54 protein-coding genes and 2 tRNA genes (2 of these 56 running past the window's edge) are annotated in these 57,145 nt (G+C 59.9%); 12 read left to right on the top strand and 44 right to left on the bottom strand.

Features of this window, described 5'->3' with window-relative positions; all coding sequences use genetic code 11:
* From BN32_RS21535 to BN32_RS21595, 13 genes are all read right to left on the bottom strand, one after another.
* Positions 1-19, bottom strand: the beginning of a protein-coding gene (locus BN32_RS21535; protein WP_051488559.1) for a chaperone NapD. 293 nt of this gene lie to the left of the window's left edge; 19 of the gene's 312 nt are visible here — the first part of the coding sequence; its start codon is at positions 17-19; the stop codon falls past the left edge of the window.
* 9 nt (positions 20-28) lie between these two features.
* Positions 29-223 (bottom strand): nitrate reductase, encoded by a 195-nt coding sequence (locus BN32_RS21540; RefSeq protein WP_152343806.1) that lies wholly within the window; start codon positions 221-223, stop codon positions 29-31.
* 158 nt (positions 224-381) lie between these two features.
* A complete protein-coding gene (locus tag BN32_RS21545) occupies positions 382-732 on the bottom strand; it encodes a helix-turn-helix domain-containing protein (protein WP_019195939.1) in 351 nt (116 codons plus the stop codon).
* Positions 733-881: 149 nt separating this feature from the next.
* A complete protein-coding gene (locus BN32_RS21550) occupies positions 882-1,787 on the bottom strand; it encodes a M23 family metallopeptidase (protein WP_244438260.1) in 906 nt (301 codons plus the stop codon).
* Between the two features lie 189 nt (positions 1,788-1,976).
* Entirely contained in the window at positions 1,977-3,173 is a 1,197-nt protein-coding gene (locus tag BN32_RS21555) for a helix-turn-helix transcriptional regulator (RefSeq protein ID WP_152343805.1), read from the bottom strand.
* A gap of 45 nt (positions 3,174-3,218) precedes the next feature.
* Positions 3,219-4,589, bottom strand: coding sequence for an HlyD family type I secretion periplasmic adaptor subunit (locus BN32_RS21560; protein ID WP_040427180.1), 1,371 nt, complete (start codon positions 4,587-4,589; stop codon positions 3,219-3,221).
* The gene (locus BN32_RS21565) at positions 4,586-6,349 is read right to left on the bottom strand and encodes a type I secretion system permease/ATPase (RefSeq protein WP_040427182.1); all 1,764 of its coding nucleotides are present in this window, start codon (positions 6,347-6,349) and stop codon (positions 4,586-4,588) included. Before BN32_RS21565 ends, BN32_RS21560 begins: the two co-directional genes overlap by 4 nt.
* An 81-nt stretch (positions 6,350-6,430) precedes the next feature.
* The gene (locus BN32_RS21570) at positions 6,431-7,732 is read right to left on the bottom strand and encodes a calcium-binding protein (protein ID WP_019195934.1); all 1,302 of its coding nucleotides are present in this window, start codon (positions 7,730-7,732) and stop codon (positions 6,431-6,433) included.
* A 444-nt stretch (positions 7,733-8,176) separates the two neighbouring features.
* Complete coding sequence (kce, locus tag BN32_RS21575; RefSeq protein WP_019195933.1) at positions 8,177-9,100, bottom strand: 3,5-dioxohexanoate:acetyl-CoA acetone transferase; 924 nt, start codon at positions 9,098-9,100, stop codon at positions 8,177-8,179.
* A 28-nt stretch (positions 9,101-9,128) separates the two neighbouring features.
* A complete protein-coding gene (locus tag BN32_RS21580) occupies positions 9,129-10,067 on the bottom strand; it encodes a 3-hydroxyacyl-CoA dehydrogenase (protein ID WP_019195932.1) in 939 nt (312 codons plus the stop codon).
* Positions 10,068-10,085: 18 nt separating this feature from the next.
* Complete coding sequence (locus BN32_RS21585) at positions 10,086-12,605, bottom strand: branched-chain amino acid ABC transporter ATP-binding protein/permease (RefSeq protein WP_019195931.1); 2,520 nt, start codon at positions 12,603-12,605, stop codon at positions 10,086-10,088.
* An 11-nt stretch (positions 12,606-12,616) separates the two neighbouring features.
* Positions 12,617-13,495: a branched-chain amino acid ABC transporter permease gene (locus tag BN32_RS21590; protein WP_019195930.1), complete on the bottom strand. Its 879-nt coding sequence runs from the start codon at positions 13,493-13,495 to the stop codon at positions 12,617-12,619.
* 104 nt (positions 13,496-13,599) lie between these two features.
* Positions 13,600-14,856 (bottom strand): ABC transporter substrate-binding protein, encoded by a 1,257-nt coding sequence (locus BN32_RS21595; protein WP_019195929.1) that lies wholly within the window; start codon positions 14,854-14,856, stop codon positions 13,600-13,602.
* 180 nt (positions 14,857-15,036) lie between these two features.
* On the opposite strand from BN32_RS21595, the gene BN32_RS21600 reads away from it, so the two are divergent.
* Entirely contained in the window at positions 15,037-15,738 is a 702-nt protein-coding gene (locus tag BN32_RS21600) for a GntR family transcriptional regulator (protein WP_019195928.1), read from the top strand.
* A gap of 21 nt (positions 15,739-15,759) precedes the next feature.
* Positions 15,760-16,536 carry an SDR family oxidoreductase gene (locus BN32_RS21605; protein WP_019195927.1) on the top strand — a complete coding sequence of 259 codons (777 nt, stop codon included), beginning with the start codon at positions 15,760-15,762 and terminating at the stop codon, positions 16,534-16,536.
* A gap of 145 nt (positions 16,537-16,681) precedes the next feature.
* Here the strand turns inward: BN32_RS21605 and BN32_RS21610 are convergent, their stop codons facing one another.
* From BN32_RS21610 to BN32_RS21645, 8 genes are all read right to left on the bottom strand, one after another.
* Positions 16,682-16,918, bottom strand: a complete 237-nt coding sequence (locus BN32_RS21610) for a hypothetical protein (RefSeq protein WP_019195926.1) — start codon at positions 16,916-16,918, stop codon at positions 16,682-16,684.
* A gap of 66 nt (positions 16,919-16,984) precedes the next feature.
* Positions 16,985-17,926 (bottom strand): HlyD family secretion protein, encoded by a 942-nt coding sequence (locus tag BN32_RS21615; protein ID WP_019195925.1) that lies wholly within the window; start codon positions 17,924-17,926, stop codon positions 16,985-16,987.
* 2 nt (positions 17,927-17,928) lie between these two features.
* Entirely contained in the window at positions 17,929-18,168 is a 240-nt protein-coding gene (locus tag BN32_RS21620) for a DUF3302 domain-containing protein (protein ID WP_019195924.1), read from the bottom strand.
* Between the two features lie 12 nt (positions 18,169-18,180).
* Positions 18,181-19,212 (bottom strand): DUF1254 domain-containing protein, encoded by a 1,032-nt coding sequence (locus BN32_RS21625; protein ID WP_040427427.1) that lies wholly within the window; start codon positions 19,210-19,212, stop codon positions 18,181-18,183.
* A 70-nt stretch (positions 19,213-19,282) separates the two neighbouring features.
* Entirely contained in the window at positions 19,283-20,596 is a 1,314-nt protein-coding gene (locus BN32_RS21630; protein ID WP_019195922.1) for a DUF1214 domain-containing protein, read from the bottom strand.
* Between the two features lie 32 nt (positions 20,597-20,628).
* Entirely contained in the window at positions 20,629-21,639 is a 1,011-nt protein-coding gene (locus tag BN32_RS21635; RefSeq protein WP_082757411.1) for an HAD family hydrolase, read from the bottom strand.
* A gap of 66 nt (positions 21,640-21,705) precedes the next feature.
* Positions 21,706-23,433, bottom strand: a complete 1,728-nt coding sequence (locus BN32_RS21640; protein WP_019195920.1) for an arylsulfatase — start codon at positions 23,431-23,433, stop codon at positions 21,706-21,708.
* 26 nt (positions 23,434-23,459) lie between these two features.
* The gene (locus BN32_RS21645) at positions 23,460-24,443 is read right to left on the bottom strand and encodes a formylglycine-generating enzyme family protein (protein WP_040427185.1); all 984 of its coding nucleotides are present in this window, start codon (positions 24,441-24,443) and stop codon (positions 23,460-23,462) included.
* 482 nt (positions 24,444-24,925) lie between these two features.
* On the opposite strand from BN32_RS21645, the gene BN32_RS21650 reads away from it, so the two are divergent.
* Entirely contained in the window at positions 24,926-25,933 is a 1,008-nt protein-coding gene (locus BN32_RS21650; RefSeq protein ID WP_019195918.1) for a SphA family protein, read from the top strand.
* A gap of 48 nt (positions 25,934-25,981) precedes the next feature.
* Positions 25,982-26,986: a helix-turn-helix domain-containing protein gene (locus BN32_RS21655; RefSeq protein WP_019195917.1), complete on the top strand. Its 1,005-nt coding sequence runs from the start codon at positions 25,982-25,984 to the stop codon at positions 26,984-26,986.
* Positions 26,987-27,292: 306 nt separating this feature from the next.
* Here the strand turns inward: BN32_RS21655 and BN32_RS21660 are convergent.
* The 6 genes from BN32_RS21660 to BN32_RS21685 all read right to left on the bottom strand — a co-directional run bounded on the left by BN32_RS21660 (position 27,293) and on the right by BN32_RS21685 (position 32,328).
* Positions 27,293-27,368: transfer RNA gene (locus BN32_RS21660), tRNA-Ile, on the bottom strand.
* 165 nt (positions 27,369-27,533) lie between these two features.
* Positions 27,534-28,790 carry an adenosylmethionine--8-amino-7-oxononanoate transaminase gene (locus BN32_RS21665; protein WP_019195916.1) on the bottom strand — a complete coding sequence of 419 codons (1,257 nt, stop codon included), beginning with the start codon at positions 28,788-28,790 and terminating at the stop codon, positions 27,534-27,536.
* Positions 28,787-29,428 (bottom strand): dethiobiotin synthase, encoded by a 642-nt coding sequence (bioD, locus tag BN32_RS21670; protein ID WP_019195915.1) that lies wholly within the window; start codon positions 29,426-29,428, stop codon positions 28,787-28,789. Before bioD ends, BN32_RS21665 begins: the two co-directional genes overlap by 4 nt.
* Positions 29,425-30,555: an 8-amino-7-oxononanoate synthase gene (locus tag BN32_RS21675; RefSeq protein ID WP_019195914.1), complete on the bottom strand. Its 1,131-nt coding sequence runs from the start codon at positions 30,553-30,555 to the stop codon at positions 29,425-29,427. Before BN32_RS21675 ends, bioD begins: the two co-directional genes overlap by 4 nt.
* Before the next feature lie 96 nt (positions 30,556-30,651).
* Positions 30,652-30,999: an aspartate 1-decarboxylase gene (gene panD / locus BN32_RS21680; RefSeq protein ID WP_019195913.1), complete on the bottom strand. Its 348-nt coding sequence runs from the start codon at positions 30,997-30,999 to the stop codon at positions 30,652-30,654.
* A gap of 90 nt (positions 31,000-31,089) precedes the next feature.
* Positions 31,090-32,328 (bottom strand): MFS transporter, encoded by a 1,239-nt coding sequence (locus tag BN32_RS21685; protein ID WP_040427187.1) that lies wholly within the window; start codon positions 32,326-32,328, stop codon positions 31,090-31,092.
* Positions 32,329-32,619: 291 nt separating this feature from the next.
* Between BN32_RS21685 and flhA the strand changes: the two genes are divergently transcribed.
* Both flhA and BN32_RS21695 read left to right on the top strand, forming a co-directional pair.
* Entirely contained in the window at positions 32,620-34,752 is a 2,133-nt protein-coding gene (gene flhA / locus BN32_RS21690) for a flagellar biosynthesis protein FlhA (protein WP_019195911.1), read from the top strand.
* Positions 34,753-35,055: 303 nt separating this feature from the next.
* The gene (locus tag BN32_RS21695; protein ID WP_019195910.1) at positions 35,056-35,265 is read left to right on the top strand and encodes a hypothetical protein; all 210 of its coding nucleotides are present in this window, start codon (positions 35,056-35,058) and stop codon (positions 35,263-35,265) included.
* Between the two features lie 135 nt (positions 35,266-35,400).
* On the opposite strand, the gene BN32_RS21700 is transcribed toward BN32_RS21695, so the two are convergent.
* From BN32_RS21700 to fliI, 4 genes are all read right to left on the bottom strand, one after another.
* The gene (locus BN32_RS21700; protein ID WP_019195909.1) at positions 35,401-36,447 is read right to left on the bottom strand and encodes an anti-sigma factor; all 1,047 of its coding nucleotides are present in this window, start codon (positions 36,445-36,447) and stop codon (positions 35,401-35,403) included.
* A 16-nt stretch (positions 36,448-36,463) separates the two neighbouring features.
* Entirely contained in the window at positions 36,464-37,012 is a 549-nt protein-coding gene (locus tag BN32_RS21705) for a sigma-70 family RNA polymerase sigma factor (protein WP_019195908.1), read from the bottom strand.
* Between the two features lie 291 nt (positions 37,013-37,303).
* Entirely contained in the window at positions 37,304-37,723 is a 420-nt protein-coding gene (gene fliJ, locus BN32_RS21710) for a flagellar export protein FliJ (RefSeq protein ID WP_002713080.1), read from the bottom strand.
* Positions 37,724-37,829: 106 nt separating this feature from the next.
* Positions 37,830-39,155, bottom strand: coding sequence for a flagellar protein export ATPase FliI (gene fliI / locus BN32_RS21715; protein ID WP_019195907.1), 1,326 nt, complete (start codon positions 39,153-39,155; stop codon positions 37,830-37,832).
* Between the two features lie 368 nt (positions 39,156-39,523).
* Here fliI and ctrA point away from each other — a divergent pair, with 368 nt between their 5' ends.
* Entirely contained in the window at positions 39,524-40,225 is a 702-nt protein-coding gene (ctrA, locus tag BN32_RS21720) for a response regulator transcription factor CtrA (RefSeq protein ID WP_019195906.1), read from the top strand.
* A 244-nt stretch (positions 40,226-40,469) separates the two neighbouring features.
* Here the strand turns inward: ctrA and BN32_RS21725 are convergent, their stop codons facing one another.
* The 9 genes from BN32_RS21725 to chpT all read right to left on the bottom strand — a co-directional run bounded on the left by BN32_RS21725 (position 40,470) and on the right by chpT (position 50,448).
* Positions 40,470-41,354, bottom strand: coding sequence for a DUF1259 domain-containing protein (locus tag BN32_RS21725; RefSeq protein WP_019195905.1), 885 nt, complete (start codon positions 41,352-41,354; stop codon positions 40,470-40,472).
* Between the two features lie 101 nt (positions 41,355-41,455).
* Complete coding sequence (gene chrA / locus BN32_RS21730) at positions 41,456-42,856, bottom strand: chromate efflux transporter (RefSeq protein ID WP_019195904.1); 1,401 nt, start codon at positions 42,854-42,856, stop codon at positions 41,456-41,458.
* Positions 42,853-43,683: a chromate resistance protein ChrB domain-containing protein gene (locus BN32_RS21735; protein ID WP_019195903.1), complete on the bottom strand. Its 831-nt coding sequence runs from the start codon at positions 43,681-43,683 to the stop codon at positions 42,853-42,855. Before BN32_RS21735 ends, chrA begins: the two co-directional genes overlap by 4 nt.
* 160 nt (positions 43,684-43,843) lie before the next feature.
* Positions 43,844-44,722: a CheR family methyltransferase gene (locus BN32_RS21740; RefSeq protein ID WP_019195902.1), complete on the bottom strand. Its 879-nt coding sequence runs from the start codon at positions 44,720-44,722 to the stop codon at positions 43,844-43,846.
* Entirely contained in the window at positions 44,719-45,894 is a 1,176-nt protein-coding gene (locus tag BN32_RS21745; RefSeq protein ID WP_019195901.1) for a protein-glutamate methylesterase/protein-glutamine glutaminase, read from the bottom strand. Before BN32_RS21745 ends, BN32_RS21740 begins: the two co-directional genes overlap by 4 nt.
* Before the next feature lie 91 nt (positions 45,895-45,985).
* Positions 45,986-46,351 (bottom strand): response regulator, encoded by a 366-nt coding sequence (locus tag BN32_RS21750; RefSeq protein WP_019195900.1) that lies wholly within the window; start codon positions 46,349-46,351, stop codon positions 45,986-45,988.
* 75 nt (positions 46,352-46,426) lie between these two features.
* Complete coding sequence (locus BN32_RS21755) at positions 46,427-46,897, bottom strand: chemotaxis protein CheW (protein WP_019195899.1); 471 nt, start codon at positions 46,895-46,897, stop codon at positions 46,427-46,429.
* A gap of 11 nt (positions 46,898-46,908) precedes the next feature.
* A complete protein-coding gene (locus BN32_RS21760; RefSeq protein ID WP_019195898.1) occupies positions 46,909-49,614 on the bottom strand; it encodes a hybrid sensor histidine kinase/response regulator in 2,706 nt (901 codons plus the stop codon).
* A 183-nt stretch (positions 49,615-49,797) separates the two neighbouring features.
* Entirely contained in the window at positions 49,798-50,448 is a 651-nt protein-coding gene (gene chpT / locus BN32_RS21765) for a histidine phosphotransferase ChpT (RefSeq protein ID WP_040427191.1), read from the bottom strand.
* Positions 50,449-50,621: 173 nt separating this feature from the next.
* On the opposite strand from chpT, the gene cysQ reads away from it, so the two are divergent.
* Entirely contained in the window at positions 50,622-51,452 is an 831-nt protein-coding gene (gene cysQ, locus BN32_RS21770; RefSeq protein WP_019195896.1) for a 3'(2'),5'-bisphosphate nucleotidase CysQ, read from the top strand.
* Here the strand turns inward: cysQ and BN32_RS21775 are convergent.
* Positions 51,449-51,958 (bottom strand): YHS domain-containing (seleno)protein, encoded by a 510-nt coding sequence (locus BN32_RS21775; RefSeq protein ID WP_040427193.1) that lies wholly within the window; start codon positions 51,956-51,958, stop codon positions 51,449-51,451. The two genes, cysQ and BN32_RS21775, sit on opposite strands and share 4 nt — an antisense overlap.
* Positions 51,959-52,080: 122 nt before the next feature.
* Between BN32_RS21775 and BN32_RS21780 the strand changes: the two genes are divergently transcribed.
* The 3 genes from BN32_RS21780 (at position 52,081) to BN32_RS21790 (ending at position 54,306) form a co-directional block, all read left to right on the top strand.
* Entirely contained in the window at positions 52,081-52,653 is a 573-nt protein-coding gene (locus tag BN32_RS21780; RefSeq protein WP_019195894.1) for a DUF1134 domain-containing protein, read from the top strand.
* Positions 52,654-52,773: 120 nt separating this feature from the next.
* A complete protein-coding gene (locus BN32_RS21785) occupies positions 52,774-54,075 on the top strand; it encodes a coiled-coil domain-containing protein (RefSeq protein WP_019195893.1) in 1,302 nt (433 codons plus the stop codon).
* A gap of 156 nt (positions 54,076-54,231) precedes the next feature.
* Positions 54,232-54,306 (top strand) — tRNA-Val (locus BN32_RS21790).
* 48 nt (positions 54,307-54,354) lie between these two features.
* Here BN32_RS21790 and BN32_RS21795 read toward each other — a convergent pair.
* From BN32_RS21795 to BN32_RS21805, 3 genes are all read right to left on the bottom strand, one after another.
* Positions 54,355-54,516: a Flp family type IVb pilin gene (locus BN32_RS21795; RefSeq protein ID WP_040427436.1), complete on the bottom strand. Its 162-nt coding sequence runs from the start codon at positions 54,514-54,516 to the stop codon at positions 54,355-54,357.
* A gap of 195 nt (positions 54,517-54,711) precedes the next feature.
* Complete coding sequence (locus tag BN32_RS21800; protein WP_019195891.1) at positions 54,712-54,927, bottom strand: hypothetical protein; 216 nt, start codon at positions 54,925-54,927, stop codon at positions 54,712-54,714.
* A gap of 72 nt (positions 54,928-54,999) precedes the next feature.
* Positions 55,000-56,544 (bottom strand): acetolactate synthase large subunit, encoded by a 1,545-nt coding sequence (locus tag BN32_RS21805; RefSeq protein ID WP_040427438.1) that lies wholly within the window; start codon positions 56,542-56,544, stop codon positions 55,000-55,002.
* 301 nt (positions 56,545-56,845) lie between these two features.
* On the opposite strand from BN32_RS21805, the gene BN32_RS21810 reads away from it, so the two are divergent.
* Positions 56,846-57,145, top strand: the 5' portion of a protein-coding gene (locus tag BN32_RS21810; protein WP_019195889.1) for a L,D-transpeptidase. The gene runs 273 nt beyond the window's last position; the window shows 300 of its 573 coding nt (coding positions 1-300); its start codon is at positions 56,846-56,848; its stop codon lies off the right edge, out of view.

Consider the following 57,145-nt stretch of genomic DNA (forward strand, 5'->3'; position numbering starts at 1 on the left):
AAAGCCTAGGCTCTTTCATGGCTGCTCCTCAGTTTGGCGGACCCGGTGGTCCCAATACCAACTGTAACATCCAGACCAGGAAGCCATAGCCGCCGACCACGCCGACGGCGACAACGGGCCATATCAAGGCTGCGATGATGAAGAACACGATGAATTCGTCGCGCCGGGTGCGCGGGAGCGCGGAATGATCTCTGACCTCAGTTTCGCTCGAAACCCTGTCCATCATCGCGCCTTTGGCATATCCAAAGTTAGTCGAAGACTATCCGAGGCATATGAAGCCAGCAAGACCAAAGGTCAGCTTTAAAGGTCACGGATTTTGACCAACTGACGTCAGGTAAAAGTTGAACCAATAATTCCAGCTCGGCGCATTGCAGCAGAGCTTCAAGGCCATACGGCGAAAGATCGAGCCTGTCCGTCCGATCGTGCGGTGGCATCGAGACGTTGTTTGTTTGGCGACCGACCTGTCTCCCGCTTGTAGAAGCGGCTGAAGTAAGCCGGATCGTGGAAACCGAGCGTCTCCGCGACCTCGGCGATCTTCAAACCGGAATCGTCGAGCAGCGTGTCGGCTTCCGCGATGAGGCGCTCGTGGATGATAGATAGCGGCGACCGCCCCGTCGCCCTGCGGACGGTGGCGTTCAATCGGTCTGCCGTGACGCCAGCCTCTGCGGCATATCGCGCGATGGTCCAGTGATCGCGCAGGTGCACTTCGACCGCATGCAGAAATTTGTGCACGAAGGTGCGGGAAGCGGCTGCGTTTCGCGAACCAGAGCCAAACTCAAGCCGAAGTTCGCGATGGTCACGGGGACCGCAAATACGAGGGCACCGCAAATACGATGGAGGGGTTCGGAATCGTCATCCGCGCCACACCGATAACCCCTTGGCTAGAACGATAGTTCAAATTCCTTCTTCAAAACGACTTTGCCATCGCGCTCAACAACATATGTCGCTTTGTAGACACCCTGATCCCAACCACCCACAGGACGCTTTCTGCCGGCAAACAGCATGACTTGCGCCTTGTTCTTATCGAGGGGAACAGCGCGGTTTTCCGCTAAGACGTTCCCGACGGGATTTGTCACCGCGAGCCGTTGTGTATCGCCTGCCTTAAGACCTATCGCCCGAATGAAGGCAACGATAGCCGGCGAGTCGATCGCAGGTAGCTTTTTCTCCGCGTTGCCGTCTTCGATAATATCCATCGTGACGGGACTGCTTGTGAAGCCAGCATTCAGGACCGCTCGCTCTTGATACGCCAATTGCTCGCGAAGCGAAGGGTCCCAGAGAGACTCGCCGCCATCACAAGTGCCCGATGGCCTGCCGTATGCGAAGGGATCGGCAATTCTGCCCTGATGCCTGACGGTGAAATGGAGATGGGGATACTCGGTGAGTCCCGAAAGGCCGACCTGCCCGAGAGGCTGCCCGGCTTTCACCAGATCGCCGGGCTTGACCTGCAGGCTGCCTTTGGCCATGTGGCAATATTGCGTTTCCCAATGGTCAGGATGCTCTATGATGACGCCATTGCCGCATTCAATGTCGCGGACCGCTTCAGGCGCCGATTTGAGAAAAGAGCCATCCGGGACACCGTCGCGGGTACGAACCACACGACCGCTCGCAGAAGCCAGGACATTGACACCAGCCCGCTGCGCGTCCAGCGAGCGCAAGCGAAAATCGGTGCCGTTGTGGCCGTCATAGGTCAGCGTTCCGCATTTGTAATCCTTTTCAGCCGACGAGGAATCGATATCGACGTAGTTCTGGATATTGCAGGTACGGCCCGGATCGCAGGCCAGGGGCATCTTCAATCGGACGTTCTCGGCAACAACGCTGGGGATAAGCGCAAGCATCGAGCCGGTAATGACGCAGACTTCGCGGAAGATCGACCATGTTGTACTCCTCTGCATGTAGGAACCGCCTGCCCATCAGTTTGATCACGTGCCTGCTATCGCTCCACAGCCGGCATCCCATATCTTCGATGCCAGTATGCTCTAATGAGTCCTCTCGCCCAGTCGGGGGGCCGATATGCCTCGACCCACGGCCTTTTCGCGCCTGCCCGCACCAAATGGCGACAATGTGAGATGATAGAGCAAGAAAAATTCGGACTGCCGGTTGATTCCCAACTTGAGCATAATCCGCTTGGTATAGGTTCTAACCGTTGCTTCGGTCAGTCCGAGGTCTGCACCGATGTGGCGCGGGCACTGCCCCTGCAGTATGCGGGCGATAATCCTCTCCTCGGCCCAGTTCAAGCTAAATGCCGACGCTATCCGTTTAGCACCCGACACTTCATCGAATTGCGGCACGATCACCAGAACTTTCCCCGCATCGTAGTGCGCGGGCACCGCGCCCATTCTGGCAAAGGCAAACTGCTGACGATCGGTGGAGAGTGGCACTGTCGTGTTCAGCCATCCTTGGCCCCCGTGAGACGCTAGCATCTCGCGCAACGCCTCCTTCAAGTCTTCCGTTACCGAAGTGCTCAACCCCGCAAGCATGCCGCGCTCCACTGTCAGGAGCTTGCGCTGAGCAAGGAGATTCCGTCCGCTACTGTTGACTTCGTGAACGCGTAAATCCTCGTCCACAACGATGGCAGGATAAATAAGCTCTTCCAACCATGTTTGGAGGTCGGAATGCCAGCGCGGCGGCTGCGCAAGGGCATTGGCGGTCTCCCACATCGTGCGCACGGCGCGTGCAAGGCAAGGAATCTCCGCTGGAAGAAGCGGTGCCCGCCGCCATCCAGCAACAAACACCACCGTTACCCCGTCCCCGGCAGCAAACCGTCCTATGACGGAGTGACTTCTCGCCCCTGGTTCCGATCCAATCAACTTCCGCACGAAAGCGGTGCGTGCACTGACAGGATCGAGAAAGGTATTATCGATATCGGATGCGTTGCGCGCAATTCGAGCAACCGTCGTTGCGCAGGACGGATCGATTGTCACGCGCCCAACTCTCGCCTCTTCTATCGTCGCGCCCGCACGCGACATGGTGGCCACATAACAACTTGGGCAATCCAACAATTCCGTGACAGCGCGCCCAAATTGCTCCATCACAACACGCCGCGCCGCTTTCTCCCGGCTGGGCCACGGCGGCAACTGTATCGAGAGATGTTCCACATTGTGGAGAGATTGCGCGCGTTCGACGCGGGCAAAACGGCTCCCTCGGGAGGGCAGTGCTTTGCTGTTCTCGTACACCTGCGTCTCCCTCGGCACTGATCGCGGCCAGCTTCATGCTGGCCGTTAACTCTCCCTGAACGCGCGATGTATCCGCAGTTTCATCGGCTGCAGCAAATACTCCGCAAAGGTTCTTTCTCCCGTCTCGACGAATACCTCGACGGGCATACCCGGCAACAACGATGACAGATAGGGAGCACTCTCTGTTTTGTGGTCCAGTTCAACTTCCGTCATGTAGGACGCGACGCCGCTCTTTGCATCGACCAAAGCATCGGCCGCAACTGCCACGACTTTTCCATCGAGTAATGGTCTGCGACGGGTATTGAGCGCGTGAACGCGCACTCGCGCGGATTGTCCCGGATAGACCTCTTCTCGGTCTGTCGGCTTCACTGTCGCTTCTATGACAAGCCGGTCTTCCATGGGAACGATTTCCAGAAGAGTTTCCCGGGGCGCAAGCACTGCACTCAGATCCCTGCTATTAAGGCCGACGATCTTTCCGCTCTCGGGCGCGCGCAGTTCAGACCGCGCAAGCTGGCTCCGCAACGCGGCAATTCGATGTCTGAGGTCGCCGATTTCCTCGCTCAGAGCATGCCGCTGTTTGGCGATGTCTTGGTTTTGATTGAAATTCAACTGAAGTCGCCGATCTTCAAGCTCTGCGATCTTTCCCCGGCTTTCAGCGATGGTAGCCGCGTTGCGCGTAATTTGCGCGCTGGCCTCCGCCTCTGCCCGTTTAAGCGCCAGCACACGGGGTTTGCGCGCAAGGCCCTTCTCCAGCAGGAAACTCGTATCCGCAATCTCCTCATTCAGGTATGCAAGTTGTTGTTCAACACCCTTGGTGTTGCCCTCCAGACCTCTGATGGTGTCTGTCAATTGTAGCATCTGCTGATCTATCAGTTTCCGCTCACCATCGAGAGCCGTTTGCCGGGCAAGGAATTCCGCTTCCTGACTCTCGATGGCTATGCGTGCTGCCGGACGTGTCGCATTCGTTTGAAGTTCGTCGGGGAAAGAAATTGACTTGGCTCGGATTTGTTCCGCAGCAAGACGCGCTTCCACTGCAAGATCAGAAAAAAGCTTCGTCTCAAGCGAGCCGAGGCTTGCCTCAATCTGTGCTGTATCGAGCCGCGCGATGAGTTGGCCCGTTTTGACGTGATCGTTCTCCCTGACGAGAATCGACTTGATGATTCCACCTTCAAGATGTTGCACGGCCTTGCGCTTCGAATGTACCTTTATGACACCGGGCGCAATAACAGCGCTGCGAAGCGGAACTGTGGTCGCCCATACACCGAAGCCGCAGAACTGCACGACGAGCAGCACACACCCCCAGGCGATGATTCGTCTCATATCGGATCGCGGTCGCTCTCCACCTACCAGCGATTGATGCGCCTCCGCACCAGGCGGCAATAATGCGACGGCCCGACTGTGATGAGCTTGCGTCATCGAATCGCCTCCCTCGTCGGCAGCTTTTGAAGTTCCATTTCGCGCGGGAGTGTACGCGGGGGCTGCATTGGCGTAGATCCGGGGACACTGATCGGCAGCACGCCGGACGGCGGACCGAACGCCAGTTGAATTCCATCCCTCAAAAGGAGTACTGCATCAGCAATAGTCAGGAGGCGGGGTCGATGTGTCACAATTACAAGTGTGGCGCCGCGCGCCTTGGCTTGCTGGACAGCGTAACACAGCGCCTCTTCCCCGTCGGGATCGAGATTGGCATTAGGCTCATCCAGCAAGATCAACCTGCGGTCGCCGAAGAACGCACGCGCCAGACCGATACGCTGGCGCTGTCCGCCGGAAAGCTTGTTGCCGTCGCGGCCTATTTCGGTCTGATAACCGTGCGGCAGTGACAAAATCATATCGTGCGCCTGCGCGAGCGTGGCAGCGGCAATGATATCCTCGTCGCGGGCGGCGTCATCAAAACCAGCGATCGCCTCTGCGACCGTTCCGCCGAGAAGCTGAACGTCTTGCGGAAGATAGCCGACGAACTGTCCAAGCTGGTCTGGATCCCAATTATCGAGAGTCGAACGGTCCAGTCGAATTGTGCCGCTGCTCGGCGACTCAAGCGCCGCGAGCATGCGTAGCAGGGTCGACTTCCCTGCTCCTGTCGGGCCTATCACAACAACGATCTCCGAGCGCCGACACCGAAACGTTATACCCGCGAGGATCGGGCGCTTCACCGTGGGTACCCGGTACGTCACTTGATGAATGTCGATTTCTCCCGAGGGTCGCGGAAGCAACGTCCTTCTCTTTCGTTCAAGAACCGGCGCTACCGTCGCGCGCACTTGCGCCCAGGCCTCGTGCGCGGATGTGAGTGCACGCCACGCCGAAATCAAGCTCTCCATGGGTTGCAGCGTGCGAGCAATGAGGATCGAACTCGCGATCAGGCTACCCGCCAACACTTCATTTTGAAGCACGAGCCATGCACCGACCCCAATGGCTCCGATCTGCAAAATTGTTCTTATCATGCGCGCCGCGGACGCGATTGCGGCGACGCGCTCGCTCGCCCGAACAACCGGCGAGAGAGCTTCGTCATTCAGACGCATGAACTCCCGGACCGCCCCTCGGGTCCAACCCATCGCCCGCACGAGGCTGGCATGCCGGACGATGCCATCCAGCACGGCCTGTGTTCGCAACGCAGACTGCGACGCTTGCGCAAGTTCCGTACGTGCGACCCAGCGGCCGACGATGCCCATGACCAGCAGAATTCCAGTTCCGATCAGGGCGATGACGCCGTACCAAAGGTGGAGAAAAAAGAGAATTAGAATGAACAGCGGGAGGAATGGGGCATCGATCAGCGTCGCAACCGTTCCACTCGACAGAAAAGTTCTTAACTCGCGGACCCTGACGAGATCGTGCGTCCTACCGTCGCCGCGTCTGGCAGGGTCCACAATCGTGCTTTCGAGCACGATGGGTGCGATGCTGCGCTCAAATCCGACTGCGAAGCGGCTTAGAAGCCTGCCTCGGAGCGTATCGAACATCGCGCTGAAAACGAGAGCACATACGGCAATAACCGTAAGGCCAACCAGAGTTTCAATGCTGCCGCTACCAATGACCCGATCGAATACCTCGATGGAGTAGAACGGGATAACGAGCAGCAGCAAATTGATCGACACACTGAAGGTTACGATCCACACAAATGCAAACCGTCCCGGAATCAATCCAAGCAGCGATCTCTTACTGGACGCTGGGATACTCGAATACATGACTGGTCGATACGATCACTGACAGAGTAGTGCGAAAAACCAATGGAGCGACCTGACGGCCGCCCCATTGAACAATAGTTATTATGTAATCACGACTGCATCGTATCCAGCTGCATCGTTGATGTCCTGTATCGAGGCGAATGGCGTTCCGCCACCCGTCACACCGTCGAGCTGGATGGTACCGAATCCGAAATCGAGCACTGTGTTGGTACCGTCGTCATCGACTACGATAGTGGTCGGATCAAATGCCGGATCTGCATCGACGTTCACCACATCGCCGTCAGCAAAGCTCAGATCAGTGACTTCGTCGTCACCGAAGTTCGTGGTAGTACCGTCACCGAAATTGTGGGTATCGGTTCCGGCCCCGCCAGTTTGCACGTCGCTACCAACGCCGCCGTTGAGAGTGTCGCTGCCGTTGCCGCCGTTCAGTTCGTCATCACCGGCTTCGCCATTCAAGGTATCGTTGCCGGCACCTCCAGCGAGCGAATCGGCGCCGTCACCACCGTTCAGCGTATCTACGCCGTTGCCACCAGCGAGGGTGTCGTCTCCAGCATCGCCGTTTACGGTGTCATTGCCGTCGCCGCCACTGAGGTCGTCGTCACCGTCGCCACCGGACATCGTGTCTGCGCCGGCTCCGCCGGTCAGGGTATCGTCGCCGCCGTCGCCGAACATGACGTCGTCACCCGCGCCGCCATCCATGACGTCAGCTCCGGCATCGCCGTGCATCGTATCTACACCGTCGCCACCACTCATCGTATCGTTGGCGGCGCCGCCATTCATGATGTCGTCGCCAGCACCACCATCGAGCGTGTCGTTGCCCTGACCGCCGTTCAAGGTGTCATTGCCTGCATCACCGTTCAGCGTATCCTCGCCGAGGCCGCCGCTCAGCGTATCGTCGCCATCGCCACCATTCAGGATGTCGTTTCCAGCGTCGCCGCTCAGAGTGTCGTTTCCGGCGTCGCCCCAGAGAGTATCGTTTCCGGCGCCGCCGTGGATCGCATCAACACCGTCGCCGCCATGAATGCTGTCATCGCCGGCGTCACCAAATAACTGGTCGTCACCAGTACCGCCATCGATCGTGTCATTACCGGCGTTGCCATGCACCGTGTCATTTCCCGCATCGCCGGACAGGTTATCATTGCCCGCGCCGCCGTTGACGATATCGTCTCCGTCTCCGCCCAGAATCGAGTCGATGCCGGCATTTCCGTTCAATGTATCGTTGCCGGTGCCGCCGTCGATATTATCGTCGCCCGCACCGCCGTTGACGAGATCGTTGCCTGCCAAGCCAGTTATCGTGTCATTTCCCGCCAGACCGTTGATCTCATCGTCCAATGCTGTGCCAGGTAACACGTCGTCGCCCGGCGTTCCGTTGATAAGTGCCATGATATCCGCTCCCTGTGCATGGACGTTCACAAAGCGGGGCCGCTCCCGGCCCGTTATGGACGCCGTGGATTTGGCTCGACTCCATCACCACTGATAGAGTTCGATGGAGCAAACGTGGATTAGTGGGGGGCGGTGCGGCAATCCCCATTTGGTGACAAAAATGCAGTAGCGTTCCGTACGCTCGCACCCCTCGAACCACCGGCCCTGACAACAGCTTTGGGCCGGTGCTTAGCTAATTCCAATCCATCCACAGGAACGAACATTCACAGTGCGTCGTTACGCGAAGTCTGTGCACGTCTAAATCCGGGAATTTCTCTTGTCCAAACCTGGCGAACAAGATGGCGCTGGGCAGAAAGAAGCTGCCCATGATGTCCCGACATCTTCATCGGTCATCACCCTTCCACACTTCCCAATGACACGGGACATCCAGGCAGCTGTCCACAATTAGACTTGAAGCGTATCGCCACCCTTGAGATGAAGGATTTCGCGGGCTTCGTCAGGCGATGCGATATCAAGCCCGAGACCCTCGATAATCTTGCGCGCGAGGCGAACCTGCTCAGCATTGGACTCCGCCATACGGCCCGGCGCAGCCCACAGTGAATCCTCCAGCCCAACCCGAATATTTCCACCCATCGCTGCCGCCATCGCCGCGATCGGCAACTGATTTCGACCGGCACCCAGTACCGACCAAACGTACTGATCACCGAACAGCCGGTCGGCAGTGCGCTTCATGTGCAGCACGTCCTCCGGGTGCGCGCCTGTCCCGCCCTGCAATCCGAACACCGTCTGCACAAACAGCGGAGCTTTCACCAATCCCTGATCCAGGAAGTACTTCAGGTTATAGAGATGCGCAGTGTCGTAGCACTCGAACTCGAATCGCGTGCCGCTTCCCGAAAGCTTGCTCAGCACATACTCGATATCCTGGAACGTGTTGCGGAACACGATGTCCTTGTTCTCAACATGCTTGCGCTCCCACTCGTGCTCGAAGTTCTTGAAGCGGTTGAGCATGCCAAAGAATGCGAAGTTCATCGACCCCATGTTCAGCGATGCGACCTCCGGCTTGTAGAATTCCGCCGGGCGAACCCGCTCATCGACTGTCATGGTTGGCGATCCGCCGGTCGTGAGATTGACCACGGCATTGGAGCGCTGCTTGATGACCTTGAGGAATGGCGCAAACGCTTCGGGGCTCTGGTCGGGCTGGCCGGTTTTCGGATTGCGCGCATGAAGATGGACGATGGCAGCGCCTGCCTCCGCGGCGCCGATGGCCGCATCGGCGATTTCCTGCGGAGTCACCGGCAGCGCCTTGGACATCGACGGCGTATGGATCGCGCCGGTCACGGCGCAGGTGATGATGACTTTACGGCTCATCGTCTGGTCTCTTTCTCTTGAGTGAATATCAGTTGATTTGTTTCGTCTTGTGCGCGACCAGCGCCGCCAAACGTTCGTTCCGCTGGCTTGTCAACCCCCCGATCCGCTTTGGCGTTGGCTGATGCGGCCACGCGGCAATAACGCGGTCGACGTTCGGGCTGTTGTAAACCTCCGGCCCGGCTGACTCGGCTGCCAGTTCCTTGTAGAATCCGGTGTAACGCGCGCAGTAATCCGGAATGCCGCCGGGCGCGTTCAATTCGATGGTTTCGAACGGCCCAAGAAACGACCATCGCAATCCAAGGCCGTCCTTGACGGTGTGGTCGAGATCTTCGGCCGACATATAGCCCTCCCCCACTAACCGGAAGGCTTCCGCGAGAAGCGCGCCTTGCAAGCGGTTTAGAACGAAGCCGTTGATCTCCTTGTTGACGGTGACCGGCACTTGTCCAATGGCGTGATAAATCCTCCGAGCACGCGATATCGCTTCTTGGGATGTCCAAGGCGCACCGCAAAGTTCAACCAGCGGCACCAGGTGCGGTGGATTGACCGGATGGCCGACAAGGCATCGCGCACGGCCCGTGAGACTTTCCGTGAAACGCGAAGCCACGATGGCCGATGTCGACGATACCAACAGAGTGTCCGGTGCGGCTAGGCGATCAAGCTCGGCGAACAGTGCGATCTTGTCCTCGACCTTTTCGGGACCATTCTCCTGGACGAACTCCGCGTCCTTCAGCGCGTCCGCAAGACCCGATGCCACCGAAATGCGCGACATCGCACCTTCAGGATCATCGGCTAGGCCGTGACGGTTAAGCGCGCGCAGTTCGTCGTAGATCAGCCCGGGCGCCGCGCCTAATGTGGGCGCGTGTGAATCAGTCAGCCGCACGCTCCAGCCGGCGCGGGCAAATATTGCCGCCCATGCTCGTCCGATCAGGCCAACACCTACGATGGCAACGTTTCTCTTATTGGACATGTTTCTTGTCTTTCGCCCTCATAGCCAGAGCACCTTACGTCGCAGATCGAGATCGTCGCGCAACGCTTTCGACGGTCCCTCATGAATGATGCGTCCACGCTCCAGCGCTACCGTCGTATCCGACAAGGCCAGTGCGAGATCAAGATGATGGTCGACGATGATGATCGCCACCTCCTTGCGCAGCCGGTCGAACGCTTCGAACAGCTGCTCGACGATGGCGGGAGCAAGTCCCTCGAACGGTTCGTCGAGCAGCAGCACTCGCACATCACCGGACAACGCGCGCGCCACCGCTACCATCTGCTGTTCGCCGCCAGAAAGATAATCCGCTGGACTGTCGAGCCGCTCGCGGATGCGCGGGAAATATTCGTAAACGCGTTCTCGGGTCCAATGCACGCCGTTGCCGGTCTGCCGCTTCAATCCACCTAGTTCGAGATTGTGTTCGACGCTCATGCCGGCGAACAGACCGCGGCCCTGAGGCACATAACCGACGCCGAGACGTGCGCACTCAGCGGACGCGCGCCCGACCAACTCAGCGTCGGCCAGACGGATTGATCCACCCGCAGCAGGCGCGATGCCAACCAACGTTTTCAGTAACGTCGATTTGCCAGCGCCATTGCGGCCCAATAGCGCGATGATCTCGTTGTTGTGCAGCGTGAAGTTGACGCCGTTAAGAATGTGACTCTTTCCGTAAAACGTATCGACCCCGTCCACGGTAAGCAGAGCGCTCGTCTTGGCTGAGGTCTCGCGCGGTTTCGCAGCCACGGCGGCGGCGCCCGAGCCGATGTAGATTTCCTGAACCTTCCTGCTGCTGCGCGCATCCGCGACGGTGCCGTCGAGCAGCACACGCCCCTCGTTCATCACAGTGACGTGGTCGGCGAGCGCAAACACCCGGTCGATATCATGCTCCACCAGCAGGACCGGCAGATCCGACGAGATGCGCTTGATGATAGCACCGATCCGCTCGCGCTCGGCGGCGGCAAGTCCGGCAAGCGGTTCATCGAGCAGCAACACGCGCGGCGCGGTGGCAAGCGCAACACCCATGTCCAGCAACCGCTGGCCGCCGTAGGATAGCGCGCCCGCTTCAGCCTTCTCGATGCCCGCAAGACCGAGATAGCGGATGACCTCACCGGTCTCGCGATTGATCGCGTCGATCGACAGCGCATTGGTGAATGGATCAAACCGGCGCGGATGCCGGGCCTGCACCGCGAGACGAATGTTTTCGCCGACGCTCAGCTCCGGAAATAGATTGGTAATCTGGAATGAGCGGCCAATGCCTGCTTCTGCGATCTCTTCCGGAGAATGACCCGCGATGGGCTTACCCATCAACGCCGCTTCACCCTCATCCGGCGGAAACATCCCTGACAGAAGGTTGAATGCCGTTGTCTTGCCCGCGCCGTTGGGACCGATAAGCGCGTGCAGCGTCTTGTCTGCGATGGAGATATCGACGCCCTGCACCGCCTTGATGCCACCGAAACTCTTGACCATGTCGCGGGCAGCGAGCACCGGACCTTCGATGGCGGTCTTTGGCCGCAAGAATTCCGGGAGTGGCAACGCCTCGATCCTGCGAGCCGACATCGCGGCATCCTCAGTCACCTTCTTGCGGAACGGCGCGAGTAGACGTTCCCCAACACCGACCAGGCCAGTCGGCGAGAACACGATGAAGCCGACGAAGACAAGGCCAAACCAGAGTAGCCAGTTCTCGGTATAAATGCCGAAGAACTCGCGAAAGAGAATGAAGAACAGCGCGCCAAGTGCAGGGCCGAGGAAACTGCGCATACCTCCGATCACGACCATTGCGAGCAGTTCGCCCGAGAACGCCACGGAGATTGGATCGGCCGATGTCATGCGGTTCTTGTACAGCAGCAAGATGCCGGCAAGTCCGGTCAGTGCGGCCGAGAGCGTGAAGGCTGCGAGCTTGTAGCGGTTGGTCGGATAGCCGAGGAACCTCGCGCGTTGCTCGTTTTCGCGAATCGCCACCAGCACCGTACCGACGGTCGAGTTATGGAAGCGCCACAACAGCACAAGCACCGCGAAGGCGATCGCCGCGACAAACCAGTAATACGTGACCGACGAATCCAGATTGAGGCCTAGAGTCCTTGGGCGGACGATGCCTCCGAGGCCGTTCTCCCCGCCGGTTACGTCCGTCCAGCGAAACGACACCGAATAGAGCATCGCTGCAAGCGCAAGCGTCAACAGCGAAAAGTACACACCGCGCCGCCGCAGGATAAGGAAGCCAAACGGAATGGCGACCACCACAATGATAATGATCGCTCCGATCGCGGGGCCAAAGAATGAGTCCGGCATCAGGTTACGCTGAAGCAGGCCTGCGGCGTAGGCCGCAAGTCCGAACCAGGCGCCGTGACCGAAGGATACCAATCCGGTGTGGCCAACGAGAATATTGAGCGCCATACAGGCGATGCCGAATACGACGACTTCTGTCGCTGATGTCATGGTCAGGCCGGACGCAATCAACGCCCATGGCAAAACAATTAGGCCGATGGCGGCAACGATCAACTGAACGGGGATGCGCTTGAGCATGGCGAACGACCTCACTCGAAGCGGGTGATGCGCTCACCGAACAGCCCGCGCGGTCTGAACACAAGCACCAGAAGCATGAGAAGGTAGATCGCGGCGGTGGATGCAGCGGAATAGCCGATGCCGACCATCACACCTTTCACCAAGCCGACCAATAGTGCAGCGACAACGACGCCCCAGAACGATCCGAGTCCACCGATCACCACCACGACGAAGGCCGGCGTGATGATCTCATTGCCCATCGCCGGATGAACCGCATAGATCGGCGCGAGCAGCACCCCCGCCAGCCCGGCAAGGCCAATACCCAGCGCTGCGACGGCGGACATATAGGGCTGCAGGGAGATCCCAAGCGCGCCCACCATGTCCGGGTTCTGCACCCCAGCACGCACCACACGGCCGAACGCTGTCATTCGCAGCAGGAACCACAGCCCGGCAACGCAGGCTGTGGCTATGCCGAGCAGCACGACGCGATAGAAGGAGTAGATAAAGGAGCCGATGGCAACCTGTCCGCGCAGATCCTGCGGAATCGAATAGGATAACGGCGGCGCACCGAATATCATCCGCAGCGCTTGCTCTGCCACCATCGCGAGCCCGAATGTCAGAAGCAGCGAGAGAATGGGGTCGGAGCGGTAGAAGCGCGTGAAAAGCAGCCGCTCGATCACCACGCCAAGCAGCGCGACTGCGACCGGCGACAGAACCAGTGCGCCGCTGAACCCGAGATAGGGCGAGATCACCAGCGTAAGATAGGCACCGATCGCAAAGAAGGCTCCGTGCGCGAGATTGACGATGCCGCCAAGCGAAAAGATGAGCGAGAGACCAAGTGCGATTAGCAGATAGTAGACGCCGTCGAGCAATCCGTTGAGAATTTGCTGCGCAAGCAGTATTCCGGACATTGTCGTCGCCCCGCGATCTATGGGCCACGCGCCACACGTGTGCCGATGAACAAAAGGAAATGTGCGACCCTCCGAATGCCATGGAGGATCGCATCAAGTCGGCCTTATGAGGGGAACGTACAACTGTTCTCTTCTTTAGTAGCCGCGATGACTTCGAGGTCTTCGTTCGGACCGGGTACGGGACCGCTCGACGAGAAGATGTCCCACTGGTTCTTGATTTGAGCCGCAGGCAGCGCTTTCACTGCATACATCTCATGCATGAGTTGATGATCCGAGGCACGGAAATAACCCGGCCGTGTCTTTAGCAGGTCGAACTTCGCGCCCTTCTCGAAGTGCTCGATGATCTTCGGCGACTCCGCTGACTTCAGGTCGTTGACAGCCTGTGCAACGATCTTGGTGGCGATGTAGTCGCCCCAGGCCTGATTCTCCGGCGGCTTGTTGTACTTCTTGGTGAAGGCGCCGACGAACGCCTTGGTGCCGGGCGTGTCGATGAGGTGATGCCACACCACCGGCCATGTGCCGACAAAATTTCCCTTGCCTGCCGCCCATGCTAGCGCGGTGTCGAAACCAAAGCCGCCGACCGGATAGGTCAGGCCGAACTCGGCATACTGCTTGAGGAAGTTGGTGATCTGGTTGCCAGCGAGATTGATGACCACGAGGTCCGGCTTGGAATCGCGGATCTTGAGCAGATACGCCGAGAAATCCGTGGCATCGGTCGGCACCAGATCGTCACCGGCGAACTGACCGCCATTGCCTTCCATGAATCGCTTGGCGACCCGCAGCAGGTCGTGACCGAAGGCATAGTCCGCCGTCAGCGAATACCACTTCTTGCCCTTGACCAGCCCTTCCTGAAGGAACGAGCGACCGACCGTCTTCACATACATCGAGTTCTGCGACTCGACGTGGAACATGTAGCGCTGGCAGTCCTTGCCACGCAGAGCATCGGAGTTGCCGCCGGTGTTGATGAACAGTGTCTTGTTGCGCGACGCCACCTGCGCGATGGTGAGGCACGAGGCTGACGAAATCTCGCCGATGATGCAGGCGACCTTGTCGCGCTCGATCATCCGCTCGGCCTTGGTGGAGGCGGTCTGCGGATTGACGGAATCTTCCTTCAGCACCTCGACCTTGCGGCCCATCATGCCGCCCGCCGCGTTGATTTCCTCGACTGCGAGATCGACCGCCATCACGGCGTACTCTCCGAGTGGACCGAGAAAGCCGGTGCGCGGCGTCAGGTGACCGATGCGAATGACGTCGGCCGATTGCGCCCGCAAAATCGACGGCGCGGAAATTCCAGACACCAGCGCCAGACCGCCTGCGGTCTTCAGCAAACTACGTCGCGTGAATTTATCCTTGGTCGACATAAGCCATCCTCCCTGTGACGACCGCATTTCGCGGCATTTATTTCCGGCCAGGCGCTGCGCGTTTGCTGGGGGCGCTTATATCGCTTGCCGTGATCTGTGATCACACTTAGACTGGCAAAGGAAAACAACGTTGTCGAGTCCCTTGTTTCGCTTTTTATGCATCCCGCAGGATCAACGGCCATGAACCGCCCCGCCGCGCTTGACCTGGTTGAGCCGCTCGACCGGCAGACACTGGGCGGGCGTGCTTACGCGCAACTTTCAGATTTGCTGATCTCCGGCCGGATGGCGCCTGGCGAGAAGATCTCGCTCCGTCAGGCAGCCGAGGTGCTTGGGGTCTCAATTATGCCGGTGCGCGAGGCCGTCTCCCGGCTGGTCGCCGACGGTGCGCTCGAAGTCACGCCGAACCGAGCCGTTCGCGTGCGATTGATGACCGCGGCACAATTTCGCGATCTGACACAAGCACGTATCGCGATCGAAGGTCACGTCGCCGCGACAGCCGCCAAAAATCGCAGCGATGGCGATCTCAAAACGATCGCACGCGCGGAAGCCGCGATGCGCTCTGAGAGCCGCGCCACCAAGCCCGACTTGCCCCGCGCGGTCGAACTCAACAAAGCGTTCCACTTCGCGGTGTATGAGGCCGCTCACTCAGCCACGCTGGTGGAAATTATTCGCGCGCTTTGGCTCAAAGCGGGCCCGGTGATCAATCTCGATTTGCGCGCCAACCCCGAGCGGCTGGCGAAGGGCGATGCCGTGCGCTTCCACGCCAGGGTGCTCGCTGCCATCAGGGCTGGCGACGAAGCCGGCGCTCGGGAGGGAATTGCTGCGGACATTGCCAACGCGGCGGAGGTCATTCTTTCCCGCGGCGGCCTCGCTGAACAATAATTATCATCGTCTGAGGATGGCATGAATCTCGACATCAAAGGGTTGCGCGTGCTGGTAACGGCTGGCGCCAACGGAATTGGGCTCGCCATTGCGCGGGCTTTCGCCGGCGAAGGCGCCAAGGTTCACATCTGCGATGTGGACATAGAGGCACTCAAAGCACTGAAAACGAGCGATCCGGCATTGACGCAAACGATCTGCGACGTTTCCGATCGCACTGCCGTGAAAGCGCTGTTCGCCGAAGCGACCATGACTCTCGCCGGGCTCGATGTGCTGGTCAACAATGCAGGTATCGCCGGGCCGACCGCGAAGGTCGAGGACATGAATCCCGAGGACTGGGACCGCTGCCTGGAAATTTGTCTCACCGGGCAATTCAACTGCGCGCGGCTGGCGGTGCCGCTGCTGCGTGAGAGCAAGAACGCTTCGATCGTTAACATTTCATCTGCGGCCGGCCGTCTCGGCTTTGCCATGCGCACGCCTTACGCCGCCGCCAAATGGGGCGTGATCGGATTCACGAAATCGCTATCCATTGAACTCGGGCCGGACAACATCCGCGTCAACGCAATCCTGCCCGGCCTTGTCGCAGGTGACAGGCAGCGGCGCGTGCTTGAATCTAAAGCACAGCAACGCGGCATCTCGTTCGCAGAGATGGAGAAAACCGCGTTCTCCTACACATCGATCAAGGACTATGTCACGCCGGAGCAGATCGCCGACCAGATCGTCTTCATGTGCAGTCCAAAAGGGCGGACCATTTCAGGTCAGGCGATCTCGATCTGCGGCGATACACAAATGCTCGGCTGAGGCGACAGCTCACACTTGAGCGGCAGACGGAGGGTTTCGCCATGCGCCGTTAAAGGAGCTTCGAAGGCAGCACTGTACGGCTGCCCGATCTATGCTCTCTTTGACGGACAACAAGCGCCGCCCCGGAGGACGGCGCTTCGTCACATCATCGTTGAGCAATGAGCGGACACCCACCCTCACTTAGCGGGCGAAAGGCTTCCTCGGCCGGTATCGTCGAAACGATATCGTAGTAATCCCACCGCTGCTTGGACTCGGCGGGCTTCTTCACCCGTGCGATATACATGTCGTGAAGAAACTGACCATCAGCCCTAACCTTTCCGTTTGGCGCGAATGCATCCGAAACGGGAAGCTCACGCATCTTGTCGGCTACTACGAACGTCATAGCCTATTCCGCCCATTCACAGGCATCACGACCAACATTAGGGACGCCGCTATCGGCTCCATCAACTCAAAAGGGATTGACGTAGTTCAGGATTGCAATCTGTCTCAACAGCACCTTGCGGATGACATGCGTCGCCTTGACATGGTCGGTGAAGATGGCGGCTTCGCCGACACTTCCGGCAGGTAACTGCGCCGCAATCCCGGCATCATCGAGTTTCACGCGGGCGACGAACGGCGCGGACTGCACCGCTTTTGGCATCACGGCCACGCCGGATGTCTGGGTCTGCCCCGTGGCGACAGCCTGCAGAATGCTTTCCACTCGCCCGGCATAGACCTTGCCCGGGAAAAACTTGAACGTCACCTCGACGGTCTGCCCGGTTCGCAGATATCGCGCATCGTTCTGCGCGATTTCGACGCCGACAATCGTGTCCGACGTATCGATGAACGCCATCACCGGCGACAACGGCAGGTTTGCCACTCGCGCGCCCTTACGCAGCGCGACGTTGGTCACATAGCCATCGGCCGGCGCGCGCACGATAGTCTTTTCCAGATTCCATCGCGCGCTGTCGCGCTGCGCATTCAGTTGATCGACTTCCGATTGCCGCTGCTGAACATCGAAGCCGCGCCCGGCATCGCGCTCAAGCAGTTGGGTCATCTGTGCAAGACGCATGTCCGATAGTTTCAGTTGCGCTTCGATCCCTTTCACCTGCGCGTCGTAGGGCACCGGATCGATCCTGAACAGCACGTCGCCGGCCTTAAGCGGAGTATTGGCTGCGACCGGCACATCGATCACCTCGCCGGCAACGTCCGGGACAATGGAGACCGCGTGGCGGACCACCAGCGCAGGCCCCTGCGGCGCGCCCCATCCCATCGGGATGAACAGCAACAGGTTCAAGAGCAGGAGGACAATAAAAGGAGAGCATTTCCAGAAGAGGTTGAAACGAACGATGCCCGTTCGCACAAGAACGAACAGCAGAACCAGATAAACCGCCATGATCGCGATCATCATGACTACTGCTCCTTCTTGCTGGAGGCAGGCACATCGACGTAAGCCCAGATCAATGCGACCGGCCAGAGCGCGAAGCCGCAGATCAGGGTGACCCAGCCCGCCACGGTCACGGCCTCCGCCTGCGGATGGCCGCGGGTTTTCGCGATATGCCCCGGCAGCCAGCCGGCGATACAGAACAGGCCGACAATGCAGGCGGCCAAGATGATCAAAACAATCCAGGCGAAAATGTCGAATCCGCTCATGTGACCTCTTCTCTAGTTCACCGCCTGCGCCTCCGGGAATTTCCACTTGCCGCTCAGGATTTCGGCGCGCGGGCGATAGAGCCGCACCGTGTAGTTCCAGCCCTTCATGGTCGGAAGGCAGTTGGGAATCTTGCCATCGCATCCGCCGAACTGGATGGTCACCGATCCATCGGCATTCCGTTTCGAGGTGAGGTTGTTGAGCGAATAGGCGTTGTACGGGTTCTTCTCGTAGTAGCCGGCGGCATTGTAGAGACTGACCGACCAGAACGCATCGACCGGCACATCCTTGACGTTGAGCTTGTAGATCGTTGTGCCGTCATTCTTCGATGGCGAGAAGTTTAGATAGGTCGCGTCCTTATCCGGATTGCCACCCCAGCCCGCCGACGTACCGATCAAATGCCTGATGGGGTCGACCTGACCTTTGGTGCCGAAGGCATGCGAGAAGCCGCCTGAATATTTCGCCAGCACCAGAAGCGCGTCGTGGATATCTTTCCGGGCGGCCTGATCCCAATTCGGCAGATCTAGTTTCCCCTCGCTCTTCTGACTTGCCTTGATCGCGTCTTGCAGATCGTGAACCTGCTTGAGGTCTTCTGGGCTGTTTGGGTCAACCAGCGTACGGACACCAGCGACGACATACCGTGTGCCCACATTTTCCTTTGTCAATTTGTGCGACCCGGCGCCGTAATAAACAGCCGGAACGTAATGATCCTCGTTAATGATTTGCAGCGACATAAAGCGCTTGCCCGCGTTCGGCATCGTGACGGTCACAGGCCCCGCCTCGAGGTCGAACACGGCGAAAGAATAGAGCGTGTCGCGATTCAGGCGAATGACCGTCTGACTATCGATGTTTGCCGGCTCGCGGTTATGCTTGAATTTCCCCAAATTGCCTTCTTTGAGAAGATTACCGATATATGCGTCGGACTCGGCACGAGCGAAATTGTCCAATGTAACAGGCACGGAACCACCCGCTGGCGACTGGGCCTGCGCCGCGCTGACTACAGCGGACACCAATCCCGAAACAAAGAGAGTGATGAGTATCTTCATGACATCAATTCCTTTCATGCTCAGTTCACTGCAATAGTGAAGTCGCCTGTAATTACCGCCTTCTCTCGCGTCATCGCTTGATCAGCGGCGGCGGGTAGTAAGTCCCGTTCGCCACGCCTTCTGTCGGGCGATAGAACCGGAACGTGAGGCGGTACTTCTGCCCTTTTGGCGTCGGCAGCCAGTTGCCGTCGGGCGCGTCGGCAGGCTTCTGATCGGCAAAATATAGCGTCAGCGAGCCGTCCGCGCCGTATTGCAGCTTCGACTGGTTATTGATCAGAAACCGGTTGATTGAATTGGGCAGGACGCGGAAACGGTGACCGTCCACGGCGATCACCGACCAGAAGAACGTCGCATACTGAGCTGGCAGCCCATCCTTCGGAAAGGTCAGCGTATAGACATTGTCACCGCTGATCTCGGCTCCGGCCTGATCGAGGCCTCCTCGATAGTAAAGAACTTCCGGTTTGATGGCCCAGATTCCGCCGTTGTTGACCAGCGTCCGCGCCAGATAGTCGAGGCCATATTCGCCGACGACGCCGGGACGCGCCCAGCCGTTCTGCACCGTGCCGTGGCCAATGATGACCGCGGCCTTACCCAAATCGGCGAAGGCGCGGGTGCGGATCACCTGATCGACGCGTACGCGCTCGGCAGCGTCCTTGACACCTTTGGCGATGGCACGGGCCTTCTGGCCCAACGCTTCCAGCCCGACGCTGAGATCCGGTTCGCTGTCGAGTGCGATATCGGCGGCTTCGAAGGCTTCGACGCCCGGCAACGCCTCCAGCTCGAATAGCGGCGTCTTGGGAATGTCCGGAAGCTTCGGCGTGCCTGTCGCCCCGAACTTGAACTGGTGTTGCAAGGCGATTGCCGCATCCGGATCGGAGCCAAGCTCGACCCGGGCAAGCACGCGAGAATATTTCACCGGCAGATCGATGCGCGTCGCTCCCACAGGGATCGCGACGTTGGCGCCCCTGAGGCACATGGCGAACTCCCCAAACGGCCGCTTGGGAAAGAGGCGCTCGTTAATGTTGGCAATTGTCTCGCCCCAGCCATTGAGAAAGTGGACCGTGTAGTAGCGGCCCTCGACCTTCGGCACGCTGACGATGGTGCAACTGCTCTCATCGACTGCGACCCACGCTTCGGAGTAGGCCACGTCGAGGTTGGGATTCGGCCAATCCACGGCGCCAGGCTTGCGATGTAAGAGCTCGTTCCATTTGAATCCTTCCTGGAAATCGATCTGCTGTTGACGCGTTACCAGCAGGCGGCCCAGCAGGTAGATATACGCGTCGCTGATGTCCTGATCCGCGATGCGGGCGGGCTGCGGCTGCGCGTGTACTGTCGCTGTCGTCGCGAAAAACAGAGCGAATACCGCGCAAACAAGTTTGTTCATGGCGTACTCCTATCCGCATCTCTGAATACTGTTCACGGCTCGAACCCGAAAACCCTCTTCCAGTCCCGCTTCATGTCGACGACGGTCCAGCCTCTTGTCTTCGCCTCCTCCCATGCCTTGTCGAGCTGTCCGATCTTCGACGGGCGGTCATAGGCATATTCGCGCGCGGCATCGGTGTGGTGGACGATGCCAGCAAACCGCGCGCCGCTTCCCGCCACCGTCCATTGCAGCATCTGATGGTCACCGTCTGAATTGCCGAAGGCGAATATCGGACGACGGCCGATCATCATATTGATGCCGGCAGGTTTACCCGGCCCGTCGTCGATAAACTGCACCTTGGCCGTCTTCAGCAAAGACGCCCTGCCCGTCGCGTCGAGCTGATATTTCGTGACGCCGGTTGAGCCGACCACCTGCTCGGGCGGAATGCCGTAGGCCCTTTCGGCCCACACCCGCATGAACTCGACGCCGCCGCCGGACACGATGAACGTCTTGAAACCGTTGGTGCGAAGGTAAGCCAGCAGTTCGACCATCGGCTGATAGATCAGCTCGTTATACGGCCGGTTGAAGCGTGGATGTTTTGCGATCGCGAGCCAATCAGCGACGGACTTCGCGAATTCATCCGTGGACATGCCGCTATGCGCCGCAGCCACCAGCGTCAGCAGGGCCTTCTCGCCCTGCTCCGCCAACGCCTTCTTATCGCCGGAGAGAAACGCCTTGAACGGCTGCTGCTGCTTCCATTCAGGATGCTGCGCCGCCATCGCCTTGACCCGGTCGAGCGCAAAGGCAGCCTGAAAATAGATCGGCTGCTCGCACCACAGTGTGCCGTCATTGTCGAACACGGCGATGCGCTCGGCGGGCGGCACAAAATCGGGCCCGCCCTGCGTGGTTACGCGCTGAACGAAGTCTGTGATGGATTTTTTGACCGAGCCGTCATTCCATGAAGGCAATGGATGAGACTGGGCAAGGGCGGCCGGCGCTGGCAGAAACATGACCGACAGCACAGCGAACACGAAGCGTCGGGTGAACTCCCTCGACAACCTCATTGATGCCGAGGTGCATCTTCGCACTAGGCACCGGCCGGCATTTCTGCCGGCCAGCATGGCGTAATGTTAGTGCGGCGGCTCGAGGTTCTTTTGCATCTTCTCGACCAGTTGATCGATGCTGAAGCTCGACGGCCGCTGGCTTGGCGGAAACTCCTTGAACGTCGCCAAAAACGGAGCCACGACAGATTGAGACGCGATGAATGGGCCTGCTCCGTCCGACATGAAAAAGTCGTAGAACGTGTTCGACGTGATGTCCGCGCGCTCATAGGGGTCCGACCGCAGATCGAAAATTTTCGGGACGCGCAGCTTGGTAAAAGGTTCGGCCCAAATTCGCATCGTGCCCGTCGCACGCTGCTCCTCGAACACGATCTTCCAGTTTTCGTAACGCATGGCGACGAGATCGCCGTCGTCGTTGAGGTAGAAGAACTCCTTGCGCGCGCTGCGTGGCTGTTGACCGGTGAGATAGGGCAACTGGTTGTAGCCATCGAGATGGACTTTCCAGGTCTTGCTGCCGGCCTGGTAACCTTTGAGCAGTTTGTCTTTGATGTCAGGATCGCCGACTGCCGCCATCAGGGTCGGCAGCCAGTCGAGGCCACTGACTGTGTCGTTCGAGACCGAGCCGGGTTGAACTTTGCCCGGCCAGCGGATCATGCAGGGGACGCGGAAGGCGCCTTCCCAGTTGGTATTCTTTTCGCTACGGAACGGCGTCGTACCGGCATCCGGCCAGGAATTCTGATGCGGACCATTGTCGGTTGTGTAGATCACGATGGTGTCGTTACCGATGCCGAGATCGTCCACTGCTTTGAGAATCGTTCCGATCACCGCATCGTGCTCGATCATCCCGTCGGCATATTCGGTCCGTGCGGTCAGTCCCGGCTTGTCGCGATGGGATTCCCGCACATGTGTGCGGAAGTGCATGCGCGTCGAGTTGAACCAGCAGAAAAACGGCGTGTTCGCCTTGGTTTGACGCTGGATGAAGTCGATGGCGGCCGCCGAGGTCTCGTCGTCGACTGTCTCCATGCGCTTCTTGGTAAGCGGGCCTGTATCCTCGATGGTCTGCTTGCCGACCTTGCCCCAGCGCGGCTGCTCGGTCGGATCGTCGCGGTCCGATGCCTTAGAGCGCAGGACGCCACGGGGACCGAGGGCTTCACGGAATCGGGGGTCGCGCGGATACGTCCGCGATTCCGGATCTTCCTCCGCGTTGAGATGATAGAGATTGCCATAGAACTCATCGAAGCCGTGCACTGTCGGCAGATATTCGTTGCGGTCGCCGAGGTGGTTCTTTCCGAATTGGCCGGTGGCGTAGCCGAGCGGCTTGAGTAACTCGGCAAGCGTCACGTCCCTGGCCTGCAAGCCCACCGTCGCGCCGGGAATGCCCACCTTGGAAAGGCCAGTGCGCAGGGTGCATTGACCGGTAATGAACGACGAGCGGCCAGCAGTGCAACTCTGCTCGGCGTAGTAGTCGGTGAACATCATGCCTTCTTTGGCGATCCGATCGATGTTCGGGGTCTTGTAACCCATCAGGCCGAACGAATAGGCGCTGATGTTGGTCTGGCCGACGTCGTCACCGAAGATAACGAGGATGTTCGGCTTGCGTCCGGATGGAGCAACCGTTGTCGTCGTGGCCGGTGCAGTCGCTGGTGCAGCCTTCTGCGTCTGCGCCGTCGCAGTTGCTGTCATCGTCGCCATTGCGACCAGAGCCGAGGTGCCGAGCAGAATGTTGCGGCGGCTGAGAGCGCTATCTTCGCTGGATGAAGCTTCGAGTTGGTCCGGGTCTTTCGCTTTGCTTGTCATGCTACTCTCCACAAGAAAGTTGAAGCTTACGGCGTGGCGAGATTCCTTCTGACGCATCGAAATCCGACGTGACTGGTGGACGTGTCGATCGGCTCGGCGTGGCGAGCGGCCGGCCGATAGCGGCGACAATAATTTGGTGCGCAGAGGTGCGAGCCGCCTTTGAGCACCTTGCGCGGAATTCTGATGTTGGGCTGGCAGGCGTCGTAACTTTGGTCTTCGCGGCCGCCGCGCGGGTTTGCCGGAATGCAGCATGCCTTCGGCGCATCTGCTTCATGCTTCGGTGAGTACCAGTCGCTGGTCCATTCCCAGACATTGCCGATCATGTCGTGAACGCCGTAACCGTTCGGCGGAGAAGCCATCACCGGCGAGGTGCGCTCAAAGCCATCCTGACTGAGGTTTTGCCGCGGGAACTCGCCCTGCCAGGTATTGGCCATATGCGCGCCGCCCGGCGTGAACTCGTCGCCCCAAGCGAACTCGGCGCCATCGAGACCGCCGCGTGCCGCGAACTCCCATTCGGCTTCGGTCGGCAAATCCTTACCGGCCCACTTTGCGTAAGCGAGCGCGTCCGAATACGAAACGTGCACGACAGGATGATTGTCGTGCACGTTGATGTTAGATTTGGGCCCATAGGGATGACGCCAGTCGGCGTTCTTCATGAAGGACCACCACTCGGCCCAGTTGCGCAGATCGACTGGCTGACGCGGCGGCGTGAACACCAGCGAACCGGCATAAAGCATGTGAGGCAGCGCGCCGGGGTAGTCTTTCGGATCGGGCGGAATTTCGGCGAAGGTCACATGCCCTGTTGCCTTGACGAACGCCTTGAACTGCCTGTTCGTGACCGGGGTCCGGTCGATCCAGAAGCCATCGACTATGACGCGATGGACCGGCGCCTCTTCGGGGTAATGGTTGTCTGATCCCATGCGGAATGTGCCGCCGGGAATCCAGGCCATGTCGCGGGTTCGATCATCGTCCGAGGATTGATCTCCCCACTCCGTATCGGGCCGCAACATTGTTATCATGGCATTCCCACTAACGCTGCATTCCAGAACAGTAGCCTATTGCGGGCAGAAGTCCCAGCAACCCTGGGTCCGGCCCGAATCGGTATAGTACCAGCAGTAACCGGGCGCCGGCGGCGATCCCGCCCACGGTCGCTTGACTTATTGATCTATTGATCAGCCTCTCAAAGTCGTGGCTACAAGTTTGTGCGATGCGGATCGACGGGCTTGAACTGGACCGCGGAACTTAGCGCGCTGGATGGCTAGTCACGAGCAGACTAAGCGCGTGTTTCGAGGTTTGGATGTGCAGTTTGTGCCAATTTTGCTCTGTCACAAAAATAGGATTAAAAGAACATTCGTAACGGCTCACAATTGTTCTAAAAATAGCACGTGTTTTATGCGTTGCTTATTTGAGGTTGTTGTCGCTCAAGAATTTCGCCTAGACTGAGCGTGACCATACTCGCGGTCGCACGTCAATTCCTTGGGCGGAGGTAACGATGCGATACGGTTTTCGTTTGTTCGGCGTGGCGGCCACTCTGTTCCTCGGTGTTGCAGGTGAGTCAGCAGATGCAGCGGAAGGCGGCTTCGGTGTTTATCTGCTTGGTGCGCGCGGTCCGATGGCCGGCTTTACTCCACCACCCGGGGTCTATTTCCAGGACGACACCTATTTTTATTCGGGAAAGATCGGTGGCGGCCGCGCGCTTCCAACCGGCGGTTTGCTCGTTGCAAATGTGAGTGCCCAAAGCTGGTTCAATCTTCCGACAACATTGTGGGTAACGCCCGCAAAAATTCTGGGTGGCGATCTCGCGTTCTCGGCGACCATTCCGACTTTTGGCGCGCCGCGCGTTAATGCCAATTTGCTGGTAAATTCTCCCCGATTCGGGCCTATTGGCCTCAACGTAACCGACGACAAGACCAACCTGAGCGACTTCCAGGTCGGCTCATTCCTCGGATGGCATTCGGGAAATTTTCACTGGCAACTCGGTGTCAGCGGCATCATTCCATCCGGCAGCTATGTCTTGGGGCAGTTGTCAAATGCGTCGTTGAACCGGCCAGCGGTGGATGTTTCCGGCACGCTGACATGGCTCGACCCCGCGATCGGTGTTGATCTATCCATGGCCATGGGCGTCACCTTCAATCAGGTCAACCGAGCGACGGACTACAAGACCGGTGACGAATTCCATCTCGAATGGGCTACCTCGAAGTACATCACCAAGGAATTCACCATCGGTCTCGTCGGCTATTACTATCAGCAGTTCACCGGCGACAGCGGCAGCGGCGCGAGACTTGGAGCCTTCGAAGGGCGCGTCATCGCGCTCGGCGGAACGGTCGGCTACACTTTTGAAGTCGGAAAGCTGCCGATTTCGACACGCATCAAAGTCTATCGTGAGTTCGATGTGCAGAATCGCATGGAGGGCACAGCGGGCTTCTTCACGGTCTCGCTTCCCCTTGGCGTCGATTCATCGGTGAAGCCGATGGCGTCAGCGATCAAGGCTAAGTTCTAGGCGGTCTTAGGCACTTCACCCTGTCGCTGTCCTATTGAAAGGGACGACATGATGAGTGAACTTTCGGTAACCACCGCCCGCGTGAATGACTTCGAGGATTTCCGCGAAGCGGTTCACGGCTCCCACGTTGATGTGATGCAGCTTGAGCGTGGCAGGCTGCGTGGCTCTCTGACCCATGTTGGGATTGGAGATTTCTCCCTCAGCGTTGGATCGTTCTCGGCGGGAATTCGAACGCAGCGGACGTCCAAGGAGCAAAAGCTCATTGTCGGGATGCTCCTGGAATCCAGGAAGCGAGTCACGCACTGGTCGTACGACATGCAGCCAGGTGACGTTCTGGTTATTCCTCCGGCTATCGACCATGATGGCAGGTTCTTTGGTGCAGCATCCTACGCTGCCATTCGTCTGGATCTGACGGATGTCGCCAGCACCTTCGGTGGCGAAACGGATTTGGCCGATCCTGCAACCTGGAGCGCGAAGAATCGTTACAGGGCAGATCCTTACATAGGCGCAGTTGCGATTCAGGGGGTGCGCAAGATCGTCTCACGTCTCACGGACCCACACATCAAGTTGCCTGAGCAGTCGGCTGATTTCTGGAGACGCTCAATCACCGATGCCATGATGGCAACAGTCATGCATTCCTTGCCATCGAACAATGCCGGACCGTTGCTGTCTGCCGTTCGGCTGACCCGCAACGTCGAGCACTACATCGAGGCTGCAGGTGTCAGGCCTGTTCATATTTCTGAGATCTGTGCCAATTTTGGCGTATCTCGTCGAAGCCTCCACCGCGCATTTGACGAGGTGCTCGGCATCGGACCGGTAACGTTCCTGCGCTACAAGCGCCTGTGCGGCATTCATTCCGTACTGCGAGAAAGCGATCCTGCTCAAACCACGGTGGCCGAGATCGCAATCCAACATGGATTTATTGAGTTGGGGCGTTTCGCCCACTATTACTACACGCTATTCGGCGAGTATCCCTCCAAGACGCTGAGAGCACGTTCGGGCAGGTTTGCAACACCCCGCGCGGTAATGCTCCGTAACCGCTTCGCAGCGTAAAGCGCTGAAGCGCTGGGCCGTGCGCCAAACGCGCTGCTTGACGGCACTTTCGCGCACACGGCTGCTGCACGCACACGTCAAGGCACACTATCGCAACGCGGCTAATGCAGGCCGGCGTAAACAAGTGGGAAGCGGCGGGCATTCTCGGCCGTCGAGCTGCTTGACCGTCTACGCCAATCACCACCCGCAACACTTCCAACGAGCGGCAAAAGCCATCGGCTATCGGCTCCGAACGAAAAATTGGCCGAAACGCCGGTCAGTGACCGGAAGCGTCGTGCACCACCGAGTCAAAACCAGTGAAATTGTTGGTGGGCCCGGCAGGACTCGAACCTGCAACCAGACCGTTATGAGCGGTCGGCTCTAACCATTGAGCTACAGGCCCCGCCGGTCCCCGCGACGCAGCGGGCAACGGTGCAAGCACCCCATACAATGACCGCCGCCGCCGGGCAATCCAAGGCGCGCGCCTTCCGGAAAATATCCCGGCCTAGTTGGAGCAAAATGGCCGCCTTTGGAAGGTATTCTATCAAGAAGGCATACTCTGTGACGCTCAGGCGACTTCACCCGCCAGTTCATCAATTGCGTCATAGACAAGATCGAGGTCGCTCGCCGTACTGCAATAGGGCGGCATGATGTAGATCGTGTTGCCAAGCGGCCGGACCAGCAACCCGCGCGCGAGAAACCCGCGGTAGAGCCGGGGGCCGATATCCGCCAGGTAGCCCGCGTCCTTCGCCACGATATCGAGCGCCGCGATGGTCCCAATCTGACGCACATTGGCAAAACGCCGATCGTCATAAAATCTAGCGAGCCTGTCTTTATGCAACGCCGCGAGTGAACCAATCCGCTGCATCACCGGTTCGCGTTGCCAGATTTCCAGATTGGCCAATGCAGCCGCGCACGCGACTGGATTCGCGGTGTACGAGCTGGAATGAAAGAACGTCTTGCTGCGGTCGGGCGAATAGTGCGCGTCGAAAATGTCGGCACGGCACAGCGTCACCGCCAGTGGTACAGAGCCACCCGTCAGCCCTTTCGAATAGCACGCGATATCAGGCGCGATCCCGGCCTGCTCGCAGGCGAACAAGGTGCCGGTCCGCCCCCACCCCGTCATCACCTCATCGGCGATGAACAAAACGTCGTGCGTCTCGCAGACGCGTTTCATCTCCGCCAGAACATTTGGCGGATAGATCAACATGCCGCCCGCACCGAGAATAAGCGGCTCCACAATCAACGCGGCAACATCGCCGCGCTTGCACGCCGCTGTCAGCGCATCGAGCGTTGCCTGCTCGCGCCCGGATGCGGGGAACGGAATTCGCTCGACATCGAACAGCAGCGGGTCATACGGCGCGTTAAACACGCCGCGCTCGCCGACCGACATGCCGCCGATGGTGTCGCCGTGATAGGCCCCTTCAAGCGCGAGAATTCGGGTCCGTTTGGCGCCGCGATGCTGCCAGAATCCCAGCGCCATTTTCAGCGCGACTTCGACCGAGGTCGATCCGCTGTCGGAGAAGAAGACATACTCAAGCTCAGGCGGCGTAATCTCAACCAGATGCCGCGCCAGCTTTTCCGCCGGCTCATGCGTGAAGCCCGCGAAAATCACCTGATCCAGCCGGTCGATCTGATCCTTGATCGCCTGCACGATGTGCGGGTGGCGATGACCATGGGTCACCACCCACCACGATGAGATCGCATCGAAAATCCGGCGGCCATCGGCAGCTTCCAGCCACGCGCCCTCGCCTTTGGAAATCAGCGTTGGTTCGGGTTGCACCGCATGTTGCGTGAACGGATGCCAGACCGGAGATTTCGTCATCGGCCTGCCTCCTTCAGAAAATCATCGACATTGAAATGCTGCGCGAGCGCTGCGCGCAGAGTTTCAAGCGTAAGCGAAGCGAGAAGCGGCAGCCTGCCCAGATGCCGGGTCTGACCCATCTTGCAGATAATCCGCTCGGACTCGGCATTTTCGTCGCCGATAAACGCTACACCCAACAACGGAACATCGCGCGAGCGCAAAGCCTCGATCGACAGCAAACTATGATTGATGGTGCCCAGCGTGGTGCGTGCGCACAGCACGACCGGCGCACCCCATTTGCCCATGACGTCTATATAGGTCAGATTCTCCGCCAGCGGGACCATCAAGCCACCAGCGCCTTCAATCACCAGAGGCCGATCGACATCCGGCAATGCGAGCATCTGCGGGTCGATCGCAATGCCGTCGATTTTCGCCGCAAGATGCGGCGAGGCCGGCGTCTTCAGCCGGTACGCCTCACGCAGCATGCGCTGTTCGGAGAGACCGGACAGCCGCATCACCGTTTCGCGGTCGGTCTCCTCGTCGAGACCGGCCTGCACCGGTTTCCAGTAAAATGCGTCGAGCGCGCCTGCGAGTGCCGCGGCAAAGACCGTCTTGCCGATCCCGGTATCCGTTCCCGTGACGACGACTCGCGCGCTCATGCCGCTTTCCGCATGTCTTCGGCAAGCGCCTCGAACAACTCCGCGACCACCGCCTCATCGACATTCAGCGTCAGCGCGATGCGCAGGCGCGCAGTTCCTTCGGGGACAGTTGGCGGACGTATCGCGCGAATGTCGAAGCCACGCTGCTGAAGTAATGCAGCGACAGCGACTGCCGCACGGTCGGCGCCAATAACGACAGGAATAATCTGCGAGCCGGATGGCGTTATACCGCAGCGGCGGCGAAGCTCGCCACCAGCGAACTGCACTAAACCCGCCAGTCGCTCGCGACGCTCCGGATTTGTTCTGGAAATTTCTATCGCTGAACGCGTGATCGCCGCTGTCAGCGGTGACGGCGCCGTTGCGAAGATAAAGGGCCGTGCGCGATTAACGAGAAAATCGCGGATCGTGCGCGGCGCCAGGATAAACCCGCCAACAGTCCCCAATGCTTTGCCGCACGTATGCAGTGTGATGACGTTGTCGCGTCCTTCGAAGGGAGCAGCCAGTCCCCGCCCCTGCGGGCCGAGCACGCCGGTCGCATGCGCTTCGTCGATCACAACCATCGCCTCATGACGATCGGCGACCGCAAACAATCCCGCGATGTCCGGGCTGTCGCCATCCATACTGTAAAGGCTCTCGACTGAAATCCATGGGCGCCCCTTGCCGCCGGCTGCGCGCCAGCGGGCAATCGCAGCATCGAACGCATCAATGCTGTTATGCGCAACGGCGACGTGATCGGCACGGCCGCTGCGCAAGCCTTCATGCACGCTGGCGTGGACCAGTTCATCATGGACCACCAGGTCTCCGCGTTGCGGCAGGGTGGAGAAGATTGCAAAATTCGCGACATAACCGCCGCCGAAGTAAAGCGCCGTCTCCGCGCCGAAGTAAGCCGCAGCCTCGCTTTCGAGTGCCTCATGCTCTTCGTGATTTCCACGCAGCAGACGCGATCCGCCAGCTCCAACCGGAACGCCCCGCGCGACAGCTTCGGATGCCGCGCGCCTCAATTCACCGGATTCGGCAAGGCCCAGATAGTCGTTCGATGTGAAATCGATTCCGGAGCGACCGCGAAGTGATCGCAACCGGCCGCGGCCTGCGAGATCGTTCAAATCGGCTTCGAACCTCTCATGCATGCTGCAATTCCATCGAGTGAAGAAAAACTGGCACCGTTAGTTACAGCAAGTACGAATCAGCAGCTTGCGTGCATTGTCCAATTTCGCGGATAAGCGCTAGAGTTTCTGGTTTCTTTCATTGACGAGAACAACCCGCGGCTGAAATTGCTGCGCCTCGGCCTCATCAAAATTCGCATAGGCAACGATGATGACCTTGTCGCCCATCATCGCGAGCCGCGCCGCCGCTCCGTTCAGGCCAATAATGCCCGAGCCCGCAGGCGCCTCGATCACATAGGTCGAGAACCGCGCGCCGGTATCGATGTTGTAGATATCGACCCGTTCGTTGATGAGAAAACCCGCGGCATCAATGAGCGTACGATCGATCGAGATCGACCCTTCATAATGCAGATCCGCCTCCGTCACGCGTGCGCGGTGGATCTTGCCCTTCATCAGCGTAACGTGCATCGACCTGCCCTGGTTCCGGCGCGGACCTTTCGCGCGGGAGTCCGTTAGGACGACCGTCTGCCGAGGTCAAGACTCTAGGGGAATTGGCTGTCAGGCGAAAGCCATGCGCCGCCGCCGTGCGCGCATCAGCAGCGCCACGACGATTGCGATATTCAAGGCATTCCAGCCGACACCGTTCAGGAAGGCTGCTGCATAGGAGCCAGTCGCATCGAAGATGACGCCGGAAATCCACCCCCCGAACGACATGCCAAGCACGGACGCGAAGATGACAATGCCGACGCGGGTCGCGGCTACGTTTGACGGCATCGATTCCCGCACAATGATGGCGTAGCTCGGGACAATGCCGCCCTGAAACAGGCCGAACATCGCAGAGATAATATACAGCGACGTCAAGCCATCGAAGAACAGATAGAACATCAATGCGACGCCCTGCGCGATCGAGCCAACCAGCAGTGTGCGCAACCCGCCAATGCGGTCGGCGAGAAAGCCGGACGCGATCCGGCTGACAATCCCGAAAGCCAGCATCAGCGACAGCATTTCGGCGCCACGCGCCACGCCGTAACCAAGATCGCCGCAATAGGCGACGATATGAACTTGTGGCATCGACATCGCCACGCAGCAAGCAATAGCCGCGATGCCCAGCACCGTGGTCAGGGCGTTGGTGCTGATCTGCAGATCGACGCGCGGCGGCGGTGCATCTTCATGCGAACGCACCGATTCACTGCCGATCTGCCAGCGCAGAATCGCGACGACGACCGCCATGACGATGGTGCAGCCGATACCGATCGCGATGTGCGTGGCGCGCCATCCGGCATAGGCGGTGCCACGCTCGACGATCGTCGGCCAGAACGTGCCCGCGATGTAGTTTCCGCTGGCGGCAATGGTAACCGCAAGTCCGCGATGGCGATCAAACCAGTGCGACGCCTCGGTCATCAGCGGCCCGAAGGTTGCGGCAGCACCGAGACCAATCAGAAAGTGCATGAGATTGAATTGCCAGAGCGCCGCGGCATAGCCTGCGCCGAGGTAGCCGAACAGCATGGCCACAATACCGATCGTGATCGCCGGCACGATGCCGAAGCGATCCGACAGTTTGCCCATGACGACCCCGCCCAAGCCGAAGCCGAGCATGGTGCAGGTGAAGGCCAGGGACGCAGCGCCCCGCGTCGCGCCGAAATCGGCCTGCACCACAGGCATGACCACCACAACGGACCACATCCCGACGCTGCCGATCGATCCAACGATCAGGGCAATACCCAGCCGTACCCACGCTGCGCGCGAGTCGGGGGTGAAAGTCGTGGAATGAGACTGTGAATCAATAGAGCCCGGCACGGAGGCAACTTCGTCGGCCTTGCCCCACGGGTCAAGTCATTCTCCGAAGGGCGGTTATGCGAGAATATCATCCTCCAGGAAGCCCGCATTTCGGCCACCGGGTTTCCCGTTAACTCTTTCCTAACCATAAACTGGGCAAATTTTGCCGAGTGAAGTCGAGTGTCGTCGGTCGCTGAACGGGGAATGCCCGTGGATGCCAGTGCGGTGCCTCACTTTAGGAACGGTGGCCCTTCGGCCGCCGCTCAAACCTTTGGGGCTCGCGAGCGACATTCGCGGGGGGAAGCGGCAACGATGGTTGATGTGACGGCGGGTCAAGGCAGCGCGGCGGTCAGCTCCGGATTTCCCAGCTTCAGCGACATCGGCACCATGCTCAGGCGAGGCGATCTCGCGCTCGCCTTCGGCGTCCTCACCATTCTGGTGGTGCTGATCCTGCCGCTGCCGGCGGTGGTGCTCGATCTGTTTCTGGCGATCTCGATCACGCTCTCAATCCTGATCCTGATGACGGCGCTGTTCATTCAGACTCCGCTCGAATTCTCGGCGTTTCCGACGATCCTGCTGATTTCGACCATGCTGCGGCTGTCGCTCAACCTCGCCTCGACCCGCCTGATCCTGTCGCATGGCCATGAAGGCACCGCCGCCGCGGGCCACGTCATCGAAGCGTTCGGCAACTTCGTGATGGGCGGTAATTTCGTCATCGGCATCATCGTCTTCACCATCCTCGTGATCGTGAACTTCGTCGTCATCACCAAGGGTTCAGGCCGCATCGCCGAAGTCGCGGCCCGCTTCCACCTCGACTCGATGCCCGGCAAGCAGATGGCCATCGATGCCGATCTCTCGGCCGGTCTGATCGATGAGAAGGTCGCCAAGCAGCGCCGCAAGGAGTTGGAAGACGAAAGCGGTTTCTTCGGCGCCATGGACGGCGCCTCCAAGTTCGTGCGCGGCGACGCCATCGCCGGATTGCTGGTGGTGTTCATCAACGTAATCGGCGGCATTATCATCGGCGTTGCCCAGCAAGGAATGAGCTTCGGTGACGCGGCCAAGGTTTATACGCTGCTGACGGTCGGTGACGGCCTCGTTACGCAGGTGCCTGCCCTTATTGTTTCGACGGCCGCCGGCCTGCTGGTGTCGAAGGCAGGCGTCACAGGCGCCGCCGACAAGGCCATGATGAAGCAGTTGTCCGGCTACCCGCAGGCACTTGGCATGTCGTCCGGTGTGATGCTGGTGCTGGGGCTGTTGCCGGGCATTCCCATGCTGCCGTTCCTGCTGCTCGGCGGCGGTGCAGGCTGGCTGGCCTGGAATGCACGCACCCGTAATCACACCGCCAAGGCCGAGGAAGCGCGTGAGGCTGCCGCACCAGCTGCGGCCGCAGCCGCAGCAGCCGCAGCCGATGAGCCGATTTCGAGCGCACTCAAGATTGACGATCTCAAGATCGAGCTGGGTTACGCGCTGCTGCCGCTGGTTAACGGACCGGACGGCACCGATCGCCTGACCGACCAGATCAAGGCTTTACGCCGCTCGCTAGCCACCGAGATGGGCTTTGTAATGCCGGCCGTGCGCATTCTCGACAACGTGCAGCTCGAAGCGAACACCTACGTCATCAAGATCAAGGAGGTCGATGCCGGGACCGGGCGCATCTGGGCAAACCAGTTCATGGTGATGGATCCGGCGGGCAATCAGGTTAACATTCCGGGCACCCACACCACCGAGCCCACATTCGGATTGCCGGCGACCTGGGTCGATGCGTCGCTCAAGGAAGAAGCCTCACTCAAGGGCTACACGGTGGTGGATTCGGCGACTGTCCTCTCCACGCACCTCACCGAACTGCTCAAGGGCAACATGTCGGACCTGCTGTCCTACGGCGAGGTCCAGAAACTGCTCAGGGATCTGCCAAAGGAACAGGGCGAACTGGTCAAGGACATTGTGCCGAACCAGATCACGGGATCCGGTATCCAGCGCGTCCTGCAACTGTTGCTGGCCGAGCGCATCTCGATCCGCGATCTGTCTACCATCCTCGAAGGTATCGCCGACGGACTTGCCTTCTCCCGCAATCCATCGACGCTGGCGGAACATGTACGTGCCAGGCTCGCGCGGCAGATTTGCGCGCAGAACACGTCGATGAACGGTTACCTCCCGCTAATCGCGCTCAGTGCAAAATGGGAGCAGGCTTTCGCGGAGTCGCTGATCGGGACCGGTGAAGAACGCAGTCTCGCGATGCAGCCGTCGAAACTTTCGGAATTTATGACCATCGTGCGCGACCGTTTCGAGCAGGCCGCACGCGAAGGCGAGGCGCCGGTGCTGGTGACATCGGCCGCCATCCGGCCATTCGTACGCTCGCTGGTGGAACGTTTCCGCGCCCAGACGACTGTCTTGTCACAGGCGGAAATCCATCCCCGGGCGCGTCTGAAAACGGTCGGGAGCATCTGATCCGGTATAGGATTTCGGTAAAAACGCCTGCGACTTTCTGGTCACAGACAAGCTTTTCGTGCCGAATCCAACTTTCTCACCCCGCAACGCAGCAAAAAAATTTCTTCTAATTAATTGATTCTACTTGGTAATTTCTGATTGGTTTATCGACCTCTCGGGAGTTCAAGACATTTCACTCGTTTGTGAAGGGTGCTTGGAAACGAATCCCTGCCAATTACGTTCTTAACACGTGAGGTTTTGAACTCGCGGGCAGGCGGATGACACAAATGTCCGACTGCATCAAAAAGGCGGCGGGAGGTTTGTATGAACCATTCGTTTTACAGTGCGGACCGAATGACACATTTGAAAATCGTCATCGTGGCGCTTGTTGCTGCTATCGCCGTCGCCGGCTTCAGCATTTCTGCGCGGCTTTCGGACAATGGCCTCACCCAGACCGCTCGCGCCACCGGTCCGGCAGTTAAGGCGAACAAGGCTGTGGTGCTGACCAGTTCGGATCAATCAGCGATCCGCTAACAAGGATTTACGAATTCACAAGGCTCTCTTCCCCGCCCCCCGAAGTCGCCTTGTGATTGCTCAGAAGACCCCAAGTCTGAGACCAGAAAACGCCCGCTCCCCACGGGCGTTTTTTGTTGCGCCGATTCTTGGATGTCAGCGAGGCAGTGCGGACGCCGGAAGCGCGGGTACGCTCTCAACCAGTTTGCCGGTATAGACGATCGGCCCTGTGGCCACACCGGTCGGCGAGCCACCTTCGGGCTCGAGGGTTACGGCATAGGTTGCCTTGTTGATCGTATCGGTATCGTACGCCGATAACGCAGGTCGGATCGTAAAATCGCTGCCGCCGATAACGCCGAGCGAGCGCGGTCGCGGCAATTTGTCAGACACCAGCCAAAGCTCATAGCTTTTGCCGGGTTCGGGCGCCGCGCCAACCTTGCGGACGGTGAAATTCTTCGTCGCGGTATCCACGGTGAGAATGAAGGCAGGTGCTGCGGCGTTCTGCTGGAGCACCGCAACGAACTGCGCAGCGGGTGCTGGAGCAGGCGCCGCTACTTCGACAATCTGGATCTGCGGCTTGATCCGTAGTTTCTCTGGCAGCAATTCCGGGCGATACGCCTGAAGCGCAATCACGCCGGCAAGCGATGCGGCGACCGCCGTCATCACCCATCCAAACGCCTGCCCGCCTCTCTTGCGGCCCTCCAACGGAACAACGTTCGACGGCTGAACGACAACCGGCTCGGGGACGATCTCCGGCATCTCGGCCGCGACAGGCGCTTCTGCCTGTGCATCGGCCGATGCTAGAGTAACAGCGGACTCGGGCATAACGGGTACAGGCACAACACCGGATTCAGGAATAACGACGGATTGCTCCGGCTGCTCGGGTGGCTGTGTTTGCTCGACAATCGTGATTGCCTGCTCCGGCTGCTCTGCGACGGGCTCCGGCTTGGGCTCCTCAACAACGACAGGTTGCGGTCCGACCAGACCGAGCGCCGCGCTGATATTGTCCCACAGGTGCGGCGGCGGCTCGATCGGAGCAACCATCTGGTGCAGCGGGCTCAGCTTGCGATCCCATGCATCAACCACTTCCATGAAGCCGTGATCGACGATCATCATGGTTTCGACAAGCGCGCGCTCATCAGCACTGAGAGTACCGAGCGCGTATTCCGCGGCGAGCGCGATATGGTCTTCGCTGTAGTTCATCTCATACCAATCGCAATCATCCCAAACCCAGGCATCCGCGAATTTCAATCATACTGCGCCGCAGCCACGTCTTGACCGTATTCAGCGGCGTGTTGAACTTCTCCGAAAGCTGTTCGCGGCTCCATCCGTTGTAGTAAGCCAGCAGCACCAGCTTTTGCCGCTCGGGATCAAGCTGCCCGATGCACTCCAGTATCCGCTTCAATTCTTCCGTCATTTCCCGGCGCGCGAGCGGGTCAGGGATATCGGACGCCACTTCCATGGCAACCGGCTCGTCTTCAATCGACGCCTCACTGCGCTTGCGCACCACATCAATGGCCCGGTTTCGGGCAATCGAAACCATCCACGTGATTGGAGAGGCCAGAGAGGGGTTGAACTGGCCAGCGCTATTCCAGATCTTCACGTAGGCTTCCTGGACAACCTCCTCCGCGAGGTCCTGACGCCTCAATATACGGAGGACCACACCGAAGAGTTTCGCTCGTGTGGCAGCATAGAGGCGCTCGAATGCAGCCTCATCCCCCTTCGCAACCGATGCGAGCAGCCAGATCAACTCAGCCGGCGTCAGCATTAATTTCCCTCAAAATACGTCGCTCCGGCGTATCCGGCAGGGTCGAAAATAAGACCCGCGATTTCGCCATCTCGTATCACATCTTGCCTGCGTGCGGTCCCGCCTTAATCAACTCCGGCCGCCGAAAGGCACGAAAAAGCAAACCCGGGCATTGCGGCCCGGGTTTCATATCACCGAAACATATCGCGAAAACCAGTACCTTTTGCGGTCACACTGGCGATCTGCGGCAATGAGGTCCCAAAAATTTCATCGGCCGCGCGGTCCGGCTCACCAAGCGCCGGCCCTGCCCCCTCAGGCCATCGCTCCGATTCGCGAACGCATCAAGCCGATACTGTCGAGATCGGCTTGTTCACGGGCGCTTTCCTCGGCGCGTTCACGCGCCTGATCGCGCTCGTCAAGAAGTTCAACCTTCTTGAGTTCCTCAAACGCCTCACCCAACACCGCCTTGGCATCCTCGAGCTGAACGCGCAGTTCGTCCGCCGAGCGGGTCAGGTTTTCGCGGCGCTGAATGGCTGCCTTGGCATAGGTAGGATAGGCGAAGTGCGTAGGATCGTTAATGCCGGCGCGCTCCTGCTCATGCTGGATTTCGCGCTCCAGATCGACCGACATGCGCTGGAAGTCAGCGATCATACCCTCGATCTGCGCAACCCTTCGGCGCTTCTCGTCGACCTGAAATTTTTTCAGGCGGATCAGCGTTTCACGTGACTTCATCGACTCGTACTCCCCAGAAGTCCCAATCAGAAACCGGGACGGAACCGGCACCCCCCCAAGGGCCCCTCCGGTCAAACACAGATGGCGGGATCATGGCGCGACAAAGTTAGCGTTCCGTTTCCAAGGTTTGCAGGATTTGCTCCAACTGCCGGTATCCCTCCCCGATTCCCGTGGATTCGTCCTTGGCCTGTCGCAGGAACGTCTCCAGCGGTTCGTGCAACCGGATGGCCTCATCGACCTCGGGGCTCGACCCGGCCCGATATGCGCCGAGCCTGATCAGTTCCTCCATGTCGGCGTAGGTCGCCATGACCTGGCGGGCCCGGGTCACACTCGGAAGAAAGGCTGGATCAGCGGACCGCGGCATGGTCCGGGACACGGACTTCAGAATATTGATGGCCGGATAGCGTCCGCGCTCGGCAATGGAGCGCTGCATGACAATGTGGCCGTCGAGGATGCCTCTGACGGCGTCAGCCACCGGCTCGTTATGATCGTCGCCATCCACCAGCACCGTGAAAATGCCAGTGATTGTCCCCTCGCCCATCCCGGGTCCCGCACGCTCCAGGAGTTTGGGCAGTTCGGTGAACACGGTCGGTGTGTAACCCTTGGCTGTCGGCGGCTCGCCGGCAGAAAGACCGATTTCACGCTGCGCCATCGCAAAGCGCGTGACCGAATCCATCATGCACATGACGTCCTTGTCTTCGTCGCGGAAATATTCCGCGATCGCCAAGGTCAGGTAAGCAGCCTGCCGTCGCATCAAGGCGGGTTCGTCGGACGTCGCCACCACCACCACCGAACGGGCCAACCCCTCCTCGCCGAGATCGTCCTGCAGAAATTCCTGCACCTCACGGCCACGTTCGCCGATCAGGCCGATCACCGAGACGTCCGCATCCACGTTGCGCGCCAGCATCGACAGCAGCACGGATTTGCCGACGCCCGAGCCGGCAAAGATGCCCATGCGCTGGCCGCGGCAGCAGGTCAGGAAGGTGTTGAGCGACCGCACGCCCAGATCAAGCGGCGCCCCGACGCGCTTGCGGGAATGCGCCGGCGGCGGAGCATTCCGGTAAGTCATCGGTGACGGGCCCTGGACCAAAGGCCCCTTGCCGTCGATCGGCTCGCCCATCGCATTGATGACGCGCCCGAGCCACGAGGCCGACGGGCGGACCTGACTGGCGGCATTGGCGATCACGGCACGGCAACCGCGCCTGACGCCCTCGAGTCCGGCGAACGGCATGACCACCGCATTGTTGCCGGTGAAGCCGATCACCTCACATGGGATGAAACGGTTGGTGCCGGTCTCGACTACGATGCGCGCGCCGACCGACATCGCATGGATCGGCCCGGCGATCTCGACCATGAGACCGCGCACGCCGACGACACGGCCATAAATATTGACGCCGTCGATGTCGGATATCTGTTCGGCGAGTGCCTTCATTGCGAAAACCTTAAGTTTCCGCGATTTCGCGGCGTCCCCTTAACCCTGTGTTTACCCGCATCGTTAATCATTGCGTCACTGTCTTTGATGACTGAGAGCGCTTGACCTTCAGAACGAAGGTGCGAGTCGCAGGAGTCGGTTAGGCCCGGCTCTTAATGTGGAACTTGAACGACAAGGCTACGAAAAGCTGCTTACCCGCAATATCTTAGTGCGATTCGACAAAAATTGCACGATAGAGCTTGCAGACACGAATCAGCATTTGTTAACCATATGTCGTCAGGATCCGAATCAGTTGTTCAAAGGCGTTTTTCCAGTGCCGCGAGTTGCGGCCGGCCTGACGCCCGGAGCGGCGACTATAGGGGACTGGCATGCGCGTATTGCTGATAGAAGATGACAGTGCAACAGCGCAGTCGATCGAGCTGATGCTCAAATCCGAGAGCTTTAACGTCTATACGACGGATCTCGGAGAAGAGGGCATCGATCTCGGAAAGCTTTATGATTACGACATCATTCTGCTCGACCTGAACCTCCCGGACATGTCCGGTTATGATGTTCTCAAGCAGTTGCGCGTGTCGAAGATCAAGACACCGATTCTGATCCTCTCCGGCCTCGCCGGCATCGAGGACAAGGTCAAGGGTCTCGGCGTCGGCGCCGACGACTACATGACCAAGCCTTTCCATAAGGACGAACTGGTCGCTCGCATCCACGCGATCGTCCGCCGTTCCAAGGGTCACGCCCAGTCGGTCATCCAGACCGGCGATCTGGTGGTCAATCTCGACACCAAGACCGTCGAAGTCGGTGGCCAGCGTGTCCACCTGACGGGCAAGGAATATCAGATGCTGGAGCTGCTCTCGCTCCGCAAGGGCACCACCCTCACCAAGGAGATGTTCCTCAATCATCTCTACGGCGGCATGGACGAGCCCGAACTGAAGATCATCGACGTGTTCATCTGCAAGCTGCGCAAGAAGCTTGCGAATGCATCGGAAGGCCGCAACTTCATCGAAACCGTCTGGGGCCGCGGCTACGTGCTGCGCGAACCGCACGAGGACGAAGTTCGCATTCCAGCCTGATACGGGTTGTACCGGAGCCTGTACGGCTCCACCTCCCAGACTGAACCCCCGCCGCAAATGGCGGGGTTTTTGTTTGGGAAAAAGGCGCAGTCCCGACAAGTTGCAGCCGGCTTTCGGCCATTTGCACGATAAGGCAAACCTGCGGCGAACTCCGGCCGATAAGGTGAAGCCAGGGCGGATAAGGCAGCCTCAAACCGCGAACTTCAGGACCACCCCCGCAGCCACGCACATCGCGCTGCGCGCCTCATTTGGCCTTCGGTGGCACGTTGGTCTTTTCGAGTGCCGCTCTCAGGCCGCTTGCCAGTTGCACCGCATTGTCGTTTGCCCAGAAGTGGATGAAGAACGTGCGGGGTTCGTCCATCAGCATATGATTGTGGATCGCGGTAACCTCGATGCCGTTCGACCGCAACGTGCCGATCAAAGGGTTCACCTCCTTGGCCAGTGCAATGAAGTCGCCCGTGATGGCGGCCTTGCCGTTTCCAGTTGGCTGGAAATTGATGGCATGCGCCGAACCCAGAGCGGCTGGCACAGCCATGCCACTGTCGCTGATGACGTCGGCGCGCGGCACGCCAAATTGATAGACGCCGCCCGTGGCACGGCCTTTGACCCCGATGGCCTCGTCAAGCTTTGCGGTATCGAGATCGAGCGCTGCAGGCGCACCCGTCGTCGCAGGAATGACCACGCCGGGAGTTTTGCTGAGCACCAGCGCATCGCGAATTGTCAGCGCCATCTTGACGGGATCGCCATGCCCGCCGATGTGCATGTAGAAGGTGGCGGGTGACGCGCGCAAAAGATGATTGTGAACTGCAGTCACTTCCATTCCGTCGGCGAGCACCCTGGCCATCACCGGGTTCACTTCGTTCTCGGTCAAAACGAGATCGCCCATCACCATGGCCTGATTTCCCATGGGCTTGAACGCGACCCAGCCGCCGAGCGCGAAAGCCGGCTTGATGGTGACGCCGTCGAGCGTCACATTGAGGTCCGTTCTGGGAAATCCGTAGCGATGGACATCTTGGATAACGGTTGCCGTACGTCCCAACACGTCATCGACTTGCTTCCAATCTAGTTCCTGGCCGTGCGCAGCAGTAACGAGCGTTGCACCCAACAGCACTAATCCGAGGGTCCGCATTGGTTTTCTCCGTCCGGTTTCATGTCCCAGCCCCGAACTTCTCGATACGAATGCGTAGCGTTACCCTTTCATCACGGCGATTGTGCCCGATCCGACGTCCATCAGATCATTCCAGCCACGTAAAGCAGCACTCCCGCCGACGCGCAGGCGGCCAGTGTCTGCAACATCCCCGCGTTGAAGCGAAAGATCGCAGTTGCCGCCGCGATCGAAAGAACGAGGGCCCACGGATCGACGCTCCTGAGTAGCGGAGCATCGAACGACAGCCCGAAACCATGCACCGGAAATGTTTCGCGAAAGACGGTGTGGACTGCAAACCAGATCGCAAGGTTGAGGATCACGCCGACCACTGCTGCGGTGATCGCAGACAGCGCGCCGGCGAGAGCCTTGTTCCCGCGCATGACCTCGATGAAGGGCGCTCCGAGAAAAATCCACAGGAAGCACGGTGTGAACGTCACCCACGTCGCCAGCAGCCCGCCGAGCGTTCCTGCGACCATGGGCGACAGCGTTCCGGGATCGCGAAAGGCCGCCATGAAGCCCACGAATTGAAGCACCATGATCAACGGACCAGGCGTGGTTTCCGCCATTCCGAGTCCATCGAGCATCTCGTGGGGCCGCAGCCAGTGATAATTTTCGACGGCCTGTTGAGCGACGTAAGCCAGCACCGCGTAAGCGCCCCCGAAGGTGACCATGGCCATCTTGCTGAAGAACACCGCGATCTGCGTAAATACGTTGTCCCCTCCAAGCAGCAGAAAGAGCAAGACCACGGGGATCAGCCACAGGAGCACCCAGACCGTCGCAACCCGCAACGAGCGGGCCACGGTGGGACGCGCATGATCGGGCATTTCATCGCCAAGCAATGCGTCGATCAGAGCCGTGGATTTCTTGCCGTCGTGTCCACCTCCTGCAGCAAATGCAGCAAGGCCGGCGCGACCACTGAAGAAACCGATCAGCCCGGCGGCGAGGATGATGACGGGGAACGGCACATTGAAGAAGAAAATTGCGATGAACGCCGCGGCCGCAAGCGCCTGCATGACCCTGTTCTTCAGTGCCCGTTTGCCAACCCGGAAAACGGCCTGGATCACAATCGCAAGCACCGCTGCCTTGAGGCCGAAGAACAACGCGGCGACAAATCCGACATTGCCGAAGGCGGCGTAGATATAGCTCAGCGCCATGATGGCGATGACGCCGGGAAGGATGAATAACCCGCCAGCGATAATGCCGCCGCGTGTGCGATGCATCAGCCAGCCGATGTAGGTGGCCAACTGTTGCGCCTCGGGACCGGGCAACAGCATGCAATAGTTGAGCGCGTGTAGGAATCGGTTCTCGGAAACCCAATGCTTCTCCTCGACCAGAATGCGGTGCATCACGGCGATCTGTCCGGCGGGACCGCCGAAGCTGAGCATGGCTATCCGGAGCCAGACCCAGAACGCTTCCGTCATCGTCGGAAAGCTCGGAGTATCCCGCCCGGCAGAAAGCGTGGACGTTGCCATCACCTCGGTCATGCCTTGATCTTCACCTTTGCCTTGTGAGACGGCCAATTGTGGGTCTCATCGGTTGCGTCCCGGCACCAACGATAAAAAGCGTCGTAGAGCGCCAAACCTGCCTCGAGCTGTTCGAGATCATCCGAGTACATCCGCGACAGGCCGAGCGACGCCGCGAGCAGACCTGCGGATTCCGGCGAGATGTCCAGACGCGCCGTATCCGCCGCTCGCACGATCGTAGCCAGACGTTTGAGAGGATCAGTATCGAGATTGAATTCCTCGATCATGACATCGAAGGTGCAGAGCTCTCCGCGATGACTCCAGAAAACATTCTCGATATCGAACGGCACTGCGGCGAAATTTTCCGCAACCGCTTCGACTTCCGGGGCAGCAACAAACAGGAAGATCGCGGAAGGATCAACAAAGCGCCGGATCAGCCATGGACACGCGATGCGGTCAATTTTCGGCCGCGCGCGGGTCACCCAAACAGTGCGCCCCTGCGGATCACGCGAAGGGATTTTCGAAACCGGGATCAAGGGAAGCTTCGCCTCCGCCCAAGCTTCATGACCGCCCTCGAGCACGTCGGCTGAAGCTCCGGCGTGGCGAAGCCATGCGGCCACGCCCTCGCTGAGCTTCCCGCCTCTCTTGCAGATGACAACGGTTGCGCTGCCGGAAAACTCAGCCGCCCAATCGGCGACTGATGCATGATCCCGGCGACGTGCGCCCGGAACGAATTGCGACTCGGCGGCAAAGTCCTCAGCGAGACGAACGTCGATGAGAATCGGGCACTTGGGCGTGCCGATCAGCCGGGCGAGTTTGTCGGGTGAGATCGAGTTGATGGAAGACATGGCGCGTCCCTCTTAAAAATGGACGCGATTCTTGGGCATGTCGCCTCGTGGGGAGATCGCTTCTTCATGGCCAATTTAGACCTCAGGGCCGATTGCTTGTCAACGGCAACACCGCCCGGTTGGGCGGCGCGGTCGCAGCCGGGAACAGCTCTGTTCCGGCTTAACGAACCTGCGGAGCAAAAGCTTTCATTCCGCCCGCCCCCATCGCAGGGGCCAGCGACGGCGACGATGTCCGCGCAGGATTCGGGGCATACACGCCGCGAAGGTCGGGACATGCCCGATACGCATCGGTCAGCCCGATGACAGTCTCTGCCGCGCCCAGGAAAAGGAAGCCGTCCGGCTCATTCACCCTTTGCATGCGGCCGAACACGTCGATCTTGGTCGGCTGATCGAAATAGATCAGCACGTTGCGGCAGAAAATGATGTCGAACACGCCGAAATGAGAAAAGTCCTGCAGCAGGTTGGCTTGCTGATAACGGACCATGGCGCGAATGTCGGGGTTGAGTTGCCAGACGTCGCCGACCTGCTTGAAATGTTTCACCAGCAGTTGAATCGGAAGTCCGCGCTGAACCTCGAACTGGCTGTAAATTCCGGCTTTCGCCTTTTCGAGAACTTCCAGCGACAAATCGGTCGCCACGATTTCCGCGCGCCAGCCGGCCGGCAGTGCATCTTTCAAAAGCATCGCGAGCGAATAAGGCTCCTGGCCCGTGGACGCCGCCGCGCACCAGATGCGGAGGCTGCGCCGGTTGGCGCGCACCTTCAGCAATTGGGGAAGAACCGTATCCCGCACATGATCGAACGGCACCTTGTCGCGAAAGAAAAACGTCTCGTTGGTGGTCATCGCCTCGACCACATCAACGATCAATGGCTCCACGCCGGTCTTGATCTTCTGAACCAGTTCACCGATGCCCGACAGGCCAGCCTTGCGGGCAAGTGGAAGCAACCGGCTTTCGATCAGATACTGCTTGTCGGACGACAGCAGCAATCCGGATCGATCCTTCAGAAGTTTGCGCAGAAACTCGTAATCCAGTGGCGTCACCCGCGAACTCCTGAAAACACTCGAACAACCTTGGGAGCGATCTGGTCGAGCGGCAGAACCGCTGCGCAGACCCCGGCATTGGCAACAGCACCCGGCATGCCCCACACGACACTGGTCGCCTCGTCCTGCGCAATCACATTGCCGCCGGCGGCCACGATGGCCTTGCCGCCCTGCGCGCCATCCGAGCCCATGCCGGTCAGCACCACAGCGAGGATCCCGGCCTGCCAGACCTCGGCGGCCGACGCGAACAACGGATCGACGGCCGGCTTGCAGAAATTGATCTGCGGCCCGTCATCGAGCGCGATCACCGGACCGGCGCCGGAACGCGCCACACGCATGTGGCGGCCACCCGGAGCGAGATAGATTGTCCCGGCCTTGACCGGCTCGCCGTCAATCGCCTCATGCGCCGGACGTCCGCTCGCACGCGTCAGATGCTCCGCGAGAATAGTCGTAAAGGTCGGCGGCATGTGTTGGGTGATGAGGACGGGATACTGGTCGATCACGGGTCCGATACCCGCTACCAGATTCATCAGCGCCTGCGGACCACCGGTGGACGAGCCGATCAGAAGCACGCGCGGAGCGACCGCGCTGAACGGCCGCATCATCAGCTTGGGCTGGACAACCGGCGGCATCGTGCCGGCCGACGTCCGCGGCAATGGCGCGCGCACCGGCTGTGCGGCCGGAGACAATGACGGACTAGCAACCACGACCGGACGGCGCAGCCGCGCGCCGAGATGGCGGATCTTCTCGATCAGGTCCCGCTTGAAGATGTCCGCGGCGGACATCTCGCGCGTACTCTCAGGCTTGGGAATGTAATCGGACGCACCCAGCGACAGCGCCCTGAAACTGATCTCCGCGTTTCTGCGGGTCAGCGTCGACGCCATGATGATGATGAGATTCCGCTTTTTCTCGAGCAGCAGCGGCAGCGCGGAAATGCCATCCATGTCCGGCATTTCAATATCCAGCACGACGACATCGGGATCGACACGCACAAGCTGGTTGACCGCATCCAGCCCTGTCCGGATCGAGGCTGCGACCGTCAGATCGGGCTCAGCCTCGATCCATCGGGAGATCAGCCCGCGGATGACGGCGGAATCATCCACCACCATGACGCGCAGTGGCTCGTGCCGCTGTGCGGACGAGCCGGGAGGAGTCAAGACTGCAACGCTCATGAGAAAACCAACTCTACGCAACCGAACGGCAACAACTTACGCAACTCAATCCGGATGCAGCGCCCGCAGGCGGCCGTTCCAGCGCAGAGCTTCAGATCAGACCGACCTCATGAAACTTCGCTGTCACGATTTCCTTGTCGAACGGCTTCATGATGTACTCATTGGCACCTGCATGGAGCGCACGGGCAATGTGAGCGACGTCGTTCTCGGTGGTGCAGAACACTACCTTCGGCTTGTCGCCACCCGGCATCATGCGCAGGTTGCGCAGGAACTCATAGCCATCCATGACCGGCATATTCCAGTCGAGCAGGACAGCATCCGGCATTCCGCGCTTGCAGACTTCCATGGCTTTCTCGCCGTCCTCGGCTTCGACGATCTGGAAATCCAGTCCCTCCAGGATACGCCGCGCGACCTTCCGGATGACGCTCGAATCGTCAACGATCAGACATGTTTTCATCTTAGCCTCTTTTCCCTCGGTGTCCGTGCGGGCCGACGATCACGGAACCTTACGCGTTACTTCCCGAATAATCTGTTAGGCCGCCATCATGTCCGGATTGATTTCCAGAACGCGGTCGACATCGAGAACCACCATCAATTGTCCGTCGAGCCGATGGACACCGCCTGCCATCTTCGCCATGCGCGGATCGAGATTGACCGGATTCACCTCGCGGCTGTCATCGGCGAGCTTGAGAACCTCGCCGATGCTGTCGATCAGCAGGCCATAGGATTCGCCGCGCAGATCCACGCCCACCGCCATTGGCGGCCGGCCGTCCTCGATCTTCGCCAGACCAAGGCGCGCGCGCATGTCGATCGCCGTGACGATCCTGCCGCGAAGATTGAGAACACCAGCGACATCTGCGGACGCCAGCGGCACCCGGGTCAGCCGCTCGGGCATGAAGACGTCCTGAACGCGCGAAATCGGCAGCCCGAACAATTGTCCGCCGATCATCGCCGTGACGTATTCGGTGATCCCGCGATCAGCGCCTTCAACATTTGCATCCATTGTCATGTTCCTTACGCCGCCTGCTTGACGTCAGCGGTCTGTTCTTTCAGGGCGGCGATCAATCCCGGCCGGTCGAATTTGGCGACGTAGTCATGGAATCCCGCCTGACGGCCACGCTCGATCGCCGCCGGAGAGACGACCGACGACAGCGCGATGATCGGCATCGATTCCATTCGCCGATCCGCACGGATCGCTTCGGCGAACTCGAAACCGTTCATCTCCGGCATCTCGATGTCGGTCAGCACGACGTCGAACGAATTGCCCGAACGCAGGGCCGCGAGCCCTTCCTGTCCGTTCTGCGCCACGGTCACGCGATAACCGGCGGCCTTCAGTACAGGCGCAAGCATGTTGCGGAAGAAAGCGGAGTCGTCGACCAGCAGAACGGTCTGAGCGGTCGCGGACAGACGCATTTCCTTGCGGCTGAACCAGTCGGCGAACGCCATCGGCAGGAAGTGTCCGACGTCGATCACCTCGGTCGCCTGCCCCTTCACCACGGCAGAACCGAGCACACCTTCCCGCGTGCTGGCCACTTCGATGCTCAACTGCTCCTCGACGATGTCGATGATCTCGTCGACCACGAGACCCATCGAGCGGCCGTCGTCGGCGAACACCAGGATCGGCTGAACGCCGCTCTCGCGAATCGTGACGCCTTCCATTTCGACCAGCGGCATCAACTGCTCGCGGTACTGAACCATGTGGCGGCCGTTCGAGAGCTCGATCTTGTCGACGGCGATCTCTTCAAGTCGTGTGACCAGCGCCAGCGGCACAGCCTTGGGCTGTGACGAGCCGGACCGGAACACCAGAAGCGACGTGAGCTGGACATCCGAATTCGCGCGCGCGGCGGCATTCTCGTCCGCGATTTCGCTGTGCGAAGCCGCCGCTGTGCCAAGCGACTGGGCAATGCCGTTCGGATCGATGATCATGATGACGGCGCCGTCACCGAGAATCGTGTTGCCCGAGAACATGCCGATATGGCGGAGCTTGGTGGACATCGGCTTGACGACGATTTCCTCGGTATGGAAAACGCCATCGACCACGATGCCGAACGTCTGGCTGCCGACCTGCGTCACCACGATGAAGCCGTTCTCCGGATCGATCGACGCACCGTCGTCGATCTTGAGCAGCTTCTTCAGATGCATCAGCGGCAGCAGCTTGTTACGCAGCCGCAGCACCGGCGTGTCCTTGATCCGCTCGATGCGATGATCGGAATTGGAGCGCGCGCGAACCAGCTCGACCACCGACAATTGCGGAATCGCGAAGCGGTCGCCGGCGGCTTCCACGATCAGCGCGGAGACGATCGCCAGCGTCAGCGGAATCTTGATGGTGAAGCTCGAGCCCTCGCCCGGCACCGACTTCACGTCGATGGTGCCGCCGATCTGGTCGATGTTGGTGCGCACGACGTCCATGCCGACGCCGCGGCCCGACACGCTCGTCACCGCCGCAGCCGTGAAGAAGCCCGGCGCGAAGATGAACTTGTGAACCTGCGCCTCGGTCATCTTTTCGACGTCGGCTTCGGTCACCAGACCGTTCTGCACGGCCTTTTGCTTGATGCGATCCGTGTTCAGGCCGCGTCCGTTGTCGGCGATGCAGATGATGATGTGACCGCCCTCATGATAGGCGGAAACGCGGATGGTGCCTTGCTCCGGCTTGCCGGCGGCGACGCGATCGGCGGTCGACTCAAGGCCGTGATCAGCCGAGTTGCGGACCATATGCGTCAGCGGGTCCTTGATCAGGTCGAGCACCTGGCGATCAAGCTCGGTATCCGCACCATGCATTTCGAGTTCGATCTGCTTGCCGAGTTCGCTCGACAGGTCGCGTACGATGCGCGGAAGCTTTTGCCAGGCGTTGCCGATCGGCTGCATCCGCGTCTTCATGACGCCTTCCTGCAACTCGGCGGTGACGTTGGAGAGCCGCTGCAGCGGCACCTTGAATTCAGAGTCCTCGTTGCGACGGCTGATCTCGAGCAACTGATTGCGGGTCAGCACCAGCTCGGATACCATAGTCATCAGGTGTTCAAGCGTATCGACGTTGACGCGAATGGACTGGTTGGCGATCTTGTCGCCCTCCGACGTCTCGTTCTCGATGACGGGCTTCCTCGGCTTCGCCGCAGCAGGCTTGGCAGCGGCAGGCTTGGGAGCCTCGGCTTTCGGAGCAGCCTGCTCAATGGGAGCGAGCGGCGGCGCCGGAATTTCCATCTCCGTTTCGCGGAACGCACGCTCGAGCTCATCCAGCGAGACCTCGCCGGGCCGCAATTCACGCTCAAGCGTCTGCGCGACAGCAGCACCCGCCGTCACTGGCTTCGCAGCGGCGGCTTCAGGTGCAGGTGCAGTCATAGCGGCCATGCCCTGCTCGACCATGTGGTGAAGCGCGTCGATCAGATCGACGTCGGCGCCTTCGGGCTCGGCTTCGGTTGCTTCAAGCTGGCCGAGAATTTCCTTGATGCGGTCGATCGTGCTCAGGATCAGCGTGACGGCCTCGCCGGTCACCGGCATTCCGTCACGGAATTTCCCCATCAGCGTCTCGGCTGCATGAGCCAGCGCTTCCAGGCGCGGCAATCCGAGAAAGCCGCAGGTCCCCTTGATGGTATGAACAAGCCGGAAAATATTATCGAGAATCTTCGCGTTGTTCGGATCCTGTTCGAAGCGAACCAACTGATTGTCGACGGTATCGAGACTCTCATTAGTTTCAGTCAGAAACTCACGCAGCAGATCGTCCATAAAATCAAGCCTCGCGCAAACGGGCACGCAACACACGCCTCCCGGAATGCACACAGTCTCGACGCAAAGCGTTTAATATTGGTTGAGCATTTGGAAAAGAACGCGCTGAATAAGACGCTAAGGCGTTCCCCCGGAGGATGGCGCCCCCGGGGATCGGTTCATTAAGAGTTTATGAAGATGCAGTTAGGAGGACGCGGTGAGGACGACAGCGTCCGTTTCAGCCGCGAGCGATACCTTTAGCCCGCATGCCTGCGCCAGCAGCGCCGTGTAATAGGGCTGGACGGCATGCGCCGAGACCGAGCCCGCATTGTCGAGATTCAATTGCGCTGCGACATTCTGCGGCTCACGTGCGTTGGCGCCGGCGGCACGAAGGAGAAATCCCATCGTATCCCCCTCGCCGATCGGATCGACGGTGAGTTCACCGCCGCGGGGAATGGCCTGCTGCGCGATGACGAACATGTTCAGCAGCAACTTGACGCGGTTCTTCGCCATCAGGACATGCGGCAAATTCCAAGTGATCTTGGTCTTTCCATCCTCAAGGTGATTGCGCGTCATCTTCTGGGCCTCGCCGAGATCAATCTGCGATCCGGCCGATCCTGCGGCTCCGTAAGCGATGCGGCAGAACTGCAGACGCGCCGAGGTCGATTTCGCGCTCTTGCGGATCAGATCGAGCGCGAACTCCTTGTCATCTTCCTTGTTGCTGCTGTCGAACACTTCGAGACCATTGACGATCGCGCCCACCGGGTTGATGAGATCGTGGCAGACACGCGAACACATCAATGCCGCGAGTTCGAGAGCATCGGGTGTAGGACCGGGAGTTGACGTGCCAGACATAGACTTCCTCGGATTTTTCAGGGATTTTTCGGCAGTTCCTGCGACCACGCACAAACGATGAGCCGCACCGTGCTGACGCGGCGAATCATACATGCTTTATGGTTTGATACACTGCGGTTGGCCCTGCGGCCACCAAGGCGCGACACGAACCACAGCGGATTGAAGGCCGATCTATGACCGAAATCTCCAGTCCCGCAATCGATCGTGACGCCGCGGCCCTCTTGATGGAGCCGTTGACGGATATCGTCGTGCAGGCCGGGGCTGCGATTCTCGCGGTCAGCCGCTCCACCATGCAGGTCACGGACAAATCCGACGGCTCTCCCGTTACCGAAGCGGATATGGCCGCCCACAGCATCATCTCGGAAGGCCTGAGCAAACTCGTGCCGAATGTTCCGACGTTGTCAGAGGAACGCACGGACTTGGCCGCACATCCTTACAGGAACAGCTTTTTCCTGGTTGACCCGCTGGACGGCACCAAGGAGTTTGTCGCCGGCCGCGACGAGTACACCGTCAATGTCGCGCTCATCACCCACGGCCAGCCACTGCTTGGAATTATCGCAGCGCCTGCCCTGGGGCTGATCTGGCGAGGGCTTGTGGGCCGGGGAGCAGAACGGCTGCTCGTAACCAAGGATGGCAAAGCCCGTGCTGGCCAGCCGATCCACACCCGTCGTCATCCCGGCCCCGGCGGGGCTTGGATCGTGGCCGTGAGCCGGTCTCACGGTGACAAGCGGACCGAAGCCTTTATCGCGGATCGGCCCGGAGCGATCCGGCAGGCTTTGGGTTCGGCGGTCAAGTTTGGTCGCATTGCCGAGGGGGGCGCTGATATCTACCCGCGACTGTCTCCGACGTCCGAATGGGACGTCGCCGCAGGCCATGCGATTGTGACGGCGGCCGGGGGCAAAATTACCGACAGCCGGGGCGCCGCCCTTTGCTTCGGGGAAGCCCGTGAGGACTTTCTGGTCCCCGAATTCATCGCCTGGGGCGACCCGAACGTGGCGGGCTAGTAGTCCGAGAGGGTCTCGAGCAGCGCCGGCCATCTGCCGCTGGCGTGTTTGAGGACGCCGTCCGGATCGGCCGCAAAGGCCGTCCGGTTGTCTTCACGGCTGAAGAGATACAGCCGTTCGCCCGAAATCAGCCAGAGCTGCGCCCGTCCCGCGACGGCCTTGCCCTGCGCCACATCGACGGGATCATAGCCGCCGAACCGGGGTCCGTAGATCTCCGGATGGGCGAGGAAAACCGCACGATTGGCATCGTTTCGAAAGCGCCAGACCGCACCGGCCTTGGACGCTTCGATCTCCGGCTCACCCTTCGTCGCCTCGGCGTCGGTGAAATAGGCCACGGGATCGAAACCATCGATGGCAAGACCGCTATGGCGGTTCATAACCACCCGTTCGGTGAGCCCTGCCCACGCCCCGGCGAACGGTCCGGCGGCGCTCACAGCCCCCGCCAATACCGCAACACAGGCAATTCTAAGGTGCCGCCCTTTATTTTCCTGCCGCCGTGCCGTCATAGTTGATGCTGATAAACAATCGAGTCGGGGACGTGGGACCGGAGCTTAAGCCGTTGCTTCTCAGCAAGGCGTTAAGCGATGGCTATGAAACTCGGCCATCTGGTGGTCCAAGGGGTTCTTTCATGACTTTCGCTTCGCGCATTGCGGCGCTGGTGTTTGCAGCGACGATTTCCCTGGCAATGCCGGCCTCTGCCCAGCAGCGAGCTGCGCCCAATAGCTATGGCCCCGACGAACTGGTCGGCGCGGGTCACCGGTTCTTCGGGAGCGTGTCCCGCGGGCTGGCATCGGTCATCGAGCGTGCGGTCAGCCAGTGGGGCCTGCCCAACGGCTACGTGCTCGGCGAGGAAGGCAGCGGCGCTTTCGTGGCCGGCCTGCGCTACGGCGAAGGTACACTCTATACCAAGAATGCCGGCGACCTGCGGGTCTACTGGCAGGGCCCGTCGGTCGGCTTCGACTGGGGCGGCGACGGCGCACGCACCATGGTGCTGGTCTACAAACTGCCCGCGACCGACGCGATCTACCAGCGCTTCGCCGGCATCGACGGTTCGGCCTACATCATCGGCGGCTTCGGCATGACGGCGCTGACGGCGAACGGCATCGTGCTGGTCCCGATCCGGTCGGGAGTGGGTCTGCGCCTCGGCGCCAATATCGGCTATCTGAAGTTCACCCCCCGCGCGACCTGGAATCCCTTCTGATCCCCGGGCCGGACCGTCACTGACGGCCATCGGATTCACGTTAACGCGCTGTCCCGCTAGCTTTTTCCCCGCTCGCCGTGGCATGGTGAATTGGGCAATTTTGACGCAGGGGTCACGCATATGGTCGAACCGATCATGTATTTGGCGATCGGTTTTCTGGTCTCGATGTTGTTCGGTCTGATGATCGTGCCGCTGGTGCATAACCGTGCGGTGCGGCTGACGACAAAACGTCTTGAGGCGGCAACGCCGCTGTCGATGGCCGAGATTCAGGCCGACAAGGACCAGCTGCGCGCCGAATTCGCGATGTCCGCGCGCCGGCTCGAAATGAGCGTCGAGCAGCTCAAGAACAAGACCTCAAGCCAGCTCGCCGAACTCGGCAAGAAATCGGACGCGATCAACCGGCTGAAAATCGAACTCGGCGAAAAAAATGCCGCGATTTTCGCGCTGGAAGCGCGCGAGAAAGGGCTGAAGGATCAGCTGCGCGCGACGGAAGAAGAATTCAACGTCAAGACGCAATCCTTGCGCACGGCCGAGCAACAACTGGCCGGCAAGCAGGCCGACCTTGGCAAGCTCAACAGCGAACTGTCCCAGAGCTCGATGACGGCGGAAAGCCGCCAGATCGAACTGCTCGCGGTTCGCAGCCAGATCGAAGCCCTGCAAACCCGGGTCAACGACGCCGAGAAGGAAGTCACCAGCAGCCAGCAGCGCCTGACAGATCACCGTAACGAAGCGGAGATCGCGACACGCGAACTGAGCGACGCGCGCGGCAAGGTCGAGAATCTGAGCGGACGGGTCGGTGACCTCGATCGGCAACTGGTCGTACAGACCAAGGAAACCGAAATGCTCTCCACCCGCGTCACCGATCTTGAAAACCGGTTGGCGCTGCAGGGCAAGATCCTCGCCGAGCGCGAATACGAGAACAATCTGCTTCGCCAGCAGGCCGAAGCCGCAAAACAGACCGAGCAGAAACTGCGCGAGGATATGGCAGGCGGCCCGGGCAACTCGAGCGCGATGGACAAGCTTCGCGCGGAGAAGACGGCGCTGGAAGAACAGCTCACCGTCGCCCGCGACGAACGCGCCAAGCTTCAGCGCGATATCAACCTCATTCAGCAGCAGGCCGAAAGCTCATGGTCCACCGAGCGCATGGAAAATGCGCTGCTGCGGGAGCGCATCAACGACATCGCCGCCGAGGTCGCAAAGCTCGCGGTGACGCTGGAAGGTCCAGACTCGCCGATCGAGGCCATCCTGGCATCGGAAGAGCAGAAGCCGGCCATCAGCGCCATCGTCAAAGCGACGACCGCGAACGGCACGGCCCCCAACGGCACGGCGCCGAACGGGGCCACCACAGAGGCACGCGGAACGCTGGCCGAGCGGATCCGGGCGCTGCAGGCACATGCCTCACGGGCCCGCCAGCCGGGTTAGCGCGTGATCCGCCGAAGTGTGAGCGGTTCGGCGACAAGATCGCGCCTCAATTCATGATTTGAGCCGAATTCTTGCACGTACGGGCTGCCTGCGCTTGACACCCCTACCCCTGCTTCCGTAAATCCCGGGCTTGCACGATCATTATCGGTCGTTCCCGGGCGCATAGCTCAGCGGGAGAGCGTTCCCTTCACACGGGAGAGGTCCAAGGTTCGATCCCTTGTGCGCCCACCATTGATCGTCCAAACACCAAGCGACATCAGCATCTGCGTAGTGCGAAGGTCAGTCGAAGGCGGCCTTGACGGTGTCGTACTTGACCCCAAGCGTCGTGCCGAGACCATTCACTGCCGCAACAATTGCAACAGCGATACCCGTCGCGATCAAGGCGTACTCGATCGACGTCGCAGCCGTTTCATCTCGAATAAAATCAACCACCATCTTCATGGGCTCAACCTCGTTGCAATTCTTGCACATGATCGCCGCGCCGGGCGACCGTCTTGACAGGCCACGGCTAACCTAGCGGCAAGAAGCTGCTGAAGACTTAACTAAACCTTTCCATGATACCGACGCGCCTCGCCGCACGGGATGCCCGCATCCGCAGATATCTCCGTCAATACCGTCATCGCGTAGGGTTAGACATCAAATCTCGGCTGACTTCAGAGCGAGCAGCGCCAGCAGCTTCATACGCTCCGGATCGCGCTCGCCTTGCGACGCAAGCTCGATGATATTCTTCGCCAGCGCCTGGACCCGTGACGATCCCACCGGAAACGGCAAAGTTTCGACGGCCTCTTCAAAGGCCTGCGTCATCGTCGCGATAATGTCCGGACTGAAAGACGAGCCCTGAAAAACATGCATATCGGGAAACCTGGCAAGACTTCATGTCCGTCTTCAACGCTGAAGACTTGCGCAGGGTTCCAGTCGTCGTCGTTACATTACGACTTCGATCAGCCGCGGCCCCTTCTCACGCACCGAATTGGTCAGCACGTTCGAAAAATCCTCGGCGGTCGTAACCGATTGGGCCGGCACGCCCATGCCCTTCGCCAGCGACACCCAGTCGAGCGCAGGATTGTCGAGGTTGAGCATGTCGAGCGCCTTGCGTCCCGGCTCGCCCGCATCGACGCCTGCGAACTCACCCTTCAGGATCTGATAGGTGCGATTGGCGAAAACGATCGTGGTGACATCGAGCTTTTCGCGCGCCTGCGTCCACAGCGACTGCAGCGTGTACATCGCACTGCCATCGCCGACCATGCAGATGACCTTGCGATCGGGACACGCGACCGCCGCACCGGTTGCGACCGGTGTCGAGAAGCCGATCGAGCCGCCCATGTTCTGCAGCCAGTCGTGCGGAGCCGCTGCCGCCGTCGGCGGAAAGAATCCGCGCCCTGTGGTGATCGATTCATCGACCACGATGGCGTTCTCCGGAATCGCCATGGCAATCGCCTGCGCGATGGATGCATACGTCAGCGCGCCGGTGGGTTTGGCCAGTTCGACAAGCTGCTGCGGTTTCGCGTCGCCTGCCTTGGCGCCGAGCGCATCGGCCAGCGCATGCAGTGCGGCGACCGAATTCTCGCCGGCTTCGCACATGCGATGAACCTCGCAGCCTTCCGGCTTGAGCAGGCTCGGCTTGTTCGGATAGGCAAAGAACGCCACCGGATCGTTGGTTTCGACCAGAACGATGTGCCGGAAATTCTTCAGGATCGGCAGCGCCTGCTCGATCACATAGGGAATACGGTCGATGGAAAAACGCCCGCGTCCCCGCGCCATGCGCGGATTGTAGGTCTGGCCCATCACCTTGCATCCGGTCTTGCCGGCAATGCGCGCGGCCAGCGCGAGTCCCTCTTCGGTCAACGCCCTGCCTGTCAGCAACAGCAACGTCTGCTCGCCGCTGCGCAGAACGCGCGCGGCTTCGTCGACTGCCTTTGGCGAATAGCTGGCGCGCTGCGAGTCCGCGGGCACCTGCGCGATGCCGTCGGCTTCGTTCCAGGCCGTATCGGCCGGCAGAATGAGCGTCGCGATCTGTCCGGGATGGCTCCTCGCCGCCGCGATCGCGGCGGCGCCATCGCGTGCAATGGATTTCGAATCCGGCGAGGTGCGAACCCAGGCCGACATCGGCCGGGCGAGACCTTCGATATCCGACGTCAGCGGCGCGTTATACTCGATGTGATAGGTCGCATGCTGTCCGACGATGTTGACGATGCCGGAATGTGCCTTCTTGGCATTGTGCAAATTGGCGAGACCGTTGGCGAGGCCGGGTCCCAGATGCAGCAGTGTCGATGCCGGCTTTCCAGCCATCCGGTAATACCCGTCGGCTGCGCCGGTCACGACGCCTTCGAACAGCCCGAGCACGCATCGCATACCGTCGACCCGGTCCAGCGCGGCGACAAAGTGCATCTCCGATGTGCCCGGGTTGGTGAAGCAGACATTCACATCGCCCGCGACCAATGTTCGCACCAGGCTTTCCGCACCATTCATCATTTCACTCCCGTTCGAGATTTTTTGTTGTATCGCCGTTAGATCAACCATCCTTATGACAGTTCTTCAAAGCCTGCGGTAGTTTGGATCGGCGGCGCGACCGTGCACGCAAGGCATGTCTCGCGGAAGTCACGCCTCAGGCAGATAATGAACTGTAGCGAAGCCATTCACGCGTCCGTGGGTTGCGAAAGCAGGCAAATTGTGGCCTTTCTCGCGGGTTCGTGGCACCTGTAATCCGGATGCGTCCCCCGGTTCGCCAATATTTCCCGCCCCTGTCTGACGATCTCCTGCGAGGATTCTAATGACGCGACTTTTGACCGTAATTTTTACCGCAGCGACTTTGCTCGGCGGCACCAGCTTTGCGATGGCCGACGTGGAGTTCAACCCGTTACTTCAGCTTTTTGGCGGTGGTGGAATGAGCGGCGGGTCTGGCCCGATTCCGCGCACCACGGTCGGCTTCCAGGGCAATTACGCGCCGGGCACGATCATTATCGATACCAAGGAGCGCCGCCTGTATCTGGTTCAGGAGGGCGGCCGGGCCTTGCGTTACGGCATCGGTGTCGGCCGCGACGGCTTCCGCTGGGGTGGAGTTCATCGCGTC

The sequence above is a fragment of the Afipia birgiae 34632 genome (genome assembly GCF_000308295.2).
GTDB lineage: Bacteria > Pseudomonadota > Alphaproteobacteria > Rhizobiales > Xanthobacteraceae > Afipia > Afipia birgiae.

What these genes read in the sequence shown, in the direction of transcription:
- BN32_RS21540 (WP_152343806.1), bottom strand. Translation starts at nt 223, where the DNA reads ATGGACAGGGTTTCGAGCGAAACTGAGGTCAGAGATCATTCCGCGCTC.
- BN32_RS21550 (WP_244438260.1), bottom strand. Translation starts at nt 1,787, where the DNA reads ATGCCCCTGGCCTGCGATCCGGGCCGTACCTGCAATATCCAGAACTAC.
- BN32_RS21560 (WP_040427180.1), bottom strand. Translation starts at nt 4,589, where the DNA reads ATGACGCAAGCTCATCACAGTCGGGCCGTCGCATTATTGCCGCCTGGT.
- BN32_RS21565 (WP_040427182.1), bottom strand. Translation starts at nt 6,349, where the DNA reads ATGTATTCGAGTATCCCAGCGTCCAGTAAGAGATCGCTGCTTGGATTG.
- BN32_RS21570 (WP_019195934.1), bottom strand. Translation starts at nt 7,732, where the DNA reads ATGGCACTTATCAACGGAACGCCGGGCGACGACGTGTTACCTGGCACA.
- kce (WP_019195933.1), bottom strand. Translation starts at nt 9,100, where the DNA reads ATGAGCCGTAAAGTCATCATCACCTGCGCCGTGACCGGCGCGATCCAT.
- BN32_RS21580 (WP_019195932.1), bottom strand. Translation starts at nt 10,067, where the DNA reads ATGTCCAATAAGAGAAACGTTGCCATCGTAGGTGTTGGCCTGATCGGA.
- BN32_RS21585 (WP_019195931.1), bottom strand. Translation starts at nt 12,605, where the DNA reads ATGCTCAAGCGCATCCCCGTTCAGTTGATCGTTGCCGCCATCGGCCTA.
- BN32_RS21590 (WP_019195930.1), bottom strand. Translation starts at nt 13,495, where the DNA reads ATGTCCGGAATACTGCTTGCGCAGCAAATTCTCAACGGATTGCTCGAC.
- BN32_RS21595 (WP_019195929.1), bottom strand. Translation starts at nt 14,856, where the DNA reads ATGTCGACCAAGGATAAATTCACGCGACGTAGTTTGCTGAAGACCGCA.
- BN32_RS21600 (WP_019195928.1), top strand. Translation starts at nt 15,037, where the DNA reads ATGAACCGCCCCGCCGCGCTTGACCTGGTTGAGCCGCTCGACCGGCAG.
- BN32_RS21605 (WP_019195927.1), top strand. Translation starts at nt 15,760, where the DNA reads ATGAATCTCGACATCAAAGGGTTGCGCGTGCTGGTAACGGCTGGCGCC.
- BN32_RS21610 (WP_019195926.1), bottom strand. Translation starts at nt 16,918, where the DNA reads ATGACGTTCGTAGTAGCCGACAAGATGCGTGAGCTTCCCGTTTCGGAT.
- BN32_RS21615 (WP_019195925.1), bottom strand. Translation starts at nt 17,926, where the DNA reads ATGATGATCGCGATCATGGCGGTTTATCTGGTTCTGCTGTTCGTTCTT.
- BN32_RS21620 (WP_019195924.1), bottom strand. Translation starts at nt 18,168, where the DNA reads ATGAGCGGATTCGACATTTTCGCCTGGATTGTTTTGATCATCTTGGCC.
- BN32_RS21625 (WP_040427427.1), bottom strand. Translation starts at nt 19,212, where the DNA reads ATGAAGATACTCATCACTCTCTTTGTTTCGGGATTGGTGTCCGCTGTA.
- BN32_RS21630 (WP_019195922.1), bottom strand. Translation starts at nt 20,596, where the DNA reads ATGAACAAACTTGTTTGCGCGGTATTCGCTCTGTTTTTCGCGACGACA.
- BN32_RS21635 (WP_082757411.1), bottom strand. Translation starts at nt 21,639, where the DNA reads ATGAGGTTGTCGAGGGAGTTCACCCGACGCTTCGTGTTCGCTGTGCTG.
- BN32_RS21640 (WP_019195920.1), bottom strand. Translation starts at nt 23,433, where the DNA reads ATGACAAGCAAAGCGAAAGACCCGGACCAACTCGAAGCTTCATCCAGC.
- BN32_RS21645 (WP_040427185.1), bottom strand. Translation starts at nt 24,443, where the DNA reads ATGTTGCGGCCCGATACGGAGTGGGGAGATCAATCCTCGGACGATGAT.
- BN32_RS21650 (WP_019195918.1), top strand. Translation starts at nt 24,926, where the DNA reads ATGCGATACGGTTTTCGTTTGTTCGGCGTGGCGGCCACTCTGTTCCTC.
- BN32_RS21655 (WP_019195917.1), top strand. Translation starts at nt 25,982, where the DNA reads ATGATGAGTGAACTTTCGGTAACCACCGCCCGCGTGAATGACTTCGAG.
- BN32_RS21665 (WP_019195916.1), bottom strand. Translation starts at nt 28,790, where the DNA reads ATGACGAAATCTCCGGTCTGGCATCCGTTCACGCAACATGCGGTGCAA.
- bioD (WP_019195915.1), bottom strand. Translation starts at nt 29,428, where the DNA reads ATGAGCGCGCGAGTCGTCGTCACGGGAACGGATACCGGGATCGGCAAG.
- BN32_RS21675 (WP_019195914.1), bottom strand. Translation starts at nt 30,555, where the DNA reads ATGCATGAGAGGTTCGAAGCCGATTTGAACGATCTCGCAGGCCGCGGC.
- panD (WP_019195913.1), bottom strand. Translation starts at nt 30,999, where the DNA reads ATGCACGTTACGCTGATGAAGGGCAAGATCCACCGCGCACGCGTGACG.
- flhA (WP_019195911.1), top strand. Translation starts at nt 32,620, where the DNA reads ATGGTTGATGTGACGGCGGGTCAAGGCAGCGCGGCGGTCAGCTCCGGA.
- BN32_RS21695 (WP_019195910.1), top strand. Translation starts at nt 35,056, where the DNA reads ATGAACCATTCGTTTTACAGTGCGGACCGAATGACACATTTGAAAATC.
- BN32_RS21700 (WP_019195909.1), bottom strand. Translation starts at nt 36,447, where the DNA reads ATGAACTACAGCGAAGACCATATCGCGCTCGCCGCGGAATACGCGCTC.
- BN32_RS21705 (WP_019195908.1), bottom strand. Translation starts at nt 37,012, where the DNA reads ATGCTGACGCCGGCTGAGTTGATCTGGCTGCTCGCATCGGTTGCGAAG.
- fliJ (WP_002713080.1), bottom strand. Translation starts at nt 37,723, where the DNA reads ATGAAGTCACGTGAAACGCTGATCCGCCTGAAAAAATTTCAGGTCGAC.
- fliI (WP_019195907.1), bottom strand. Translation starts at nt 39,155, where the DNA reads ATGAAGGCACTCGCCGAACAGATATCCGACATCGACGGCGTCAATATT.
- ctrA (WP_019195906.1), top strand. Translation starts at nt 39,524, where the DNA reads ATGCGCGTATTGCTGATAGAAGATGACAGTGCAACAGCGCAGTCGATC.
- BN32_RS21725 (WP_019195905.1), bottom strand. Translation starts at nt 41,354, where the DNA reads ATGCGGACCCTCGGATTAGTGCTGTTGGGTGCAACGCTCGTTACTGCT.
- chrA (WP_019195904.1), bottom strand. Translation starts at nt 42,856, where the DNA reads ATGACCGAGGTGATGGCAACGTCCACGCTTTCTGCCGGGCGGGATACT.
- BN32_RS21735 (WP_019195903.1), bottom strand. Translation starts at nt 43,683, where the DNA reads ATGTCTTCCATCAACTCGATCTCACCCGACAAACTCGCCCGGCTGATC.
- BN32_RS21745 (WP_019195901.1), bottom strand. Translation starts at nt 45,894, where the DNA reads ATGAGCGTTGCAGTCTTGACTCCTCCCGGCTCGTCCGCACAGCGGCAC.
- BN32_RS21750 (WP_019195900.1), bottom strand. Translation starts at nt 46,351, where the DNA reads ATGAAAACATGTCTGATCGTTGACGATTCGAGCGTCATCCGGAAGGTC.
- BN32_RS21755 (WP_019195899.1), bottom strand. Translation starts at nt 46,897, where the DNA reads ATGGATGCAAATGTTGAAGGCGCTGATCGCGGGATCACCGAATACGTC.
- BN32_RS21760 (WP_019195898.1), bottom strand. Translation starts at nt 49,614, where the DNA reads ATGGACGATCTGCTGCGTGAGTTTCTGACTGAAACTAATGAGAGTCTC.
- chpT (WP_040427191.1), bottom strand. Translation starts at nt 50,448, where the DNA reads ATGTCTGGCACGTCAACTCCCGGTCCTACACCCGATGCTCTCGAACTC.
- cysQ (WP_019195896.1), top strand. Translation starts at nt 50,622, where the DNA reads ATGACCGAAATCTCCAGTCCCGCAATCGATCGTGACGCCGCGGCCCTC.
- BN32_RS21775 (WP_040427193.1), bottom strand. Translation starts at nt 51,958, where the DNA reads ATGACGGCACGGCGGCAGGAAAATAAAGGGCGGCACCTTAGAATTGCC.
- BN32_RS21780 (WP_019195894.1), top strand. Translation starts at nt 52,081, where the DNA reads ATGACTTTCGCTTCGCGCATTGCGGCGCTGGTGTTTGCAGCGACGATT.
- BN32_RS21785 (WP_019195893.1), top strand. Translation starts at nt 52,774, where the DNA reads ATGGTCGAACCGATCATGTATTTGGCGATCGGTTTTCTGGTCTCGATG.
- BN32_RS21795 (WP_040427436.1), bottom strand. Translation starts at nt 54,516, where the DNA reads ATGAAGATGGTGGTTGATTTTATTCGAGATGAAACGGCTGCGACGTCG.
- BN32_RS21800 (WP_019195891.1), bottom strand. Translation starts at nt 54,927, where the DNA reads ATGCATGTTTTTCAGGGCTCGTCTTTCAGTCCGGACATTATCGCGACG.
- BN32_RS21805 (WP_040427438.1), bottom strand. Translation starts at nt 56,544, where the DNA reads ATGAATGGTGCGGAAAGCCTGGTGCGAACATTGGTCGCGGGCGATGTG.